Genomic DNA, 56020 nt, shown 5'->3' with positions numbered 1-56020 from the left:
GATCAGGAACGCCAGCGCGCCCGCCGCGGCCACCGGGGTGAACAGGCCCAGGATCAGCAGCAGCCCCGCCGCGATCTCACCGCCCGCGCTGACGTAGGCCAGGATGTCGGCGTGGTGGTAGCCGACGTCGGACAACGAATTCCGCAGACCGGCCAGTCCCCCGCCGCCCCACCAGCCGAACAGCTTCTGCAGCCCGTGGGCCACCAGCACCACGCCCAGCCCGACCCGCAACACCAGCAAACCCAGGTGCTGGGTTCCGCGCCGTCCTACCTCGCGGTGCCTGGTGTCGGGTGCCGCATCGATCTGCGCCGGCTCGGTGGCCGAGATCGGCGCCGCCTGGATCGACTGCGGCTGGACGTAGGGCAGGGGTTCCTGCTGGTCGAGCAGGTGATATCCGCTCACGCCCGGCCCGGCGTGCTGGCTGGGGTCCTGGTAGGGGATGACCGTGGTGGTTCCGAAATCGCCCGGGTACCCGACTGGCGTCAGGTCATCCTCGGGGTCGACCAGGCGCGCGGAGGCGGGGCGCCCGGGGATTGGCTCCGGGGTTTCGCCCGGCCGCTGCCAAGGTGCGTCATTCGATTGACTGGTCACGCGTGTCAGGGTAAGGGCAAATTGGCCCGAATCGGGGATTTGAGCGGCGCTTTCGCCGGTTAGTCCGCCAAATCGGCCCCAATTGGCCCCAAATCGCCATTCCGGCGGTCCGCCGAGCTCGTCCCAGCGGCCGAAACGGGGAAAATCGGCGCTCCACCGGCACAGCTTGCGGAACCGGACGGGGCCCGCGTGTGGCGGCACCGCCCGCACAGTCCGTAGCCTGTCGGTCATGCGGATACGGGGCTCGGTTCGCGGCGCGCTCGCCGCGTTCTCCGCTGTGGTGCTGGTCGCGAGCGGGTGCGCGCGGTTCAACGACGCCCAGTCCCAACCGTTCACCACCAACCCCGAACTCAAGCCGCAGCCGAGCTCGACGCCTCCCCCGCCGCCCCCGCTCCCGCCGACGCCGTTCCCCAAGGCGTGCCCTGCCCCGGGGGTCATGCAGGGCTGCCTGGAGAGCACCAGCGGCCTGATCATGGGGCCGGACAGCAAAACCGCGCTGGTCGCCGAGCGCACCACCGGCGCCGTCAAGGACATCTCGGTCAGCGCCGAGCCGAAGGTGAAGACCGTCATCCCCGTCGACCCGTCCGGTGACGGCGGCCTGATGGACATCGTGCTCTCGCCGACCTACCAGCAGGACCGGCTGATGTACGCCTACATCAGCACGCCCACCGACAACCGGGTGATCCGGGTGGCCGACGGGGACATCCCGAAGGACATCCTGACCGGGATCCCCAAGGGCGCCACCGGCAACACCGGGGCGTTGATCTTCACCAGCCCCACGACGCTCGTCGTGATGACCGGCGACGCCGGCAATCCGGCGATGGCCGCCGACCCCAAGTCCCTGGCCGGGAAGGTGCTGCGCATCGAACAGCCGACCACAATCGGTCAGGCGCCGCCGACGACCGCGCTGTCCGGCGTCGGCTCCGGCGGCGGGATGTGCATCGACCCCGTCGACGGTTCGCTGTACGTCGCCGACCGCACCCCCACCGCGGATCGCTTGCAGCGCATCACCAAGACCTCGGAGGTCTCCACGGTGTGGACATGGCCCGACAAGCCGGGCGTGGCCGGGTGCGCGGCGATGGACGGGACCGTGCTGGTGAACCTGATCAACACCAAGCTGACGGTCGCTGTGCGGCTCGCGCCGTCGACCGGCGCCGTCACCGGCGAACCCGACGTCGTCCGCAAGGACACCCACGCCCACGCGTGGGCGCTGCGGATGTCGCCGGACGGAAACGTCTGGGGCGCAACGGTCAACAAGACCGCCGGGGACGCCGAGAAACTCGACGACGTGGTGTTCCCGCTGTTCCCGCAGGGCGGCGGCTTCCCGCGGAACAACGACGACAAGACCTAAACGGGCCCGTCGAGGGTGAACCTGATGCCGTATTTGCGCGGCTCGGCCGACGGCTTGTGCAGGACGAACCGTTCCGGCGCCTCGTGGCCGGGTTCGAGGTCGTCGAGATCGGACAGGTACAGCACGTCCTCGTAGGATTCGGGCGCCCACCCGCCGACGGGTTCCACGATGTAGCCCACGTGATCGCCGATGTCGATCCAATACGCGGTGCGCCCGACGAACCATGCGATCGCCTCGTCGAGTATCGGCATCCCGCGGGGGCCGGCGCGCCACGAGCAGCGAGCGAATTTGTCGGCCTGGTCGTCCGCGTCGTTCTCGAACAGCTCGGCCAGGACAACCTGGTGTTGCGCCAGCACGTGCACCGCCAGGTGCTCGGATGAGCGCGCCGCCTCGCAGGCGCCGCTGCTGCGCGGGATCGCGACCATGAAGCTCGGGGGCTGGACGCTGGTCTGGGTGGCGAAACTGATCAGGCAACCGGACGGCTGACCGTCGGCCTGGGTGGTCACGATGAACACCGGACCGTCCAGCATCGCCATCACGTCGTCGAACACATCACCATCATCGGTCCGCGCGACGCATTTTTAAAACACTATTTCCGCGGGGTCGGCCGGCGCCCGCGGTCAGCCCTGACCGCAGGCCGCCAGGACGAGTTCGCGCACCCGCGCCGCGTCGGCCTGCCCGCGCGTCGCCTTCATCACCGCACCGACGATCGCGCCGGCCGCCGCCACCTTGCCGCCGCGGATCTTTTCGGCGACATCGGGATTGGCGGCCAGGGCCTCGTCGACGGCGGCCTGGGTCACCGAGTCGTCGCGCACCAGCGCCAGGCCGCGCGCCGTCATCACCTGCTCCGGTTCGCCCTCCCCGGCGAGCACGCCCTCGACCACCTGGCGGGCCAACTTGTTCGACAGCTTGCCCTCGTCGACCAGTGCGATCACCGCGGCGACCTGGGCCGGGGTGATGGCCAGCTCGTCCAGATCGATGCCCTCCTGATTGGCCTTCTGCACCAAGAAGTTTCCCCACCAGGCGCGCGCCTGTTCGCTCGGCGCGCCGTGCTTGACGGTCTCGATGACCAGATCGACGGCGCCGGCGTTGACGAGGTCCCGCATCACCTCGTCGGAGACGCCCCACTCCTGCTGAATTCGCTTGCGGCTCAACCAGGGAAGCTCGGGGATGGTCTGCCGCAATTGCTCGACGAGCTCGCGGCTGGGCGCGACGGGCTCCAGGTCGGGCTCGGGGAAGTAGCGATAGTCCTCGGCCGTCTCCTTGGTGCGGCCCGGGCTGGTGTAGCCGGATTCGTGAAAGTGCCTGGTTTCCTGGATGATCCGGCCGCCGGATGCCAGGACCGCGCCCTGGCGCTGCATTTCGTAGCGCACGGCGACCTCGACGCTTTTCAGCGAGTTGACGTTCTTGGTCTCGGTCCGGGTGCCGAACTCGGCCGTTCCCGTCGGCATCAGCGACACGTTGGCGTCACACCGCATCGAGCCCTGGTCCATCCGGACATCGGAAACGTCCAACGCGCGCAATAGATCTCGCAGCGCGGTCACGTAAGCCCGGGCGATCTGCGGGGCTCGGGCCCCGGCGCCGACGATCGGCTTGGTGACGATTTCGATCAGCGGCACGCCTGCGCGGTTGTAGTCGATCAGCGACGTCGTCGCCCCGTGGATGCGTCCGGTCTCGCTGCCCAGGTGGGTGAGCTTGCCGGTGTCCTCTTCCATGTGCGCCCGCTCGATCTCCACCCGCCAGGTGCTGCCATCCTCCAGGGGCGCGTCCAGGTAGCCGTTGACCGCGATCGGCTCGTCGTACTGCGAAATCTGGTAGTTCTTCGGCATGTCGGGGTAGAAGTAGTTCTTCCGCGCGAAGCGACACCAGGGCACGATCTCGCAATTCAGCGCCAGCCCGATCCGAATCGCCGCCCGGACCGCGGCCTCGTTGAGCACCGGCAGCGAACCGGGCAGCCCGAGGCACACCGGGCAGACCTGGGTGTTGGGCTCGGCGCCGAACGCGGTGGCGCAGCCGCAGAACATCTTGGTCGCGGTGGACAGCTCGACGTGCACCTCGAGGCCGAGCACCGGGTCAAAGCGCGCGATGACCTCGTCGTACTCCATCAGGTCGGCGCCGGCGGCAACACTCATGACGTCGATCGTAGCGAGGGCGAGGCCGGCCGCCGCGGGTCACCACCCGACAGGAGCGACGGAAGATAGGGCGGCGCTCAGCACCGGCGCGGCGTCCGGCTTGCCCCCAATCGGAGGTTTCGCGGCGCACCCTGCTCGCCGAACATGTCGGCGATCGTGGCCGCCATCTCCAGGTAGCTGCGCCTGCTTTCCTTGCTCAGACGATCCAGACCGATCTCCTTGCCGTCATGCACGTGCCGATCGAACGGCAGCACGACGGTCGCCGCGACGCGGGCGGACAACTGCTCGAGCTCCTTGGCGGCCACCACGCCGACCTTGCCGGCCTCGACGTGGTTGATGGCGAGCACGGTCGACTTCATCAATCGCTGATAGCCGTTGTTGCGCAACAAGTCCAGCGTGGTTCTGGTCTTCCGGATGGCATCGATGGACGTGCTGGTGACCACCACGAGGGCCCGCGACTCCGGCAGCACGGTGTCCATCACCGCCGAGTTCACCGCCTTGACGCAGTCCACCAACACCACCGAATAGTGCTTGCGCAGAATCGAAAACGCGGTGACGACGTCGTGGGGGTCGAGCCGCCAGTCGGTGTGCGTATAGTCCGGCAGCCCGAGCACCTCGAGCCCGAAGCTGTTTTTGTAGGTGTGCGCGCGCACCTCGGAATATTGCGCGGCGCCGCCGTTCAGCAGGAGGTCGGCCAGGCTCAGCGGGTTGCGGCGGCCGTGGCGCTCCGCCAGGTCGCCGGCGTCGATGTCCACCGCGATGACCCGGTCGTCGCGCACCGCGGCGAAGGTCGAGCCCAGCGCCTCGACCACCACGGTCTTGCCCACGCCACCCTTGAGGTTGAGGACGGCGACGGGAAATGCAGCGGCGACGGGCGTGCGGATTCGATCCCGCAACTGTTGTTCGTATGTCGACTCCTTGCCCGGCCCCAGGTTGATTCCGGTGAGCCGGCGGATCAATTCTCGCCAGCTGAACGGTGCGGAGTCTTCGATCGGCTGCTCATCGAGGCTGTCGAGCGCGGTCCCGCCCACCGTGAGCTCGGGACGACGCCTCGGTGGGACACGCCGCGCCGGTGCGGGCTTGGTGGGCGGGGGCTGCGGCACCGTGGGCGACGCCGGGTCGTCCTCGACCCGCCAGCCCGCCGGCCGCGGACGGTCGGGCGGAACCGGGCGTCCCGCCGGCGCAGCAGGCTGCCGAATGAATCCGCGATTCGAACCGCGGTTGCTCATAACCAACGGTATAACCGCTTTGACCGGGCAGAAAACCACGAAAACGGCCGTGACCAGCCGTGAGCTGCTCCCTTCCGCGGCAAATTCAGGCGGTCGTCAATTCCGGGCCACCAGATGTTCGCAAGCGGGTGGCCGGTTAGCCGAAAAAGGCCGCGGCGTCGTCGTAGCGGCTTTCGGGCACCAGCTTGAGCTGGCGGGTGGCGTCCGCCAGCGGCACCCGGCCGATGTCCTGCCCGCGCAGCGAGACCATCTGGCCGTACTCCCCCGCGTGGGCGGCGTCGGCCGCGTTGACGCCGAACCGGGTCGCGAGCACCCGGTCGTAGGCCGTCGGAGTGCCGCCCCGCTGGACATGGCCAAGCACGGTCACCCGGACCTCCTTGTTGATCCGTTTCTCGACCTCGGCGCCCAGCTGCGCGGCAACACCGGTGAAGCGCTCGTGGCCGAACTCGTCGATTCCGCCCTCGCGCAAGCCCATTGAGCCGGCAAGCGGTTTGGCGCCCTCGGCGACCACGCAGATGAAGTGCGAATCCCCGCGCTGGAAGCGGCGTTTGACCAGCCGGCACACCTCCTCGACGTCGAAGGGCTGCTCCGGGATCAACGTCATGTGCGCGCCGGACGCCAGCCCGGCGTTCAGCGCGATCCAGCCGGCATGGCGGCCCATCACCTCGACCAGCATCACCCGCTGATGCGATTCGGCCGTGCTGTGCAACCGATCGATGGCGTCGGTGGCCACGGTCAACGCGGTGTCGTGGCCGAAAGTCACATCCGTGCAATCGATGTCGTTGTCGATGGTCTTCGGCACACCGATGACGGGAACGTTTTCTTCCGACAGCCAATGCGCGGCCGTCAGCGTGCCCTCGCCACCGATCGGGATCAGCACGTCGATGCCGTTGTCGTCGAGGGTCTGCTTGATCTGGCTCAGCCCGGCGCGCAGCTTGTCGGGGTGCACGCGCGCGGTGCCCAGCATCGTGCCGCCCTTGGCCAGCAGGCGGTCGTTGCGGTCGTCGTTCTGCAGCTGGATGCGCCGGTTCTCCAGCAGCCCGCGCCACCCGTCCTGGAATCCGACCACCGACGAGCCGTACCGCGAGTCGCAGGTGCGCACCACCGCACGGATGACGGCGTTGAGCCCGGGGCAGTCGCCGCCCCCGGTGAGAATTCCGATCCGCATCCTGTTATCTTGCCTGGCCGGCCCGGCGATGGGGCGCCTAACTCTCGACTAGACGGTCGGCGGAGCGGGCAACGCCCCGCGGGCCGCCTCGTAGGCGGCGCCCACCCGGTACAGGCGGTCGTCAGCCAGCGCGGGCGCCATGATCTGCAGCCCGACCGGCAGGTCGTCGTCCGGGGACAGCCCCGCGGGCACCGACATGCCGCAGTGGCCGGCCAGGTTCAGCGGCAGCGTGCACAGGTCGAACAGGTACATGGCCAGCGGGTCGTCGACCTTCTCGCCGAGCGGGAACGCGGTGGTCGGGGTCGCGGGCGACACCAGCACGTCGACGGATTCGTAGGCCCGGTCGAGGTCGCGGGCGATCAGCGTGCGGACCTTCTGCGCCTGGTTGTAGTAGGCGTCGTAGTAGCCGGCCGACAGCGCGTAGGTGCCGATCATGATGCGCCGCTTGACCTCCGGCCCGAAGCCGGCGGCGCGGGTCAGCGCCATGACCTCCTCGGCGCTGTGGCTGCCGTCGTCGCCGACCCGCAACCCGTAGCGCATCGCGTCGAAGCGGGCCAGGTTGCTCGACACCTCGGACGGCAGGATCAGGTAGTAGGCGGCCAGCGCGTGATCGAAATGCGGGCAGTCGACTTCTCCGACCTCCGCACCCAGCGCGGTCAACCGCTCGACGGCGGCCTCGAACGACGCGAGCACCCCCGGCTGGTAGCCCTCGCCGCGCAGCTGCTTGACGACGCCGATGCGCACCCCCTTGAGGTCACCGGTCGCGCCGGCCCTGGCGGCGCCGACGACGTCGGGCACCGCGGCCTCGACGGAGGTCGAGTCGCGGGCGTCGTGCCCGGCGATCACCTGGTGCAGCAGGGCCGTGTCCAGCACGGTGCGCGCGCACGGCCCGCCCTGATCCAGCGACGACGCGCACGCGACCAGCCCGTAGCGGGACACCGTGCCGTAGGTGGGCTTGACGCCGACGGTCGCGGTCAGCGCGGCCGGCTGGCGGATGGAGCCCCCGGTGTCGGTGCCGATGGCCAGCGGTGCCTGGAACGCGGCCAGCGCCGCCGCACTGCCGCCGCCGGAGCCGCCGGGCACCCGGTCGAGGTTCCACGGGTTGCGGGTGGGCCCGTAGGCGGAGTTCTCGGTCGAGCTGCCCATCGCGAACTCGTCCATGTTGGTCTTGCCCAGGATCGGGATGCCGGCGGCGCGCAGCCGCGCGGTGACCGTCGCGTCGTAGGGGGAACGCCAGCCCTCGAGGATCTTGGAGCCGCAGGTGGTGGGCATGTCGACGGTGGTGAACACGTCCTTGAGCGCCAGTGGGACCCCGGCCAGCGCCGACGGCAGCCGCTCGCCGGCGGCCACCGCCTTGTCGACGGCGGCCGCGGCGGCCAGCGCCTCGTCTGGCGCCACGTGCAGAAACGCGTGGTACCGGTCGTCGGTCGCCTCGATCCGGTCCAGACAGGCCCGGGTGATCTCGGTGGAAGAAAGCTCGCCGGCGGCGATCCGGGCGGCCAGCGCCGCGGCGTCGGAGTGGACGATCTCGGTCACTCGGCGTCCCCCAGGATCTGCGGCACGGCGAAGCGGCCGTCGACGGCTTCGGGGGCTTGCGCCAGCGCCTCGGCCTGCGTCAGGCAGGGTGTCGTCACGTCGGGACGCGTGACGTTGACGTCCTTCAGGGGATTGTCGGTCGGCTCGACGCCGGTGACGTCGACGGCCTGAATCTGGCTGACGTGGGTCAGGATTGCGTCGAGTTGGCCGGCGAAGCTGTCCAGCTCGCCATCGGTCAGCGCCAGCCTGGCAAGCCGGGCCAGGTGCGCCACGTCGTCGCGGGAGATCTGAGACACGACTGGAAAGCCTATCCAGATGGTCGCGACCCGCTGCGCCCGGCTTCGCCGCGCTTGCGATCGCTGCTACCGGGCGCCCGGGACCGCCGCGCAGTCAGGTTCGCCGAAATGTCGTGGATACATGGCTGTGCGACAGTGTTGGCCGTGCCGTCGTATCTGTTGCGCATCGAGCTGGCCGACCGCCCGGGCAGCCTGGGCTCGCTCGCGGTGGCGCTCGGCTCGGTCGGCGCCGACATCCTGTCGCTGGACGTGGTGGAGCGCAGCTCGGGTTATGCGATCGACGACCTGGTCATCGAGCTGCCGCCGGGGGCGATGCCGGACCGGCTGATCACCGCCGCCGAGTCGCTGCCCAACGTCCGGGTGGACAGCGTCCGGCCGCACACCGGGCTGCTGGAGGCCCACCGCGAGCTGGAGCTCCTCGACCATGTCGCCGCCGCCGGCGACAACGCCGCGCGGCTGCAGGTCCTCGCCGACGAGGCGCCCAGGGTGCTGCGGGTCAGCTGGTGCACGGTGTTGCGGGATTCCGCCGGCGACCTCGAGCGCCTCGCCGGCAGCCCGGGCGCTCCCGAAACCAAGGCCGATTCCGCCCCCTGGCTGCCGATCGAGCGCGCCGGAACGCTCGACAGCACGGGCGAGTGGGTGCCGCCGGCATGGCGCGACATGGACATCGCGATGGTCGCCGCTCCGCTGGGCGACCCGCACACGGCGGTGGTGCTGGGCCGACCGCGCCCGGAATTCCGGCCGTCCGAGGTCGCCCGGCTGGGCTACCTGGCCGGGATCGTCGCAACGATGCTGCGGTGAGCCCCGGCTGTCACTCCGCGCCCTTCGGCGGGCCCTCGGCCAACAAGTTTCGGAAGCCGTCCTCGTCGAGGATCGGCACGCCGAGTTCCACCGCCTTGTCGTATTTGGATCCGGGCGCGTCCCCGGCGACGACGTAGTCTGTCTTCTTCGACACCGAACCCGCGGCCTTGCCGCCGCGCGACACGATCGCCTCCTTGGCGTCGTCACGGGAGAAGCCGGTCAGCGAACCGGTGACCACGATGGTCAGGCCCTCCAGCGTGCGCGGCACGCTCGCGTCGCGTTCGTCGGCCATCCGCACCCCGGCCGCCCGCCACTTGTCGACGATCGCGCGGTGCCAGTCGACGGTGAACCATTCGGTGACCGCGGCGGCGATCGTGGGGCCGACACCCTCGACGGCGGCCAGCTGCTCGGTGGACGCCGCCTCGATGGCCTCGAGGTTCCCGAACTCGGTGGCCAGCGCGCGGGCGGCCGTCGGGCCGACGTGCCGGATCGACAGCGCCACCAGCACCCGCCACAGCGGCTGCGCCTTGGCTTTATCCAAGTTGGCCAGCAGTCGCTTGCCGTTGGCGGACAACTCACCGGCCTTCGTCCGGAACAATTCGGTGCGCAGCAGGTCGTCCTCGGTGAGGGTGAACAGGTCCCCCTCGTCGGCGATCACGCCAGCCTTGAGCAAGGCAATGGCGGCCTCGTAACCGAGTCCCTCGATGTCCAGCGCGCCGCGGCCGGCGACGTGAAACACCCGCTCCCGCAACTGCGCCGGGCAGGACCGGGCGTTGGGGCAGCGGATGTCGGCGTCACCCTCTTTCGCGGGTGCGAGGGGGGTGCCGCATTCGGGACACGTTGCAGGCATGACGAATTCACGCTCAGAGCCGTCGCGCAGGTCGACGACGGGACCCAGGACCTCCGGGATCACGTCGCCGGCCTTGCGGATCATCACCGTGTCGCCGATCAAGACGCCCTTGCGCTTGACCTCCGCGGCGTTGTGCAGGGTGGCCAGCCCCACCGTCGACCCGGCCACCTTGACCGGTGTCATGAACGCGAACGGGGTGACGCGTCCGGTGCGACCAACGTTGACCCGGATGTCGAGCAGCTTCGTCTGCGCTTCCTGGGGCGGGTATTTGTAGGCGACGGCCCACCGCGGCGCACGGGATGTCGAGCCAAGCCGGCGCTGCAACCCGAACTCGTCGACTTTGACGACGACGCCGTCGATTTCGTGGTCGATGTCGTAGCGGTGCTCGCCCCAAAACCTGATCCGATCCTCCACGGCGCCCACCCCGCGCACCCGTGTCGTCTGCTCTGCCACCGGGAGCCCCCAGGCGTGCAGCGCCGTGTAGGCCTGGTGCAGGGTCTTCGGGGCGAATCCTTCGGTGCGGCCGATGCCGTGGCAGATCATCCGGAGCTTGCGCCGCGCGGTGACGGCCGGATTCTTCTGGCGCAGCGAGCCGGCCGCGCTGTTGCGCGGGTTGGCGAACGGTGCCTTGCCCTCGTCGACCAGGCTGGCATTGAGCGCCTCGAAATCGGCCAGCAGGAAAAAGACCTCGCCGCGCACCTCGAGCAGGGTCGGAATCGCGAAGTGGTCATTGACCGTCAGCCGCTCGGGTACGTCTTCGATGGTGCGCGCGTTCAGCGTCACATCCTCGCCGACTCGACCGTCGCCGCGTGTCGCGGCGCGCTCCAACCGGCCCTCGCGGTACACCAGCGACAGCGCCACCCCGTCAACCTTGAGCTCGCACAGGTAGTAGGGGTCGCGGCCGATCTCGTTTTCGACTCGATTGCTCCAGGCGAGCAACTCGTCGCGGTCGAACACGTCGTCCAGGCTCAGCATCCGCTCGAGGTGCTCGGCCTCGGTGAAATCGGTGGCGAAGCCAGCCCCGCCGACCAGCTGCGTCGGCGAGTCGGCCACCCGAAGCTCCGGATACCGATCCTCCAGCGCGGCGAGCTCCTTGAACATCCTGTCGAACTCGGCGTCGGAGATGATCGGCGCGTCTTTGATGTAGTAGCGGAACTGATGCTCCCGGACCTCGTCGGCCAGTTCCTGCCACTGCCTCCGGACGTCCGGCGACACCGAATCAGCTTCTGCTGAGCTCACCCTGGCAGGTTATCCGAGGACGCCGACACGGCCCCGGCGCGTCACTGCCCCTCCACGTAAGCCCGCAACCGGTCCACCGCGGCGTCCCAGCGGCGCGACAACTGCGTGAGGTAGTCGCTGGCCTGGGCCAGCGGCTCGGTCCGCACGGTCCAGACGCGCTCGCGACCCCGTCGGCTGCTGGCGACCAGCCCGGCCCTCTCCAGCAGCTGCAGGTGCTTGCTGGCCGCCTGCCGGGTGACCGGAATGACCTCGGTGACTTGCGAAGTCGAGCTCGGACCGAGGTCGCAGAGCCGGACGATGATCCGCAGCCGATTGGGGTCCCCGAGCGCACTGAAGAGGGGGTACAGCGGCGCCCCGACCGCGTTCATACGCGGGCGTCCGCCAGATACCTGCGCACCAGGTCGGTTTGGATGGCCCAGCCCTCGGAGTTGGACTCGAACGCCGTCGAGCGACGCGCCGCGGGGATGGCGTCGAAGCCGGATTCGGTGATGGTGAGCAGCACGCCGTCGGGCGTCTCGGCGAGGACGAACTCGACCAGCGTGGTGGGCTCCTGGTCTTGGCCGTCTTGGGGGTCCGGGTCGCCGGGGCACGGACGCCAGCGGTAGGCGAACCGCCGCCGCGGTTCGACGGCGACGATCTGCCACGTTGTCGTCACCCCGGCGTGCGGCTCCTGGCGCTTGGCGACCTGCTCGTCGACGGTGGTCGGGGTGATGGTCGCGGTGACGGACTCGCCGGCCACGAATGGCCCGTCGAAGCGGACCCCGAACCAGCGACCGAACTCCTCGGCGTCGGTGATGGCCCGCCACACCCGGTCCAGCGGCGCGCGCAACACGACTTGCTTCTCGATGCGATCAGTGCTCATATGCAACCTCCTGGTTGCGTATGAGTCCATCACGGCAGCGCGCAAAATGCAACCTTCTGGTTGCATGACTAGATGGCGTCGGGGTCCTCCGCGAACGCCTCGGCGGCCTTGCGGGCGAGCCCGATCGCCGCGCGGGCCCATTCGGGCGTCGCCGAGGCCAGCCCGCACGTCGGTGTGACGCCGATGCGATCGCGCAGCGCCGAACGCCCGAAGCCCAGCCGATCGGTCACCGAAACCACGGCCGCGGCCACCTCTTCGACCGAGGGCCGACGCTGCGGCGCGCCGGCCTCGACGACGCCGAGCATGACGGCACGACCCGATTCGACGAACGCGGCGACTCCGTCCAGATCCGCCGCCCGCAGCGTGCTCGCGTCCACCGAGACGGCGCCGATCGCGCTGCGCCGCAACAGATCCCACGGCAGCCCGGGGCCGCAGCTGTGCAACAGCGCCTCGGCGCCCGCGCCCGCGGCGCAGGTGTCCAGCAGCGCGCCGGCGACGGCCTCGTCGAGCGCGGCGACCGGGCTCAGCGCCGTCACCCCGGTCAGTCGCCCGCCCAGCGCCGACGGCAGCGACGGCTCGTCGAACTGCACGACCACCGGTGTGTCGAGCCGCCGGGCCAGCGCCGCGCGGTGCGCGCCGACGCCCTCGGCCAGCGACGCCGCCAGGTCGCGCACGGCGCCGGGGTCGGTGATGGCCCGGTGCCCGTTGGCCAGCTCGAGCCCGGCGGCGAGCGTGATCGGCCCCGGAGCCTGCACCTTGACCACGCGTCCGGTGCCGCGCAAGCCCGCCGCCTCCCAGGCCTCCTCCAGCGCGTCCATGTCCTCGTCGAGGAGGCTGACCGCGCGGCGCGTCACCGCGCCGGGCCGGGTGGCGATGCGGTAGCCGCGCGGCACCGTGTCGATGGCGACGTCGATCAGCAGCGCGCCGGCCCGGCCCAGTAGGTCGGCGCCCACTCCCCTGGCGGGCAACTCGACGACGTGGGCCAGCGCGTCCGCCAACTCGCCGACCACGACCTCGGCGGCCGGGCGGGCCGCGGTGCCCGGCCAGGACCCGATGCCACTGGCGGTCGCGAAAACACTCACCGGCCAACCGTATTCGACGTCGTATCGCGCGCCGGTCGCCAGGGGTGTTCGGGACAGGTAGGTTCAACCCGAGAAGGGTGCGGCTCATGGGGAAATCGGCGCGGCCACTGTACTGGGTGTGCGTAGCGGTGCTGCTGACGGCCGCGTGCACCCGCGTGGTGGACGGCACGGCGATCGCGGGATTCGGCCCGGCCGCCAAGGGGGTGCACGGCGTGAACGTCGACACCATCCTGCTCGACCAGCCCCGGATGCGCGCGATCACCGGCGCCGGCGAGCACCTGACGATCATTCCCTCGATGGATGGCAGCCGCCCGGTGGACATCGACGCCCTCGCCGACACCACGCCGCCCGAATGCCGGTTCCTCTACGCCGAGACGGCGACGTTCGGCCCCGACCTCGAGGAGTTCCACAAGACCACCTTCCAGGACCCGCCGGATGGCGCCCTGATCTCCGAGGGCGCAGCGGCCTATCCGGATGTCGATGCCGCGCGGCGTGCCTTCGGCGCCCTGGTGGCCGCCGTCGGCAACTGCGCGGGTGGCTCTTCGGGCCAGGTGCTGGTCGGCGACTGGAACGCCAACGCCAACTCGCTGCACCTGGGGCCCGGTGGATGCGGGCGCGATTACCGGGTGCTGTCGGTGGCCATGGTCGAGGTCACGTTCTGCGGCTTTCCCCAATCGGTGTCCGACATCGTGATGACGAACATCGCCGCCAACGTGCCGGGTTAGCGCGGCGCGGCCGGGCGAAGCGGGTCGCCACCATCGGGTCAGCTCACCAGTGCGTCGGCGTGAACAACTCGAAACTCGCCTGACCGGAGTGGATCCACATCGCGACGTGCAAGGCCGTGAAGGCCACGGAGACCGCCGCCGCGGCGAGGGCGAGCGCGAAACCGTTCTGGTCGCGGTGCCTGGCCTGGCGCAACGCGAACACGGCAAGAATGCCGCTGACGGCCGGGCTGCCGTACATGCCCGTCAGGCTGAGCACGAACGCCGCGACGGCCAGGGCGTTGGTCCGAACGCCCGGCATCTCGCGCGCGGTGACCTGGGGTGTGCACATGTCTGCTGGTTCCTTTCCTCGCTGTCCAGGAAAGGTTCGGCCGCGGCCCTTGGCGGATCCTCAAGAAATCCTTGAAACCGACGTGCCGGCGATGGTGGCGCTGCCGAGCACCTCGTCGCCGTCGCGGTCCCGCCGGTACAGCACCAGCGTCTGGCCGGGCGAGACACCGCGCAGCGGCGCCCGCAACCGGACGACGAGCTCGTCGTCGACCAGCTCGGCCACCGCGTCGGCCGTTTCACCGTGTGCCCGCACCTGCACCGCGCACTCGACGGGGCCGCGCGGCGCGGCGCCGGCCGTGAACACCGGCGACCGCCCGACCAGCGCGTGGACGTCGAGGTCGGCCGCCTCGCCGACCCGAACCGTCCCGGTCTCGGCGTCGATCGAGGTCACGTAGCGCGGGCGGCCGTCGGGTCCCGGCCCGGCGATGCCCAGGCCCTTGCGCTGCCCGATGGTGAAACCGTGCACCCCGTCGTGGGTGGCCAGCACCGCGCCGTCGGCGGCGACGACGGCGCCGGGGCGCACCCCGATCCGCTCGCCCAGAAAGGCGCGGGTGTTCCCGGACGGGATGAAGCAGATGTCGTGGCTGTCGGGTTTCTGGGCGACGGCCAGGCCACGACGGGCGGCCTCGGCGCGGATCTGCGGTTTGGGGGTGTCCCCGATCGGAAACGCCGCGTGGCGCAACTGCTCGGCGGTCAACACGGCCAGCACGTAGGACTGATCCTTGTCCCGGTCGACGGCTCGGCGCAGCCGCCCACCCGAGAGCCGGGCATAGTGGCCCGTGGCCACCGTATCGAAGCCCAGCGCAAGGGCTTTCGCCGACAGCGCCGAAAACTTGATCCGCTGGTTGCACCGCACGCACGGGTTCGGCGTCTCCCCGCGGGCGTAGGACTCGACGAAATCGTCGATCACGTCCGCCTTGAACCGCTCCGCGAAATCCCAGACGTAGAAGGGGATTCCGAGTACGTCGGCGACCCGGCGCGCGTCGGAGGCGTCTTCTTTCGAGCAGCAACCCCGCGAGCCGGTGCGCAACGTGCCCGGCGCCGACGAGAGCGCCAGGTGCACGCCGACCACGTCGTGCCCGGCGTCGACCATGCGGGCGGCGGCGACCGACGAGTCGACGCCGCCACTCATCGCGGCGAGGACTTTCACTTACGGCGCCCCCGCGGCGGCCAGCGCGGCGCGTCGGGCGCGGTCCACTGCGCCGGGCAGCACCCGCAGCACCGCGTCGATGTCGGCGTCAACGCTGTTGTGCCCCAAGGAAAGTCGCAGCGACCCGCGTGCGCTCGCCGGGTCGGCGCCCATCGCGGTCAGCACGTGCGAGGGCTGCGCCACACCGGCGGTGCACGCCGAACCGGTCGAACACTCGATGCCGTTGGCGTCCAGCAGCATCAGCAGCGCGTCACCCTCGCAGCCGCGGAAGGTGAAGTGCGCGTTGCCGGGCAGCCGCTGGGGGTACCTCCCGCTTGCGGGGGACGGGTCGCGGGCGCCGTTGAGGCTGACGTCGTCGACGCCGGCCAGCACCCCCTCGACCAGGCGATCGCGCAGCGCCCGCAGCCGCGCGGCGTTGGGTTCCAGCCCGTCCACCGCGATCCGGGCGGCCGCAGCCATGCCGACGGCACCGGCGACATCGGGTGTGCCGGAACGGATGTCGCGTTCCTGGCCGCCGCCGTGCGACAGCGGCACGCAGGCGACGTCGCGGCGCAGCAGCAACGCCCCCACGGCGGGCGGACCGCCGAACTTGTGCGCGGCGACGCTCATCGCCGACAACCCACTGGCCGCGAAGTCGACGGGCAGCTGCCCCACCGCCTGCACGGCGTCGCTGTGCATGGGAACACCGAATTCGGCCGCCACCGCGGCGAGTTCGCCCACCGGCAGCACGGTACCGACCTCGTTGTTGGCCCACATCACCGATACCAGCGCGACGTCGTCGTGGCCCTGCAGCGCCTCGCGCAGCGCGGCCGCCGACACCGAGCCGTCGGCGGCGGTGGGCAGCCAGGTCACCTCCGCGCCCTCGTGCTCGACGAGCCAGTTCACCGAGTCCAGGACGGCGTGGTGCTCGACCGCACTGGTGATGATGCGCCGGCGCCGCGGATCGGCGCCGCGCCGGGCCCAGTAGATGCCCTTGACGGCCAGGTTGTCGCTCTCGGTGCCGCCCGCGGTGAAGATCACCTCGGACGGGCGCGCACCCAGCTTGTCGGCGATGAGCTCGCGGGACTCCTCGATTCGCCGCCGCGCCGCCCGGCCGCTGGTGTGCAGTGACGACGCGTTGCCGACCGTGCCGAGCACGGCCGTCATCGCCTCGATGGCGGCGGGGTGCATCGGGGTGGTGGCGGCGTGATCCAGGTAGACCATGACGCGCCCCACGATACCTGCAGGTCCGCAAGGGCCCTAAAGCTAGGAAGCCACCAGCACGTGGCGCCGGCCCGGGCGCTGGGGCACTCCTACGCCCACCGCCGACTGGCAACGGCGGGCCAGCGCGCGGCGGTCGGTGCCCGGCAGCTGCAGGGATTCCACGTGGACGTGCGCCCAGGTGCGGCGCACGGCCAGCAACCGGCACATCGACCGCCACAGGGTGTCGTCGCCGACGAAGGCCGGAGCGGTCGAGACGCAGCCGTCGACGTGGTGGTAGGCCAACCGGAGCGGCTGGACCGGGCGACCGGCGTCGATCGCGGCCTGGAACATCGCCGGATAGAACGACCCGCAGGCCAGCCCGCACCACGTGGTGCCCTCCGGAAACGCCACGACGGTCTGGCCCGCACGCAGCCGGTGGGCGACGGTCTGCACCACCCCGGGCAGCCGCCGCAGATCGGCGCGTTCGATGGGAATGATCTTGAGCAGGCGCACCGAGAGGTCGCCGAACAAATCGGCCCGGGCCACGAACGACCCGGGCAGCACCGAACCGATGGCGAACACGTCCAACCAGGACATGTGGGGGCTGACCACCAGCACCCCGCGCAGGTTCCGGATCGGACTGCCCGAAACGCTGATCCGCACACCGAAGCACCGCAGCAGCACCCGGCAGCAAAACCGTTGCACCCGCACCTGTCCCGGCAGCGGCAGCAGCGCCAGCGGCACCAGCGACACCAGCAGCACCGCCAGCATGACGCGCAGCGTCACCCGCAGCACCACCCGCCACCCCGCCGAGGCTGGCCCGACCCGCACACAGCTGCTGTCGCAGGTCGCGCGGGGCAGCCAGGCGTGGTCGGTGACTGCGGGGGCGCTCATCAGGCGCCGCCAACCATGTCGGCCGCCGCCGAGACGGACCGCAGCCGCTTCAGATATCGGGTGTCGGCGCGCCGCTTGTCCAGCAGCACGCAGAAGTCACCCACCCCGAAGTCCGGGTCGTGCGCGGGCTCGCCGCAGACCTGGGCGCCCAGCCGCAGGTAGCCGCGCATCAGCGGCGGCACCGCCGGGCGCGGCGGCGCGGGGATGTCATCGAGGTCCCGCCCGCCGACGCGGACCGGCCGGTAGGGGCGCACCCGGTAGCGCGGCGGCGCGGCGTGCCGGTTGAGGATGAAGTCGCGGACGCCGCGCAGCTGGCTGCCCGGCACGTCACCGTCGGATGCGTCGCCGATGGGCACCGACACGCAGCCGGTCACGTAGTCGTAGCCGTAGCGGTCCAGGTAGGCCAGGATGCCCGCCCACATCAGCAGCACCACGCCGCCGTTGCGGTGGCCGTCCCGGACGACGGCGCGTCCCATCTCCACCAGCGACGGCCGCAGCGCGTCGAAGGCGCGCACGTCGAATTCCGTTGCGGTGTAAAGCCCCCCGGCCGCGATCGCGCCCGCGGGCGCCAGCATCCGGTAACAACCCACCAACTCGCCGGTGTCGTCGTCGCGGACCAGCAGGTGGTCGCAGTGCTCGTCGAACCGGTCGACGTCGAGGTGCTCGGCGCCGCCGGCCGGCAGGGTGAATCCGGGTGTGCTGCTGAACACGTCGTAGCGCAGCCGCTGCGCCGCCTCGATCGAGCTGGGGTCGGTGGACAGCAACAGCGAATAGCGCGGGCCGGCCGAGCCGGTCGCCGTGCCGTCCGGCTTGTCGCTGGCTATCAGGACAGAAGCAATGCTCATGGGAAACAACGTCGCGTAGTCGTTGTGCTATTCGGCGTCGACGCTGTGACATGTCGGTGCACGTCAGATGACGAAATGTCGCGAAAAGCACCTCAAACTTCATCCGGCATTGCCGAATTTTGAAAACTGATACAGGATTTTGGGATGGCAGCGGTGAGTGAGACGGAAACTGGACTGCCGCAGGGCGGATACGCGAAGCGCCACCGGACGCGCGCGTTGATTCTCGATGCCGCACTCGCGGAGGCCAGCGAGCGCGGGCTGCATCGGGCGTCGGTGACCGGCATCGCCGCACGGGCGAAGACGGCGGTGGGGAACCTGAACTACCACTTCGGCTCCCGGGCCGAACTGTTGCGCGCGACGATGCGCAAGCTGATGGCGGATTTTTCGGCGAGGCTGGCGACCCTGGAAAGCCAACGCGGCGAGCGCACCGGCGATTTCTTCGAACGTCACCGCGCCGAGGTGCTCGCCTACGTCGATTACGTGCGTCACAACCCGGCCCACGTCCGATTGGTCGACGAGATCAGGTTTCTCGAGCCCGAGTTGTACCGCGAAGGCGTCACCGCCTGGGTTCAGCTGCTGTCCGCGCGGCTGCGCGACGGCATCGCGCACGGGTCGGTCCGTCCGATGGATGACGCCGAAATCGCCGCGCAGGCCCACTTCCTCGTCGGTGCCCGGCGGTTCCTGGAGGACCTTGTGTCCGATATACGGCACGAGCAAGAGATCGTGGACGCCTATCTTCGCTTGATACGGCAGGGATTGGGCGCGGTGCCGCCCGATGGCTAGGAGGTCGCAGCATGATTGACGGCACTTTTGACCCGTCGCGCTACCGGTGGAAGGAAGTGACCGGACGTCCCGGATCGACGTACAAGATCCACCACGACTACACCATCCTGGGCTACGACCGGGATGCCTGCACGCTGGACATGGTCGTGCGCTGGCAGGGCGACGGCGGCCACTGCCCGATTCACCGCCACGCCGCGACCACCAGCGTCATCGTGCTCGCCGGCGAGCAGCACCTGTGGGATGTCGACCGAGACGGCTCCATCGGCAACCACCGCTTTCGCCGCGCCGGCGACTACGCGCTGACCGGCAACGACCAGAAGCCCCATCTGGAGCGTGGCGGAAACGACGGCGGCTTGGTCTATTTCGGGGCCCGCCCCGACTCCCCCGACGGGCTTCTCTACGAGATCTACGACGCCGCCATGAATGTCGTCGCGGAGATCACTATCGACTCCTTGGTCACCGACTTCCACGCCGACCATGTCACAGCCTGACCGCCGGTGAACTTGCACATCGATCCCGAGGTGCTCGCGGAGCTTGCCCCGCTGCTGGCCGCCGCCGCCGACCGTGAGCCCCCGCCGGTCGGCGACGTCGCGACGCGGCGAGCGAACAGCCGTCAGATGTTCGCGCAACTGCTGAGCTCCCGACGCGCCGCCGACGGGGTGGCGGTGCAGAAGTTCACCGTCGACACCGACGACGGTGCAGCGCTGCCAGTGAGCTGGTATCGGCCCGACGGAGCCGATTCGTCCGGCGGCGCGGTGCTCTACTTGCACGGTGGCGGAATGATTTTCGGCCTGCGCGAACTGGGCGAGCTCTACGATTGGTCAGCACGCCGCTACGTCGCCGATGCGGGCGTGCCCATGCTGCTCGTCGACTACCGGACCGCTCCCGAGTTCGGCCACCCGGTTCCGGTGCAGGATTGCTTCGCGGCGCTCGTATGGCTGGTGGAGCACGCCGACGAATTGGGTTTCGATCCGGCCCGCGTGGCGGTGATGGGAGACAGCGCAGGCGGCGGGCTGGCCGCGGCCGTGTGCCTGATGGCCCGGGATCGCGGCGGCCCCGCGGTCGCGCTTCAGGTGTTGATCTATCCCATGCTCGACGATCGGACGACCCTGCCCGACCCCGAGTTGGCGCCGTTCGTGACGTGGACCTACGACGACAACATCACCGGCTGGCAAGCGTTGCTGGGAAGCAGCATCGGAGGGCACGGTGTGAGCGAATACGCCGCGCCGGCGCGGGCGGCCGACCTGTCGCTGCTGCCCCCGACCTACATCGACGTCGGGGACCTCGACATCTTCCGTGACGAGAACATCACCTACGCGGGGCGGCTGGCGGCGGCGGGCATTTCGACCGAACTGCACGTGCACCCCGGTTGTCCGCACGCATTCGAAGGATTGGCCCCGGGCGCCGCGGTCTCTCAGCGGGCCATGGCCGACCGCGTCCGGCGCTTGCGGGCTCTGTAGGGAACCGCTTCGCCTACGGCGCCGCGTCGAGCAGGCGCCTGACGACTTTGCCCGTCGCATTGCGGGGCAGCGCATCGACGAAGCGAACGTCACGCGGGACTTTGAACCGCGCAAGCCGTCGGCGCACATAGTCTTTGGCGTCGCCCTCGGAAAGCGACGCGCCTGGCCGCAAGGCGATGAAACTCCGTAGCCGTTGCCCGTACTCACCGTCCGGAACCCCGATGACCGCGGCTTCCAGAATGTCGGGATGGTTGGCCAAGGCCTCCTCGACCTCGGCGGGGAAAACATTCTCTCCGCCCGAGACGATCATGTCGTCGGAGCGGCCGTCGATGAACAGCCGGCCCGCGACGTCGAAGTGACCGATGTCCCCGGTTGCGATCAGCCCGTCGATCGACTCCTTGGTGCCGCCGCCGGTGTAGCCGTCGAACTGGATCCCGTTGGCCACGAAGATCCGTCCCGAGGTGCCCGCCGGCACCTCGCGACCCTGCTGGTCGAACAATTTCACTACGGTGCCCGGCAACACCCGGCCAACGCAATTCGGTTCGGCGGCAAGGTCTTCGGGCGTGGCGATCGTGGCGTAGGCGACCTCGGTCGAACCGTACATGTTGTAGATGACCGGCCCGAAGACCCGCGCCGCCTCCGTGCACAAATTCGCGCCGAGCTGTGATCCGGCGACGAAGATGATGCGCAGCGCGCCGAAGCCGTGCCCGGTCGACGCCTGAGGGCCGAGCTCGATGATGCGCCGCAACATGATCGGCACCGCGATCATCGCGGTGGCCCGATGCCTGGACAGGCTGTCCAGGGTGTCCCGGGGATCGAACCTGCGGCGCACCAGCAGCGTCGAGCCGAAGAGCAGAGCGAGCATCAGATGGCCGAAGCCCAACGCATGAAACAGCGGCACACAGCATTCGGTGACGCCGCGAGCGCGGAACGGCGCCTTGCTCAGCAGGGCGCCCACGGGCACGAGCGAGCGGGGTTCCGATCGGGGCGCGCCCTTGGGCGTGCCGGTGGTACCGCTGGTCAAAATCACCAGCTTGGGTTCGGCGCCGGGTCTCGGTGGTGGCGAGAAATCACCGCCGGCGATCATCGTTTCGAGCGCGGACCCCTCCGGCGAGTCGCTCCACGCCGTCATACAACCCAGCCGAACATCGAGCCCGGCAACCGCGTCGGTGTATTCCTCGTCGTGAACGAGTAAATCCACACCCTCGCGGCGCACGACGTCGGCCAGCTGCGCCGCGCCGAAATCGGTGTTGAGCAGGACGATCCGTGCGCCGCTCTTGGCGGCGGCGAACAGGGCGTCGAGGAATCCTCGATGGTTGCGGGCGAGGATCCCGACACCGGCTCCGCCGCGCAGCCCCCGGCTTCGCCATGCGTTCGCCACCGCGTTCGACCGCGCGTCGATGTCAGCGAAGGTCAACGAGCCGCGGTCATCGATCAGCGCGACTCGGTCACGGTGGCGGATCGCGGCCATGCTCACCGCCGCCCCGATCGGGCCGTAGTCGCGCGTCGCGCGCGATATCCGGCCGAGGCCGCGCAACGGCATTGGGCTCAAACCGCCGGCTCGCGCCAACTGCCATGCCGCCCAACACTCCTCACGGGCCCGGGCGGCAAGCCTGCCGGCGGATCGGGCGACATGGGCCATCAGGGCCTCAGCGGTCAGCTGGGCAGGCCGCGGCGCCGCCGCCGTAGTCGACCTGCCAATGTTTGATGCCGTTGAGCCAACCCGAGCGAAGCCGCTCGGGCGCCGAGATCGGCTTGAGGTCGGGCATGTGGTCGGCGACCGCGTTGAAGATGAGGTTGATCGTCATCCGGGCCAGGTTGGCCCCGATGCAATAGTGGGCGCCGGTGCCGCCGAACCCAACGTGCGGGTTGGGGTCGCGGAGGATGTTGAAGGTGTGGGGGTCGTCGAAGACCTCGTCGTCGAAATTGGCTGAGCGGTAGAACATCACGACGCGCTGGCCCTCGGCGATCTGCACGCCGGCCAGCTCGGTGTCTTTAAGCGCCGTGCGCTGAAACGCGGTGACCGGAGTGGCCCAGCGTATGACCTCGTCGGCCACGGTCTCGGGGCGTTCGCGTTTGAACAGCTCCCACTGGTCGGGGTATTCGGTGAACGCCATCATGCCCTGCGTGATGGAGTGACGCGTGGTGTCGTTGCCGGCGACGGCAAGGGTGAGGACGAAGAAGCCGAATTCGTCGTCGGACAGCTTTTCGCCGTCGATGTCGGCTTTCAGCAGCGTCGTGACGATATCGCTGCCGGGATTCTTCGCCCTCATGTCGGCCATCTGCATGGCGTAGGTCAACACCTGAACCGACGAAGCCTGCCCGTCGATGTCGGCGTATTCGGGGTCTTCGCTGCCGGTCATTTCGTTGCACCAGCGAAACAGCTTGTCGCGGTCCGTCAGTGGTACGTCGAGCAACTCGGCGATGGCTTGCAGCGGCAACTGACACGACACTTGCTCGACGAAATCCCCGGATCCCTTTCCCGCCGCGGTTTTGGCGATGTTCTGTGCCCGTTCGTTCAGCTCGTCGCGCAGGCGCCCCACCGCGCGTGGGGTGAACCCGCGAGAGATGATTTTGCGGAGCCGCGTGTGGTGCGGAGCGTCCATGTTGAGTAGCGATGCGCGCGCCGCATCAATGTTCTCCCGCTTCACGTCGTCGGGGTACCGAGGTAGCGCGGTGTTCTGATAGGTGGAGAAGACGTCGCTGCGCAGCGAAACCTCTTTGACATCTTTGTGTTTGGTGACCACCCAGAAGCCGCGGTCGTTGAATCCACCCTTGCCGATCGGCTGATCGTTCCACCAGATCGGCGCCGTCCGGCGCAGCTCGGCCAGCTCCTCGACCGGCAGGCGCTCGCAGTAGATGTCGGGGTCGGTGAAATCGAAGCCGGCAGGCAGGTTCGGGCAGGCCATCGGTTGAACTCCTCAGTCTCCGGGTTGTTCGCGAAACAATGTGCCGCGGATCAGGCGTTTGGCCGACCGCAACGTGGCGTGGTAGGCCTCGGGCCGAAGATTCGCCGCCTGCTCGGTGAGACCGCGGGTGAGCGCGTAGATCGCTTCGACTGTGCCGGCGGGATCGCTGTCCTCGGTCAGGGCGCCGCGTCGCAGCGCATCGTCGATGATGTCGGAGATGATGTCGCGCAACACTTTAAAGCCCACCCGGTCGGGATCGCCGCACCGCAGGTAGGCCGCACTTTCGGCGCGGATGGCCCGCTCGAAGGCGGCCAGGTGCGGATACTCGTGCATCAGCCGATCCGACTCGTCCAGCACCGCCTCCAACCGGTCCACGACGCTGCCGCCGCGCTGACCGGCCACGCGCAGCCGGGGCAGGGCGATCTCCTCGATCTCTTTCACAGTGGCTTTGAGTAGCTCCGACTTGTTCGGGAAATAGTGGTAAAGACTGCCGCTCGTGATCTGAGCCTCGCGCGCGATCTCCCGGATCGACGCCTGCGAATAGCCCTTCTCCGCCACACAACACATGGCGGCGGCGATGATCCGTTTCCGCGTCTGTTCGCCGCTTGCGCCAACCGGGCGGCCCAGCTGTGCCGTAACCGTCATACCGGCGCCGTCGTGCCGCTGACGCAACCCTGCATCTGCGCGTCCCAGAAACCAATCGGTCGGTTGATTAAATCAATCATCGGCGGTTGCCGGGGCACAGTCAAGGCTTGTTCCCCTTTCGGGGTTCCGATGAGTTCGGGCAGCACCCGCTCGCCGAGCAACCGCAGGACGCCCCAGCCGTCCTCCAGCGGCAGGCCCCCCATGAGCGGGTTGATGACAACCTCTCTGCGCCCCTCCCGGATCTCGCCGATCAGCTGCCGCGGAGTCAGGATTTCGACGTTGCCCAGGCCGCGTAGCCGATCGACCGAATCGGCCGGGACCTCGTTGGGCCGCCGCACGCCGGGGCGCCGCCACGAGCAGTACTCGGCCGTCTCGTTGAGGAGGAACGGCCCGAAGCTTTGCCATGCGGCGTCGGGATTCTCGCTGAGAAGGGTTATCGTGCTGCCGTTTTCGGGCCGATAGATGAAGCCGGTCTTGCCGCGGCGCTCGAGCTCGTCGGCGTAGACGGCCTCGACCTCGGGCATCGCCATCGGCGGAGAGAACGGCAGGCCGAAGCGCGCCGCGCGCCGGGCGGCGGCCGCGCTCATTCCGCCGATGAAGAAGAACGGGTGTGGCCGTGTCCACGGTTTCGGTGTGACGTTGACCGACCGGCCGTTATACGCGAACGGCTCGTCACCCCACGCCTTGAGCATGACCTCTAGGTTGTGGTCCATCAATTGGCCGCGGACCGACCAGTCTTTGCCGGCCGCGGCGTACTCCTCCGGCCGGTACCCGATGCCCGCCACGAAGGAGAATCGCCCGCACGCAACGTTGTCGAGCACCGCGATGTCCTCGGCCAGTCGCAACGGATCATAAAGCGGGACAAGCAACGCGTTGACACTGATGCGTGCCTTCTGCGTCCGCGCGGCGACGGCGGCCGCCAGGATCAGCGGCGAGGGCAGCCAACCCGTTGCCGCCAAATGATGTTCTTCACAGCTGATGCCGGTGAAGCCGAGTTCATCGGCGTACGCCGCCATGTCCAGGGCCGCGCGGTAGCGCTCGGCGTGGCAGGCCCGGGGATCCGCGACGTTGGTCATGTTGAGCCGCAACGCCAGCATCACACCCATCGCGACGCGCCTTCCTTCACCCATCCGCAGGATGCGCACAACGCCGGCCGGGAGTCAGGCAACCTTCATCCCGCCCCGGTGCACTCGCGGCCAACCGCGGAGGTGATACTCAAAACGGTCAATCAAGCAATTGATTGATTAGTTTAGCGCGCGGCGGCTGGACCGCGACGTCGCCGAGCTCCCCCGCGGTTGAGAGGTGACGCGTCCGGGTAGGAAAAGTATCTGTCGGCGGCCAATAGGACCAGTAGGAATCGCGCGTGAACAACCTTCCCAGCGGAACGAACGGGAGTCGACGGCGTTGGTGTTTCGCCGACCAGCTCGGCCCCCACTTCCTGGACCATCCGGACCAGCCGGTGTTGTTGATCGAGTCCCGGGCGGTGTTCGAACGCCGCCGATTCCACCGGCGTAAGGCCCACCTGGTGCTGTCGGCGCTACGCCACCGCGCGGCCGAACTCGGTGAGCAGGCCACCTTCTTCCAGACCCGCACTTATCGGGAGGCGCTACAGCGGGTCACCGAGCGGATCAGCGTATGTCAGCCCACCTCCTGGGCGGCCGATCGGTTCGTGCGATCGCTGCCGGACATCGACGTGCTGCCTGCACGCGGATTCTGTACGGGCCGAGACGAATTCGGCGAGTGGGCGCGGCGACAGCGCACGCTGCGGCTGGAGAACTTCTATCGTGCCGCCCGCCGGCGGTTCGACCTGTTGATGGACGGTGACCAACCCGCCGGGGGCCGCTGGAATTTCGACGCCGACAACCGCGAACCGCCACCGCGAAACGCCCGTGCGCTGGCCGTGCCCGCACCCTGGCAACCGGAAGAGGACGAAATCGACGAGCGGGTGCGCGCCGACCTGGACCGTTGGGAACGTGACGGCGCAGTAGCCTTCGTCGGCCGCGACGGACCGCGCGAATTTCCGGTCACCGCAACCGAAGCGCAGGCGGCGCTGCAGGTGTTCCTGCGAGATCGCCTGCCGCACTTCGGGCCTCACGAAGACGCCATGCTCAGCGCTGATCGTTTCATGGCGCACAGCCTGTTATCGGCGCCCATGAACCTTGGCTTGCTCGATCCCCTGGAATGCGCCTACGCCGCCGAGGACGCCTACCGTGGGGGACACGCCCCGCTCGCCGGCGTCGAAGGCTACATCCGCCAGCTGATCGGGTGGCGCGACTACATCTGGGGAGTCTATTGGTACTTCGGTGACGATTATCGCCATCGCAACGCGCTGCGGGCACGCACTCACCTGCCGGACTGGTTCGCGAATCTCGACGCCGACGCGGTGGACGCGCGTTGCCTCAAAGACGTGCTGGCGCAGGTGCGCGATCACGGCTGGGTTCACCACATACCCCGGCTCATGGTGTTGTCCAACTACGCGCTGCAGCGCGGCTGGCGTCCCGGCGCGGTCACCGACTGGTTCCACCGATGCTTTGTCGACGGCTACGACTGGGTGATGGTGGCCAACGTGGTCGGCATGTCGCAGCATGCCGATGGCGGGCTGATGGCCACCAAGCCGTATGCCGCGGGCGGTGCCTACATCAAGCGCATGAGCGACTACTGCGGGCCTTGCCCGTATCGGCCGACCGAGCGAGTCGGCGCGCGCGCCTGCCCCTACACCGGCGGGTACTGGTGGTTTCTGGATCGCAACAAGCAGTACCTCGCGGGCAACCGGCGGATGAACCAACCGCTGGCCGCACTGCGACGACTCACCGATTTGGACGAAGTCGTACGACAGCAGCGCCGGCTGGGCGGGGCGGCTCCATGAAAGGCGTCATGCTCACCGTCGGCAGAACTATCGCGGCGCCGTTCTCTCGGGACCGGCGCGAAACTCAGCCCTTGCGGGCCTTGATCGCGTCGGTCAGCTGCGGGGCCACCTTGAACAGGTCGCCGACCACGCCGTAGTCGGCGATCTCGAAGATCGGCGCCTCTTCGTCCTTGTTCACCGCGACGATCGTCTTCGAGGTCTGCATGCCGGCGCGGTGCTGGATCGCCCCGGAGATGCCCAGCGCGATGTAGAGCTGCGGGGACACCGTCTTTCCGGTCTGGCCGACCTGGAACTGGCCCGGGTAGTAGCCCGAGTCCACCGCGGCGCGCGACGCACCGACGGCCGCACCCAGCGAGTCGGCCAGCGCCTCGACGACGTTGAAGTTCTCCGCGCTGCCGACGCCGCGGCCGCCGGACACCACGATGCTGGCCTCCGTCAGCTCGGGCCGGTCACCGGCGACCGCCGGCTCGCGCGCCGTGATCTTGGTGGCGTTCTCGGCGGGCGCCGGAACCTCGACCGTGACCTGCTCGCCGGCGCCGGCCTGCGGCTCGGCGTCGATGGCCCCGCCGCGCACGGTGATCACCGGGGTGTCGCCGTTCGCCTGCGACTCGACGGTGAAGGCGCCACCGAAGATGGAGTGCACCGCCTTGTTGCCCTCCTGGACCCCCACCACGTCGACCAGCAGGCCGGACCCGATCCGGGCGGCGAGCCGGCCCGCGACCTCCTTGCCGTCGGCGTTGGCCGACAGCAGGATCGCGGCGGGCGAGTTCGACTCGGCCAGCGCGGCCAGCACGTCGACCACCGGCGTGATCAGGTACTTCTCGACGTCGTCGGACTCGGCGACGTAGATCTTGGCGGCGCCGGCCTCCTTCAGGCCGTCGGCCAGCGGCGCGGCCGTCCCCGGCGCGCCGACGACGACGGCGGCCGGCTCGCCCAGCGCGCGGGCGGCGGTGATCAGCTCGGAGGTGACTTTCTTCAGGGCGCCTTCGGCGTGCTCGACGAGCACCAAAACTTCAGCCATGGGTTATGTCGCTCTTCTCGTGTTTTGGGGGACGTGTGAAATAGGTGGGCCGCTAGATGATCTTCTGGCCGACCAGGTACTGGGCGACCTGATTGCCGCCCTCGCCTTCGTCGGTGACCTTCTCACCCGCGGTCTTGGGCGGCTTGGGCGTCGAGGACAGCACGGTGGACCCGGCGTTCGCGAGCCCGACCTCGTCGGCCTCGACCCCGATCTCCGCCAGGGTCAGCACCGTGACCTCTTTCTTCTTGGCGGCCATGATGCCCTTGAAGGAGGGGAACCGCGGCTCGTTGATCTTCTCGGTCACGCTCACCACCGCGGGCAGGGTGGCCTCGAGGCTGAACACGCCGTCGTCGGTCTCGCGCTCGCCGGTGATCTTGCCGCCCTCGACCGACAGCTTGCGCAGGTGGGTCAGCTGCGGCAGGCCGAGGTACTCGGCGATGATGGCCGGCACCGCGCCGCCGGAGCCGTCGGTGGATTCGTTGCCCGCGATCACCAGCTCGGTGCCCTCGATGGTGCCAAGCGCCCGCGCCAGCGCCCACGCGGTCTGGACCACGCAGGAGCCGTGCATGCCGTCGTCCTTGAGGTGGACGGCCTTGTCGGCGCCCATGGACAGGGCCTTGCGGATCGCCTCGGTCGCACGCTCGGGGCCGGCGGTCAGCACGGTCACCGAGCCCTCGGTGCCGTCGGCGGCCTCTTTTTCGCGAATCTGCAGCGCCTCTTCGACGGCGCGCTCGTTGATCTCGTCCAGCACCGCGTCGGCGGCCTCGCGGTCCAGCGTGTAGTCGCCGTCGGTGAGCTTGCGCTCCGACCAGGTGTCTGGGACCTGCTTGATCAGGACCACGATGTTCGTCATGAGTCTGGTTCGTCCTCCTCGAAGGGGTCCGCAGCGGTCGACTGCGGGACCTCGGTCACGCATTTTTTAACCGCACTTCCGTGTTACTGGCGGGTAACTTTGTGCGGTCTGCCTTCACACCATAGCCGGTCACGCAGGCACAACTGCCCGGCTCCTCCCCCGTCCGCCATCGCGGACGGCATCGGCGCCCGGCGGCAGCTTCTTTCGCCCTGTCCGCCGCCGCCAACAGGGGTGCCCACTTCGCGGTTCGCGAATCCGACACTTCGCGTTAGCCTGCCTATGCAATGAGCGCACACCTGTCCGACGTTCCCCCCGACGCCCCCGGCGACCCCGCGCCGGGGCCCGACGCGGTGCTGACGCTGACCGGCGAGCGCACCATCCCGGACCTGGACATCGAGAACTACTGGTTTCGTCGCCATCAGGTCGTCTACCAGCGGCTTGCGCCCCGCTGCGCGGGCGCCGACGTGCTCGAGGCCGGCTGCGGCGAGGGGTACGGCGCCGACCTGCTCGCGGAGGTCGCGCGCCGGGTGGTCGCGGTCGATTACGACGCGGCCGCCGTGACCCATGTCCGCGCCCGCTATCCCCGGGTGGAGGTCATGCAGGCCAACCTCGCCGAGCTGCCACTGCCCGACGGGTCGGTGGATGTTGTGGTGAACTTCCAGGTCATCGAGCACCTGTGGGACCAGCCACAGTTTGTCGCCGAGTGCGCCCGGGTGCTGCGCCCGTCGGGCCTGGTGATGGTGTCCACCCCCAACCGGATCACCTTCTCGCCGGGCCGCGACACCCCCATCAACCCGTTTCACACCCGCGAGCTGAACGCCGCCGAGCTGACCGAGTTGCTGGTCGGCGCGGGGTTCACCGGGGTGAAGGTCAGCGGGCTGTTCCACGGCCCGCGCCTGCGCGAGATGGACGCGCGCCACGGCGGGTCCATCATCGACGCGCAGATCGCGCGGGCGGTGGCCGATCAGCCGTGGCCGCCCGAGCTGGCGGCCGACGTCGCCGCCGTCACCTGCGACGACTTCGACGTCCTCGACGCCACCGTCGCTGATATCGACGCCAGCCTCGACCTGATCGCGATCGCGGTCCGCCCGTGACCACCTCCGAGGCGCGGGTGCCGGGCTTGTTCACCCTGGTGCTGCACACCCACCTGCCGTGGCTGGCCCACCACGGCCGCTGGCCGGTCGGCGAGGAATGGCTGTATCAGTCCTGGGCGGCGTCCTACCTGCCGCTGCTGCGGGTGCTGCACACGCTGGCCGGCGAGGATCGGCACCGGCTGATCACGCTCGGCGTCACCCCGGTGGTCAACGCCCAGCTCGACGACCCGTACTGCCTCGACGGCATGCATCACTGGCTGGCCAACTGGCGGCTGCGCGCCACCGAGGCGGCCGCGGCGACGAGCATGCGCCCGGCCCCCACCTCGAAGTCGGCCGGCTACCAGTCGTGCACACCGGAAGCGTTGCGCGCCTTCGGGATTCGCGAATGCGCGGAGGCGGACCGGGCCCTGGACGACTTCGCCACCCTGTGGCGGCACGGCGGCAGCCCACTGCTGCGCGGCCTGGTCGACGCCGGCACGGTCGAGTTGCTCGGCGGCCCGCTGGCCCACCCCTTCCAGCCGCTGCTGAATCCGCGGCTGCGCGAGTTCGCGCTGCGCGAGGGCCTGGCAGACGCGCAGCAGCGGTTGGCGCATCTCCCGACCGGGATCTGGGCGCCCGAATGCGCGTACGCGCCGGGCATGGAACACGACTACGCCGCCGCGGGCGTCACGCATTTCATGGTCGACGGCCCGTCGCTGCACGGCGACACCGCGCTGGGCCGGCCCGTCGGCGACACCGACGTGGTGGCGTTCGGTCGGGACCTGCAGGTCAGCTACCGGGTGTGGTCGCCGAAATCCGGCTACCCCGGCCACTCGGCCTACCGCGACTTCCACACCTACGACCACCTGACCGGCCTCAAGCCGGCCCGCGTGACCGGCCGCAACGTGGCGTCGGAGGGCAAGGCGCCCTACGATCCCGAGCGCGCCGACCACGCCGTCGACGCGCACGTCGCCGACTTCGTCGACGTGGTCCGCGGACGGCTGACGAGCGAGTCGGAGCGCATCGGGCGGCCCGCTCACGTCATCGCCGCCTTCGACACCGAGCTGTTCGGCCACTGGTGGTACGAGGGCCCGACGTGGCTGGAGCGGGTGCTGCGGGCCCTGCCCGCCGCGGGCGTGCGGGTGGGCACCCTGAGCGACGCGATCGACGACGGGTTCGTCGGCGACCCGGTCGCCCTGCCGCCGAGCTCGTGGGGCTCGGGCAAGGACTGGCAGGTGTGGGCGGGCGAGCAGGTGGCCGACCTGGTCCAGCTCAACACCGAGGTGGTCGACACCGCGCTGGGCACCGTCGACAAGGCGCTGTCCCAGCTGGCGTCGCTGGACGGGCCGACCCCCCGCGACCACGTCGCCGACCAGATCCTGCGCGAGACCCTGCTCACCGTTTCCAGCGACTGGCCGTTCATGGTGAGCAAGGACACGGCCGCCGACTACGCCCGTTACCGCGCTCATCTGCACGCGCACGCCACCCGCGAGATCGCCGGTGCGCTGGCGTCGGGCCGCCGCGACGCCGCACAGCGGCTTGCCGAGGGCTGGAATCGCGCCGACGGCCTGTTCGGGGCCCTCGATGCGCGTAGGCTGCCCCGGTGAGGCGGACCGGCTTTCGCGAGCGTGCGTGTCTGTACGTCGACACGCCGCCACGGCCGGCATTCTGTGCACGCTCGCGCTCGTGCAGGAGGCCGCACTCGTGAAGATCCTGATGGTGTCGTGGGAGTACCCACCGGTGGTGATCGGCGGGCTGGGCCGCCACGTGCATCACCTCTCGACCGCGCTGGCCGGCGCCGGCCACGACGTCGTCGTCCTGTCGCGGCGCGCCACGGGCACCGATCCGAGCACGCACCCGTCCTCCGATGAGGCCAGCGAGGGCGTCCGGGTGATCGCGGCCGCGCAGGATCCGCACGAATTCACCTTCGGCGACGACATGATGGCCTGGACCCTGGCGATGGGTCATTCGATGATCCGCGCCGGCCTCGGTTTGAAGAAACCGGGCACCGAGCGGCCGTGGCGTCCCGACGTCGTGCACGCACACGACTGGCTGGTGGCCCACCCGGCCATCGCGCTTGCCGAATTCTACGATGTGCCAATGGTTTCCACGATTCACGCCACGGAGGCCGGTCGGCATTCCGGCTGGGTCTCCGGGCCGATCAGCCGTCAGGTGCACGCGGTGGAGTCGTGGCTGGTGCGCGAATCCGATTCGCTCATCACCTGTTCGGCCTCGATGGCCGACGAGATCACCGAACTGTTCGGGCCCGGCCTGGCCGAGATCACGGTGATCCGCAACGGCATTGACGCGGGGCGGTGGCCGTTCGCGGCGCGCCGGCCTCGCCCGGGCCCGCCCGAGCTGCTCTACCTGGGGCGGCTCGAGTACGAGAAGGGTGTGCACGACGTCATCGCCGCGCTGCCGCGCGTGCGGCGCGCCCACCCGGGCACCACGCTGACCATCGCCGGGGAGGGTACGCAGCAGGACTGGCTTGTCGAGCAGGCGCGTAAACACAGGGTGCTCAAGGCGATTCGGTTCGCCGGGCATCTCGAACGCGCCGAGTTGCTGGCGGTGCTGCACCGGGCCGACGCCGCGGTGCTGCCCAGCCACTACGAGCCGTTCGGCATCGTCGCGCTGGAGGCCGCGGCGGCCGGCACGCCGCTGGTCACGACCAACATCGGCGGGCTGGGCGAGGCGGTGATCGACGGGCAGACCGGGGTGTCGTGCCCGCCCCGCGACGTGCGGGCGCTGGCGGCGGCGATCCGCGCGGTGCTCGACGACCCCGACGCCGCGCAGCGGCGCGCCCACGCCGCCCGCGAACGACTCACCGCCGCCTTCGACTGGCACACGGTGGCCGAGGAGACCGCGCAGGTCTACCTGGCGGCCAAGCGGGGCGAACGCCAGCCCCGGCCGCGGCTGCCCATCGTCGAGCACGCGCTGCCCGACCGCTAACGTTCGAAAGATGGGGCTGGAATATTCGAGCGTGGTCGATGCACCGCGCGCCGAGGTCTTCGCGTGGCACGCCAGGCCGGGTGCCTTCGACCGGCTGTCGCCGCCGTGGCAACCCATGCGGGTGGTCACCGAGGCGGCCTCGCTCGAGGACGGCCGCGCCGTGCTGGCGCTGCCCGGCGGCCTGCGGTGGGTCGCCCGACACGAGGCGGATTCCTACGACCCGCCCCGGCGATTCGTCGACGCCATCGACAGCGCGGGACCTGCGTCGCTGCCGGCGCGAATCGTGGTGCGCTGGCGGCACAGCCATGAGTTCGAGGATGCCGGCGGCAACCGGACCCGGGTGATCGACCGGGTCGACACGCCGGTGCCCGGCTCGTTGTTGCGCCCCATGTTCGCCTACCGGCATCGTCAGTTGGCCGATGATTTGGCCGCGCACCGGCTGGCGGCCGAGCACGGTCTGACGCCGAAGACCGTCGCGGTCACCGGATCGTCCGGACTGGTCGGCTCGGCGCTGACCGCGTTCCTGCGCACCGGCGGCCACCGCGTCATCGCGCTGGTCCGCCGCGCCCCCACCGGCGACGACGAGCGGCGGTGGAACCCCGACGACCCCGACCCCGAGCTGCTCGCCGGGGTCGACGCGGTGATCCATCTCGCGGGCGCCTCCATCGCCGGCCGGTTCACCGAGGGGCACCGAAAGGCCATCCGCGACAGCCGGATCGGTCCGACCCGCCGGCTCGCCGAGCTGCTGGGCCGCACCGATCCCCGGCCGTCGGTATTCATCTCGGCTTCGGCGATCGGCTACTACGGATACGACCGCGGCGACGAGGTCCTGACCGAGGACGGTGACCGCGGCGACGGGTTCCTGGCCGACGTCGTCGCCGAGTGGGAGGAGGCGACCGCGCCCGCGGAGGCGGCTCCGGTGCGGACGGTGCGGGTGCGCACCGGCATCGTGCAATCGCCCCGCGGCGGCACGTTGAAGCTGCTGCGCCCCCTGTTCGCCGCGGGGCTCGGCGGCCGGCTCGGCGACGGGCGGCAATGGCTGTCGTGGATCGGGATCGACGACCTGATCGACGTCTATCACCGCGCGCTGTGGGACACGGAACTGTCCGGGCCGGTGAATGCCGTTGCGCCGCAACCGGTCCGCAACTCCGAGTACACCCGCACCCTGGCCCGGGTGCTGCGCCGGCCCGCGGCCTTGCCGGTGCCGGCGCTCGGGCCCCGGCTGCTACTGGGCGAGCAGGGTGCCCGCGAACTGGCGTGCGCCAGCCAGCGCGTGATTCCTGAGAAACTCACCGCGGCCGGGCACCGGTTTCGCCAGCCCGACCTCGAAAGCGCCCTGCGACACCTCCTGGGGCGCAACGGGTAAGGCCTTAGCCCGCGTCCCTGCCGTCGCGGCTGTGCCGGTAGGCGCTCGCCCGGAGATCGGCGAGCCATTCCGGATACAGGCTCAGTCCCGGGGCGGTGTTGGCGACCGGATCGAACGACACGTCCGGCTCGCGGTCGAAGACCCGGTTCAGCGTCAGCCGGGCCAGGGGCGCGAAATCGCCCCTGCCGCAGGCCTGGTCGATGGCGAAGTCGATGCCGCCCCCGTCGATGGCGTCGCGGACGCTGTCCAGCGAGAGACCGAAACCGTTCACAGCACTGATGGTCTGCGCCCGCAACCACCAGATGTTTCCCCGATAGCGCAGCGGCATCAGGCTGGTCAGACTCTGCCCGGTCCACGACACCGTCGGCCGCAGCGCCACCGCCCGGGCCAGCACGCCGGAGCCCGCGGACACCAGCAGGATGTCCCACGGCTTGCCGCCCTCTTGCTGCGGCGCGACGCGGAACGCCAGACCGACGAAGTCGGGCAGTGCGCCCGGCGTCCCGGCGGCCTTGGAGACGCGGGCGACGACCTCAGACGACGGCAGCGGCAGCCCGTCCGCCGCGGGCGCGGTCCGCTCGATGAAACCCTGCGCCAACACGCCGGCGGGGTGGAAAAATCGGCGGCCGCGCAGCGCGGCCCCCCACTGGAAGGGCTTGGTGACGAGATCGGAAACGTTCACCGGCGCCGGGTTCCCGTTCTCGGTCGGCAGAAACCACGGGACGGATCGGCCGGCTGCACGTCCGCCGCCGGTGGAAAACACCACTGGCGAATCGGACGATCATTCAGTAAGTTAATGTTTCAATAACTTAAGCTAAGCGGCGGGCGGCCCGATCGAGCACGTCCGCGATCGGCCAGTTTTGTTTTCTCGTCAAAGGGGTACCAACGCGTGAATCCGAGCCGTTCGAGACTGACCGACCCGGTGAGGGGGGCTTCGGTGGGAGATGTGCGGGCTCTCCAGCGTGTGCGTCTTGCCGAGGCAGTTCCCTCCAGCCCGGCCGCCCCGCCCGATCCCGACCAAGTGGACGCCTGGCGAGCGGGTGTGCGGCAGGCCGTGCTCTTTCGCGTCGCCGAGTTCGTCGCCGACCGGCGCGCCGACGCGCTGGGCGAATGCGGCGTCGACGTGGCCGGCGACGTCTTGGCGGAGTTCGTCGGCGGGGGCAAGTGCCTCCGGTCGACGTTCATGTACCTGGGCTGGCTGTGTGGCGAACCGCCCAGCGACGCGGCGCTGACGGCGAGCGCCAGCCTGGAGCTCCTGCACGCGTTCGCGCTGCTGCAAGACGACGTGATGGACGAGTCGGCATCGCGGCGGGGTCATCCCGCCGCACACATCCAATTCGCCGCGTGGCACCGCCGGCGCGGGCTGTCCGGCTCCTCGCGCCGGTTCGGCGAGTCGGCCGCCGTCCTGCTCGGCGACCTGTGCTTGATCTGGGCCGAACAGCTGCTGCGCGACAGCGGTCTGCGGCCGCACCAGTTGCAGCGGGCGTGGCCGCGCTACGACGCCATGCGTACCGAGCTCGCGGTGGGGCAATTCGCCGATCTGGCGACCGACGTTCGAGACATGCCTACGCTGGAGGGCGTGCTCGCGGTGGCCCGGCGGAAGTCGGGAAACTACACGGTGCGCCGGCCCCTGGAGATCGGCGCCGCCGCGGCCGGCTGCGACGACCGGGTGCTGGCGGCGCTGGGCGCCTACGGCTCCGCTATCGGGGAGGCATTCCAGCTGCGCGACGACATCCTCGGCATCTTCGGATCCCCCGCCGCCACGGGCAAGCCCACCAACGACCTGGTCGAGCGCAAGGCCACCAGTGTGGTGGTGGCCGCCCACCAGCTGGCCGACCCGTCGACGCGGCTGCAGTTCCGGGAACTGATGACCAGCGAACGGCTCGACGATTCCGCTCTCGACCGCTGGCGAACCCTGATCCTGGCCACGGGAGCGGTGCAGTGGATCGAGCTACTCATCGCCCAACGTGTCGACACGGCACTGACGGCATTGGACGGCAATGTGTTCGACGGTCACCTGCTCGCCGCGCTGGTCGACATGGCGGGCCTGTGCACACGGCGCGCCGCATGAACGCCGGGGCGTCGCGCTGATGCGCGCGGTGCGGGGCCGAACCGACCGCGTCGTCGTGGTCGGCGCGGGGTTTTCGGGGCTCTCCGCCGCGCTGCAGTTGGCCGGCCGCGGCCGCGAGGTGACGGTGGTCGAGCGGGAACCCTGGCCGGGAGGACGGGCGGGCCGGCGCGACATCGACGGCTATCGCATCGACACCGGTCCCACGGTGCTCACGATGCCGGACATCATCGACGAGGCGTTCGCCGCCGTGGGCGAAACCTTCACCGACAGGCTCGAATTGCTGCCGCTGGATCCCGCCTACCGGGCCATGTTCGCCGACGGCAGCTCCATCGACGTGCACACCGATGCCGACCGGATGGCGGCCGCGGTGCGCGACCTCGCGGGCCCGCACGAGGCCGACGGCTACCGGCGGTTGCGCGAGTGGCTCGACCGGTTGTACCGGACCGAATTCGACGGCTTCATCGCCTCGAACTTCGACTCGCCGCTCGGCCTGCTGAACGGTCAGCTGGCCAGGCTCACCGCCCTCGGCGGATTCCGCCGCTGGGACACGATGGTCAAGCGCCACATCCGCGACCCGCGGCTGCGCCGGGTGTTCACGTTCCAGTCGCTGTACGCCGGCGTCGCGCCGCAACACGCCCTGGCGGTCTACGCGGTGATCGCCTACATGGACACCGTCGCCGGCGTGTTCTTTCCTCGCGGCGGCGTGCGCGCCCTGCCCGATGCGCTGGCGGCGGCCGCCGCCGACGCCGGGGTGCAATTCTGCTACGGCTCCACGGTCACCGGGCTGGAGCGCTCCGGCGAGCGGATCACGGCGGTCCACACCGACGGGGACCGGCGGCTGCCCTGCGACGCGGTGGTGCTGACGACCGAGCTGGCGCAGACCTACCGCCTGCTGGGGCGGAGCCCGCGACGGATCCTCCCGCTGCGCGCGGCGCCGTCGGCGGTGGTGCTGCACGTGGGCTGCCGCGCCGCGCCGCCGGAAAGCGCCCACCACACCATCCTTTTCGGCTCGGCGTGGGAGCGGACGTTCACCGACATCATCCGCGACGGCCGGCTGATGACGGACCCGTCGTTGCTGGTCACCCGGCCCACGGCCGGCGACCCGAGCCTGGCCCCGGCCGGTCGCGACCTGCTCTACGTGCTGGCGCCCGCGCCCAACCTGTCGCGCGGCCACGTCGACTGGTCGCGCACCGGCGGCGCGTACGCCGACGACCTCCTCGGGGTGGTGCAGGACAGGCTGCTGCCCGGCATGCGCGAGGACGCCCGGCTGTTGCATGTCGACACCCCTGCCGACTGGGCCCGCCAGGACATGACGGCCGGCACGCCGTTCGCGCTGGCCCACACGTTCGCTCAGACCGGCCCGTTCCGGCCGGCCAACACCGTGCGCGGCATCGACAACGCGGTGCTGGCCGGGTCGTCGACGCTGCCGGGTGTCGGGGTGCCGACCACGCTGATCTCCGGGCGACTGGCCGCCGACCGCATCACCGGGGCCGCCGGCAAGACGACCAGAACCGTGGACCTGAAGGCCGGATCGCGGTGATTCGCACCGAGCTGGACGCCGCCGGGATCGCGGATGCGAGCCTGCGCGCGGCGTATCGGAGCTGCCGGCGGATCGCCGCGCAGCATGGCCGAACCTATTTCCTCGCCACCCGCCTGCTCGCCCCGGACCAGCGCCCGGCGGTGCACGCGTTGTACGGCTTCGCCCGCCACGCCGACGACATCCTCGACGACCTCGACCCGGCGCTGGACGTCGGCGCGCGCGCCGAGGCGCTGCAGCGGCTGTCGGACCGCTTCTTCGCCGGCGGCGAGCACCACGACGAGCCCGTCCTGGCCGCGGTCGGCGACACCGTGCGCCGCTACGGCATCCCCGTGGATCTGTTCGGGGACTTTCTGGATTCGATGCGCATGGACCTCACCGTCACCGATTACCCGGACCGGGCGGCGCTGGGCCGCTACATGCGCGGCTCCGCGGAAGTCATTGGCCTGCAGATGCTTCCGATCCTGGGCACCGTGTGCCCCAGCGAGGAGGCCGAACCCTACGCGGCGGCGCTGGGCCGCGCCTTCCAGCTGACCAACTTCCTGCGGGACGTCGACGAGGATCTGACCCGCAACAGGATCTACCTGCCGGCCGACGAACTCGCGGCCTTCGGCGTGGACCGCGAGCTGCTGCTGTGGTGTCACGCCCACCGGCGCACCGATGCCCGCGTGCGGGCCGCCCTGTCGGCCCAGCACGACATCACCAGGGAGATTTACCGATTCGCCGCCGGCGGGATCGCGATGCTTGCCCCGCGTTCCCGGCCGTGCGTGGCAACCGCGTTGACGCTGTACTCCGAAATCCTGGATTGCATTGAGGCCGGCGACTTCTCGGTGTTCACCCACCGCGCCACCGTGGGCAATGCGCGGCGGCTGCGCGTCGCCGGCGGCGCGCTGCTGCAGTCGTGGCGGGCCCGGATGAGGGGCGCGGCGTGAGCGACCGGTGGCAGTACCTCGTCGTGCTGGGCCTGTGCCTGGCGATCACGGCGCCGCTGGAGCTGTTCGGCGCCGGCGTCTACCGGCAGCCGCGCCGGCTCGCGCGCTCCGTGGTCGGCGTCGCGGCGGTGTTTCTCGTCTGGGACGCGGTGGCGATCGGCGCCGGGGTGTGGACGTACAACGCCAAGTACATCAGCGGCGTCCACATCCCCTTCGGGATACCCATCGAGGAAGTGCTGTTCTTCCTGGTGATCCCGGTGTGCGGCCTGCTGACCTACAACGCCGTGAGCACCATCCTCGATCGGGCCAGGCGCCGATGACCGGGCTCGGCTACACGGTGCCGGCCGTCGCGGCCGTCCTGGTCGTCCTCGGGCTGGAGTTCGCGCTGCTGCGCACCGGGCTGTTCCGGCGGCTCGCCTATTGGGTGTCGATGGTGATCGTGCTCGGCTTCCAGGTGCCGGTCGATGGCTGGCTGACGAAACGCAGCGCCCCGATCGTGATCTACGACGACCGGCAGACCAGCGGCGTGCGGTTCCCGTTCGACATCCCCGTCGAGGACTTTCTGTTCGGCTTCGCGCTGGTCACCGCCGTGCTGCTGCTGTGGGAGCGACAACGTGCGCGTCGCTAAGACGGGTCTGCCCCGCGCGGACGTGCCCGCCGCGTTCGACGTCGGCGCCGCGGCGTACGACCGGCTGGTGGGCGCCAACCCGTACTACCACGCGAACCTGGCGCGCTCGGCGCAGCGGATGCGGCTGCCCGGACGCGGCCGCGGCCTGCGCCTGCTCGACGCGGGCTGCGGCACCGGCGCGTCGACGGCCGCGCTGCTGGCGGCGGCTCCCGAGGCGCAGATCGTCGCCGTCGACGCCGCCGACGGAATGCTCGACGCGGCAAGGGCGAAGGCGTGGCCACCGTCGGTCCGGTTCGTGCACGCCCGCGTCGAGGAGCTCGACGAGTGCGGCGTCACCGGGCCGTTCGACGGCATCCTGGCCGCCTACCTGGTGCGCAACCTCGCGGACCCGGACCGCCAGCTCCGCGCGTTTCGCGCGCTGCTGCGCCCCGGCGGCACGCTGGCGCTGCACGAATACTCGGTGCGCGACTCTCGCGCCGCGACGATCACCTGGCATGCAGTGTGCTGGGGCATCATCATCCCAACCGGCTGGTGGCGCACGCGTGATGCCACGCTGTATCGGCACCTATGGCGCAGCGTGCTGGCGTTCGACGGGGCGGCGCGGTTGCGGCGGCGGCTGAGCGACGCCGGATTCATCGACGTGCGAAGCGCTACCATGCCTGGTTGGGAACACAACGTCGTGCACACCTTCCTCGGGGAGGCGCCCCAATGACCGACCGCCGCCGCCACATTCACCCGGCCGCGCCGGGGCTGCCCCACGCGGGCGCGCTGTCGTCGCGTCCGCGCGTCGCGGTGGTCGGGGCCGGGATCGCCGGCCTGACGGCCGCCACCGCGCTCGCCGAACGCGGCGTCGCCGTGGACCTGGTGGAACGCGAGGGGTACCTCGGCGGCCGGGTGGGCGGCTGGACCGAACGCGTCGACGGCGCCGAATTGCCCATGAACCGGGGCTTCCACGCCTTCTTCCGCCAGTACTACAACCTGCGGGCCCTGCTGCGCCGGGTCGATCCGCAGCTCGGGATGCTCGCCCCCGTCGAGGATTACCCCCTGATCGACGGTGCCGGTCGCCGCGACACCTTCCGCGGATTGCCCCGCACGCCACCGTGGAACGCGTTGGCGTTCGCGCTGCGCAGCCCCACGTTCTCACTGCGCGACCTGGCGCGCATCAACGCCCGGGCCGCGGCGCCGCTGGCGGCGGTGTCGGTGCCCGACATCTACCGGCGGCTCGACCACATCGACGCCGAAACCTTCTTGAAGAGCATCAACTTCCCGGAGTCCGCGCGCCACCTCGCGTTCGAGGTGTTCTCCCGCAGCTTCTTCGCCGAGCCGGCGCAATTGTCCGCTGCCGAACTGGCGACCATGTTCCACATCTACTTCCTGGGCTCCAGCGAGGGCCTGATCTTCGACGTCGCCACCTCGAATTTCGATGTGGGGCTGTGGAATCCGCTCGGCGACTACCTGCGGGACCGGGGTGTTCGGGTGCACCTCGGCGCAAGCGCGGCCCGGATCTCCCCCGGCGGCGCGAAAACCCTTCGCGTCCAAACGGATTCGGGGGGGCACTTCGACGCCGACGCCGTCGTCCTGGCGCTCGACGTGGGCGGCCTGCAGCGGGTGGTGGGCGCGTCGCCCGGGCTGGGCGACGATCCGTGGCGCGACCGGATCCGGCGGCTCCGCACCGCGCCTCCGTTCGTGGTGCAGCGGCTCTGGCTCGACCGACCGGTCGACCGCGACCGCCCGGCGTTCCTCGGCACCGCCGGCCATGAGCCCGTCGACAACATCAGCGTGCTGGAGCGCTACGAACGCGAGGCCGCCGCGTGGGCGCGTCAGCACCGCGGATCGGTCGTCGAATTGCACTCGTACGCGGCCGGCGCCGAACCGACCGGCGCGGCGGCGATCGGGCGGCTGCACGAGCTGTACCCCGAAACCGCCACGGCGCGTGTGCGTTACGAACGCGAGCTGCGCCGCAGCGACTGCCCGCTGTTCGCGCCCGGAACGTACGGGCAGCGCCCGACCGTGGCCACGCCGCAGCCCGGGCTGGTGCTGGCCGGTGACGGGATCCGCATCGACCTGCCGGTGGCCCTGATGGAACGGGCGGCCAGCACGGGGTGGTCGGCCGCCAACCGGCTGCTGGCGTCGTGGGGCCTCGCCGGTCACCAACTGTGCACGGTGCCCGTCCGCGGGCGGTCGGCCCTGCTGCGGTCGCTGGCCGAGCGCCAGGGGCGGCGGCGATGAGCGTCGGCGACCGCCTGCGCCGGCGGTACAAGGACTGGCCCGTCGGCGTGATACCGCGTGTGGCATGGGCACAGCAGCGCCCGACCTACCGCGACGCGCAGCCGGCGATCATCAACGCCGCGTTGGAGCGCTCCCAGCGCCGGCCCACCGGGAACTGGTTCGTGTTCACGGCCAGCCGCGACGTGGGCATCGGCCGCCCCTTCGGCGCGCGCGTCGCCGGCGTCGAGCTGGTGGCCTGGCGGGACAAGCACGGCCGGCTGCGGGTTGGCCCCGCGAGCTGCCCGCACCTGGGCGCCGACCTCGCGACGGGCCTGGTGCGCGGGGGCGTCCTGTACTGCCGCTGGCACGGGCTGGCCCTCGACGGCGAAACGTGCGACTTGCGTTGGAAGCCGTTTCCCAGCCACGACGACGGCGTGCTGGCATGGGTTCGGCTGGACTCTGTGGGCGGCGAGGCCCCGATGGATCAGCCGGTGGTGACGCCGCGGCCCACGCATGACACGTTGACGGCGGTCACCCGCGTGGTCGGGCACTGCGAGCCGTCCGACGTCGTCGCCAACCGGCTCGACCCCTGGCACGGCGCGTGGTTTCACCCCTACTCGTTCACCCGGCTGGAGGTGCTCACCACCCCCACGGAGGAAGACGACCGCTTCCTGGTCTCGGTCACGTTCCGGATGGGCCGCTTCGGTGTGCCGGTCATCGCCGAGTTCACCACGCCAGAGGCGCGCACGGTCGTCATGCGCATCATCGAGGGCGAGGGCACCGGTAGCGTTGTCGAAACCCACGCAACGCCACTGGGTTCGGGGCCCGACGGCCGCCCCCGCGTCGCCGTGATCGAAGCCACCGTCGCAACCTCGCAACGCCCCGGCTTCCGAACCGCGCGCCGCGCGGGCCCGCTGATCACACCGCTGATGCGCTACGCCGCCACGCGGCTGTGGCGTGACGATCTGGCCTATGCCGAACGCCGCTACCAACGACGCACGGGTGGCTAGCTCCGGCCCGGCGCGAAACCGGGCGCGTCGCGCCTGCTTTCGGTACCTCGTCATCGTCACGGCGGTCGCGCACTTCGGCTACCTCGTCTACGTGCCCAGCGGCGGGTTCCTCGCGCTGCGCAGGCCGGGCACCCGCTGGGCGCACCTGGCGAGCGTCGGCTGGGGCGTGGCGATCGTCGCGCTGCGGTGGCCGTGCCCGCTGACGTCGCTGGAGAATTGGGCGCGCACCCGCGCCGGGATGAACCCGCTGCCGGCGAGCGGGTTCATCGACCACTACGTCGCCGGCGTCTGCTATCCGCCGGACCGCACCGGTACCGCGCGGGCCGTGGCTTTCGGGGCGGCCGCCGCGTCGTGGATCGCGCTGGGCGCGAAACATCGCGGCGCCCGGCGTGTTCAGCGACCCGGACGCGGGTACCCGACACTGGCCGATTTGAGGCCCACTTGAGGAAAGCGAAGACACTTGACCGACAAGAGGTTCCGCAAGGGCGACAAGGTCGAATGGCAAAGCCACGGCAGCACCGTCGTCGGAACCGTCCAACGCGAGATCACCTCGGACACCGAGGCCGCCGGGCGCACGGTGCGGGCGTCGAAGGATGAGCCGCAGTATCAGGTGCGCAGCGACAAGACCGGCGCGGACGCCGTCCACAAGCCGAGCGCGCTGCGGCACCACCAAGACTGATGGCCGAAGACGAGGGCGATGCCAAGCGACACCTCGCCCAGCGGCCGCACGGCGATGTCGGCGACGCCTCGTGGCGATACTCGCTGATGAACTGGGGGCACGATCCGGCGCGGACCTGACGCCGATCGCCGGACGGTTGCGGTAGGTTCGGCGCTGACGCGCGGCGGGTAGCCGTAGATCCGGGATTGCCGCGCGGTTACGCTGGTGTCTCTGATGAAGGATGCGGGTAGGTGACCAAGCGCCGGGCACAAGACGCGCCGCCGGACCGGACTGAGCTGGAAAAGCAGCTGTCGGCCGACATGCGCGCGATCACCGCGCAGTCCGACCGCATCGGCCGCCACTTCGCGCGGGAGAACGACGTGGGCAGCAGCGATTTCCACGCGCTGCTGCACATCATGGTCAGCGAGACCGCGGGAAAGCCGTTGACCCTGGCCCAGCTCAAGCAGCGCATGGACGTCTCGCCCGCGGCGATCACCTATCTCGTGGACCGCATGATCGAAGCGGGCCATATCCGTCGCGAGCCCGACCCCGAGGACCGGCGAAAATGGCTGCTGCGCTACGAGGAAAGCGGCATGACGTTGGCGCACGCCTTCTTCAGGCCCCTCGGGATCCACCTCAGCAAGGCCCTGGCGGAGTTCAGCGACAAGGACCTCCTCGCCGCACACCGCGTCTTCACCGCGATGATCACGGCGATGTCGACGTTCGAGGATGAGCTCGCCGACCAGCCCCCGAAACCGTCAAACCACCTCGGGCGAGGCGCCGCGGGCGCCCGGCGCCGGGAAGCCGCGCGGTAACACCCGTCCCGGCAGCAGCTGCTCGACCAGGTCCGCACCGCGCGCCACGCCGCCGGTCGCGGCGAACCCGGCGGCCACCCGCCGCGCGCCTTCGGTCATCGTCATCGCCTCGCGCACGGCCGCGCGCAGCCGCGCCGCGGTCAGCCTTCGCGCCGGCAACCGGGTGCCGCAGCGCGCCACCTGCACCCGGCGCGCGACTTCGGCCTGATCGCGGGCGAAGGGCACCGCGCACACCGGGACACCGCGGTCCAGCGCCTTCACGGTGGTGCCCATCCCGCCGTGGGTGACGGCACAGACCGCGCGGTCCAGCACGGCGCCGTGCTGCACGAAACGGCACACCGTGGCGTTCGGCATGCGGGGCAGCCCCGCGGGGACACCCGCCGGGAACGTCACCACGACGTGGACCGGTTCGTCGGCCAACGCCTGCAGGGCGATACGGCCCAGCGCCGCATCGGCCTGCGCGATGGAGGAGGTGCTGACCAGGACGACCGGCCGGTCGACGGAGGCCAGCCAGTGCGGGGCCTGCGCGGGTGACGGCTCGAACACGCACGCGCCGACGAAATGCACGCGGTCCCAATCCGGGTGCGGGTACTCGAACGGCTCGCCGCCGACCGCCAACAGCAGCGGGGCGCGGCGCATCAGCCCGTCCACCGACTTGACCGCCGGCACACCGAGTGTCGCGCGGACGGCGTTGACCCGCGGCACTATCCGCCGATCGAACAGGCCGCTCACGAACGGTCGCATCGACGCGTCGCGGATGGTCCCGGCGAGGCCGGGCAGCGGGCGCAGCCCGGGACCGAACGGCGGCGCGACGCTCGACCGCAGGTAGGGCGTGAACGGCGAAAACACCAGCCAGGGAACGCCACTGGCCTCGGCCATCGACATGGCTCCCCAGCAGTTGGCGTCGACGATGACGGCGTCGGGCCTGACCACTCTCAGCGCGCGCCGGAGGTCCTCGACCTCGATGACGGCGCGCCGGCACAGGACGTCGAGCGTCGTCTTGAGGACCCCTAAGGCGTTGCGCGCGAGCCAATCCCGGCCGGTGATGGCTTCGATCCGCGGATCGACGGCCTCGGCGTTCATGCCGATGGCGCGCATGGCCGGAACCTCGCTCGCCATGGTGCGCAGGTGAATCCGGTGGCCGCGCCGGCCCAATTCACCCAGCAGCGCGCCCAGTGGGTACAGGTGCCCCAGCGCGGGCGACCCATAAGCCAGGATCACGGCCACGTGCCCACACCTAGATCGGCGTCACGCCAACGTCGCGCAGGCCGCCCAAATCGCCGGCGCCGCAACCATGCAGGCAGATGCGCAGTTCATCGATGAAGCGCTGCAGCCAGGCCGTCGCCGCGTCCGCGGACTCGATCGCGGGGTGCAGCAGCGGCCGGGCGACGGCCACCATGTCGGCGCCCAGGGCCAGCGCCTTGGCCGCGTCCATGCCGGTCCGGATTCCGCCGGACGCCACCAGTGGGATGTCCGGCAGCGCGCCCCGCACCTCCCGTATCGCCTGTGCGGTCGGGATGCCCCAGTCGGCCAGGTCGGGGTAGCGCAGTTCGCCGTAGCGGACCAGTTGCTCGACGCGTGACCACGACGTGCCGCCGGCGCCGGCCACATCGATCGCCGCCACCGGCGGCTCGGCTGAAAACCGCATCAGATCCGCGACCGCGGCGGCGCCGATGCCATGGCCGACCTCCTTCAGCAGCACCGGGTACCCGAGCAGGCCGGTCAGGTCGTGCAGCCGGTCCAGCGAGCCCGTGAAATCGGTATCACCATGGTGCTGCATCGCCTCCTGCAGCGGATTGGTATGCACCGCAAGCGCATTCGCTTCGACCCGGTCGAGCGCCCGCACGATGTCGGGAACGGCGTCCTTGGTCAGCTGGGCCAGCCCGATGTTGCCGATCAACAGCACGTCGGGTGCCACGTCGCGCACGGCGAAGCTGGCGGCGGCCCGCTCGCCGGACACGCTGTCGAGCATGACGCGCTGTGACCCCAGCATCATTCCGATGCCGAGCCGTTGCGCGGCCGAGGCCAGGTTCCGGTTGATGGTGCCCGACAGCCGCGCACCGCCGGTCATGGCGCCCACCAGGATCGGCGCCCGCAGCCGAGCACCGAGAAAGGCCGTGGCCAGGTCGATGTCGTCCAGGCTGGTCTGCGTCAAGGCGTTGTAGGGCAGGCGATAGCGTTCCAGGCCCGTCGTCACGCCCCGATAACCCACATCGCCGTCGAGGCACACGTCGATGTGGCGGCGCTTGCGGGCGGTCAGCTCGCCCCGGTCGGCCGTCATGGCAGGTCGATTCTACGGCGCCGGTTCAACAGCCAGATGTGGGCGGACAGCACGAAGGCGAACGCGCACCAAACGGGGTAGAGCACCAGCGGCGCTGCGCGCCGTCCCCGCACGGCGATGGCGCGCCGGGCCAGGTCGGCGCTGCTGGCCGCCAGCACCGCGTTGACGACGGCCGCGGCCGCCAACCGGCGGCGATCGAAAAACACCCACGACCACGCCGCGTTCAGCACCAGATTGGCGGCGAGCCAGGTCGAGTAGGCGCGGGCGGCCGGCCGGTTCCCCGAGTCGCGCAGCGCGTCGACGGTCGCGGCGGACACGAGGGCGATGTCGGCGTACAGGACGGGCCACACGGTGGGGAACACCGCCCGCGGCGGCTGGTAGGGCGGCTTGCGCAACTGCCGGTACCACACGGACTGCACCGCCGGCCGGGTGGCCAGCCCACCCGCCGTGGCCGTCGCCACCACCGCCGCCGCGCCGGCGATCAACGTGGATCCCCGCATGGTCAGGCCGGCTCGACCGGCACGGCAATCTCGTTGCGGCGCAGCGCCGGGATCGTCCAGGGCGGATCGTAGAACCAGGCCGCGGGTGCGTCGACGGCCTTGAAACCGTTGGCGCGCAGGGTGTTCATCAATTCGGCGGTCTGCGCCGCGACGGCGCGCCGACCCCAGCCGCCGGTGAACCGGCGCACGGCAATCGTTTCCGCCGGCACGGTGACCAGCCGCACCTCGGCGTCGTCGGGCTCGGGCAGCGACTCGAGCGTCTTGTCGGCGGGCATGAAGAACCGGATGACCCATTCGCCTTCGCCGGCGGCCTCCTGGGCCACCGGAGCGGTCATCGCGATCTTCTCGCCCCGCTTGCCTGCGGGGCGTTGCGCCACCGGCGCCGTCATCGCGATCTTCTGATCCGCGTGGTTGGCGCCGAAGATGTAGCGCGCGAGCCGGCGGAAGCCCGCGTTGCGGGCCGCCTCTTCGCCGGCGGTGACCGTGGTTTCCGCGGCGATCCGGGCACCGTAGCGGCGAATCTCGACGTCCTCGGCCAGCTTCTCGGCGCTGTACTCCGGCTCCGCCGTCCCGTGCCGGTAGCCGACCACGGAGCCCGCGGCATCGATGACCGGGTCCATCACAGCCTTGATCACCCCGAGCACAGCCACCTCGTTCCTGGTCGTTCCGTCGTCAGGTGATACCCAGCTGCCCACCCGGCAAATCCACGGTCCACCGCGAGCGAGCCTAACGCAAGTTCCGGATTTAGTTAAGTACTTGAATGGTTAAAAACCTTAACGTACTGTCGGAGCTGCACGTCGGCGACGGCCGACGGCGCTGGAGCTTTCGGCGCGACGATTGTGAGTCCGGCGGGCGACCGGCCGACGACACGGGGGTCACTCCAGAGGGCGGCACATGATAAAGCGATCGGCCCGGCTCGCGGTTGCGACACCGCGACGGGTCCTGGGCGTGGCCCTGCTGTTCGCGATCGCCGCCGCCGTCTTCGGCATACCGGCCGCGAAAAGCCTGTCCGCCGGCGGATTCGTGGATCCGGCATCGGAATCGGCCCGCGCCAACGCGATCCTCTCCGAGAAGTTCGATCAGGGCGGCATGGGACTGGTGCTGCTGTTGAGTTCGGCGAGCGGCGCCAAAGACGGGACCGCGCGGGCCGCCGGCACCGACATCGCCCGACGGCTTGCCGAATCCCCGTTCGTGTCGCAGGTGACATCGCCCTGGGACCCGCATCCGGCCCCGGGCCTGTTCAGCGACGACGGCAAGATCGCGATGATCCTGGCCGCGCTGAAGGGCGACGAGAACAGCGCACCCGGGCATGCCCAGCTGCTGGCGGATCGGTTCGCGCGGGACCACGACGGGATCACGGTGCAGGCGGGCGGCTCCGCGCTGGCCTACGAACAGGTCAACCGGCAGACCGAGAAGGACCTGCTGCGCATGGAGGTCATCGCGATCCCGCTGAGTTTCGTCGCGCTGGTGTGGGTGTTCGGCGGGTTGTTCGCGGCAGCGTTGCCGATGGCCGTGGGCGGACTGGCGATCCTGGGTTCACTCGCGGTGCTGCGGGCGATTGCGTTGGTCACCGACGTCTCGATCTTCGCTCTCAACGTGACGGTGGCGTTGGGGTTTGCCCTGGCCGTCGACTACACCCTGCTGATCGTCAGCCGCTACCGTGACGAGCTGGCCGCCGGGACGAGCCGCGACGCCGCCCTGGCGAAAACCGTGACCACGGCCGGGCGCACCGTGTTGTTCTCCGCGACCACCGTTGCGCTGGGACTGGCGGCGACTGCTCTGTTTCCGATGTACTTCCTCAGGTCGTTCGCCTACGCCGGGACGGCCGTGGTGGCCTTCGCCGCGGTCTCGGCGATCGTCGTGGCGCCCGCGGCCATCGCTGTGGTCGGCGACCGGCTCGACGCGCTCGACATGTGGCAGCTGGGCCGCCGGCTGCTCCGCCGACCGGCGCCGGTGCCGGGGAGCGCGGAACGCAGCTTCTGGTACCGGACCGCGAAAGCCGTTATGCGCCGGGCGATCCCGGTTGGCCTGACGCTCACGGCGCTCCTGCTGGCGCTGGGCGCGCCGTTCCTCGGCGTCAGGTGGGGCTATCCGGACGACCGGGTGCTGCCGACATCCTCGTCGGCGCGCGCCGTCAGCGACCGGATCCGCAGCGAATTCCGCACGAACTCCGAGACCCGGGTGCGGATCGTCCTTCCCCAGACGGGCGGCCTCACCGACGCGGACCTGGGCAGCTACGCCGGCCGGCTCTCCCTCGTGCCCGACGTCGCGGCCGTGTCCGCGCCCACCGGCACGTTCGTCGCCGGTGAGTACCGGGGGCCGCCGTCGGCTCCGGCCGGATTGGCCCGTGGCAGCGCCTATCTGACGGTCGACAGCACCGCCCCGCTCTACACCGACGCCTCCGCGGCCCAATTGGACCGATTGCACGCGATCGCGCCGCCGCGACAACCCGTCCTGCTCACCGGAACGGCGCAAACGAATCGCGATTGCGTCGACGGCATCACGTCGCGGCTGCCGCTCGTGTTCGGTTTCATCGCGGTGGTCACGCTGGTGCTGCTGTTCCTGCTGACAGGCAGCGTGATACTGCCGGTCAAAGCGGTGGTCCTCAACATGCTGTCGCTCACCGCCGCATTCGGCGCTCTGGTCTGGATCTTCCAGGAGGGTCACCTGGGCGCCGCGGGCACCACGTCCACCGGCACGCTGGCGGTGAACGTCCCGGTGCTGATGTTCTGCATCGCCTTCGGGCTGTCGATGGACTACGAGGTCTTCCTGCTGTCGCGGATCCGCGAACACTGGCTGGCCTCGCCCCGGACTCGCGCGGACAACGACGAAAGCATCGCACTCGGCCTCGCCCACACCGGCAGGGTCATCACCGCGGCCGCACTGATCATGTCGATCTCGTTCGCCGCGCTGATCTCGGCCGGCGTGTCCTTCATGCGCATGTTCGGCCTCGGGCTCACCATAGCCGTCCTGATCGACGCCACACTGGTGCGCACGCTGCTGGTCCCGGCCTTCATGCACGTGCTGGGAGGCCTGAACTGGTGGGCGCCCGAACCGCTGGCGCGATGGCATCTTCGAACCTTTCACGGTGAATCGCAGGGGAAGGCAAGGCATGCGGCGCGACCCCGGCACCGGCGCGCTAAGGGCTTCGAGCGCGCAGTTCGTCTTGAAAGTGACCCATCGCGGCGATGAGCGCGCCGAACACCCGATGCGCCGCGGCAAGGTCGTTCTCGGGTAAATCGTCCAGCGCCGCGCGGGTGTGCGCCCCCAGCGGGGTGAAAAACGAGCGGGCGGTGGCCATCCCGGGATCCGAGTAACGCAGGACGACCTTCCGCCGGTCCGCGGCGTCCGAGTCGCGCCGGATGTGCCCGGAGTTGATCATGCGCTCGACGAGGTAGGTGATCGCCGCCGCGGACAGGCCCATCTTCAGGCGCAGCTCCCCCGATGTCAGTGGGGCACCCGATGTTTCGGCCACCATGATATGCAGCAGAGCGCGAAAATCGCTGGGACGCAACTGATGCACCGCGGCGAAGACGCGACCCAACTGGTCGGACTCGGCGGTGAGGGCACGCGCGTCGGCCGCGATCAGCGCTTCGAGCCGCGCGCGTTCGGTGGCGTCTTCCATCAGAATCGCAAGCATACCGCGCAAACGCGCGATTGTTAACTTGATTAATGTTTAAGCGACTGAAATGCTTGCGGGTGTGATGTGGGACGGGCTGGCCGCCGCGGTGACCAACCGGCGTTCGTGGCTGCCCGGACTGGCGGCGGTCCTACTGGGTATCGGCCTCGTGGTGCTCATCGGGGGAAACGCGGCGGCGGGGCAGGCGCCCCTGTCGGTGCCGTCCGACTCCGACTCGGCCAGGGTCGACACCCTGGCGCGCCAGTTCCCCGGCGGCGACCGGGTGCCGCTGATCGCCGTCGTCAGCCGCGCCGACGGCGGGGTGCTGGCGCCGGCGGACGTCGCCGCGGCGCGCGCGGCCCGCGACCGGATGCTGGCGCTCACCCGCGACACCGCGGCGGCACCGGTCACGGTCTCCGCCGACGGCAAAGCGGCCATCGGCGTGGTCACCGTGGACGCCGGGCTGTCGGGGCTGCCCCTGAACCACGCCGTCGCCGCCCTGCGCACAGCCGCCGGCGCCGACCTGCCCACGGCGCTGCGCTCCCACGTCACCGGGGGCCCGGCGTTCGGCGCCGACATCGCCAACGCGTTCACCGACGCCAACGTCACCCTGCTGGCGGTGACGGCGTCGGTGGTGGCGCTGCTGCTGATCGCGACCTACCGCTCGCCGGTGCTGTGGCTGGTGCCGCTGCTCGTGCTGGGGTTCGCCGACCGGGTGGCCGCCGCGGTGGGCACCGGCGTGGCGGCGCTGACCGGCCTGAGCTTCGACGGCGCCACCTCCGGTATCACCAGCGTGCTGGTGTTCGGGGCGGGGACCAATTACGCGCTTCTCCTGATTTCGCGTTACCGGCAAGAACTTTCGCGGCTCCCCGCGCACCGTGACGCGCTGCGCCGGGCGGTGCGCGCGGCCGGGCCGGCCATCGTCGCCAGCAACGCCACCGTGGTGCTGGCGTTGCTCACCCTGCTTTTGGCCGTCACCCCGAGCACCCGCAGCCTGGGCGCCCTGGCGGCGTGCGGACTGGTGGTCGCCGCGGTTTCGGTGCTGGTGGTGCTGCCGCCGGTGCTCGCGTTGTGCGGGCGGCGCCTGTTCTGGCCCTTCATCCCCCGCGCGGGCGACGGCGCCGCAACGGATTCCGGGCCCTGGCACCGAATCGCCACCTGGGTGGACCGGCGACCTGCCGTGGTGGCAGCGGTCGCGATCGCGCTGCTGGCGGCCCTCGCCACCGGCCTGCTGGGAACGCGAATCGGCCTGTCGCAGACCGAGCAGTTCCGGGTCCGGGCGGACTCGGTGGCGGGTTATGAGGTTGTGGCCGCGCACTTTCCGGGCGGCATGGCCGGCCCCACGCTGGTCGTCGGGCCGTCTGCGCGGGCGGCGGAACTGCAGCGGGCCATCGTCGCCACCCCGGGTGTGATCTCGGCGTCCGAAACGGGCCGGTCGAGCACGGGCCTGACGAAGTGGTCTGTCGTGATCGACGCCCCGCCGTCATCGGGTCGGGCGTTGGGAACGATTGCGGCACTGCGGGATTCGACCAAGTCCGTCGATTCCGGTGCGCTGGTGGGCGGCGCCGACGCACAGGCGCTCGACGTCCGCGACGCGGCCGCGCACGATCGGTCGGTGGTGATCCCGGCGATCCTGGCGGTGATCATGGCGGTCCTGTATCTGCTGCTGCGCTCGGCCCTGGCGCCGCCAACCCTGCTCGCCGCAACGATTCTCGGGGCGCTTGCCGCGCTGGGCCTCGGCGGCTGGGCCAGCATCCACGCCTTCGGATTCCCCGCGCTGGACAGCACCACACCGCTGTTCGCGTTCCTGTTCCTGGCGGCCCTCGGCGTGGACTACACCATCTTCCTGGTCACCCGCGCGCGCGAGGAGGCCGCGCGACACGGCGCGCGGGACGGCATGGTGCGCGCGGTGTCGGCGACCGGCGGCGTGATCACCAGCGCGGGCATCGTTTTGGCGGCCGTGTTCTGCGTGCTGGGCGTCCTGCCCTTGATCGTGCTGACGCAACTCGGCATCATCGTGGGACTGGGCATCCTGCTCGACACCTTCATCGTGCGCACCCTCGTCATCCCCGCGCTCTTCGCCCTGATCGGCGACCGCATCTGGTGGCCCGCCGATCCCACCCAACCGAAAGGAGGCACAGCGTGAACAAGTCGACGCTTGCCGCAACCACAGCCGCCGTCGCCATCGCCGCCGGCACCGGCAGCATCGCCAGCCCCATGCGGGTGCCCGGCTGGTACGCCCGGCTCCGCAAGCCGGCGTACCAGCCGCCCGGCGCCGCGTTCCCCCTGGTGTGGACCACGCTCTACGCCGACATCGCGGCCACCTCCGCGGCGGCCATCGACCGGTTCCGCGCCCGGGGACAGCACGACGAGGCACGCCGCTACGCCGCGGCGCTCGGCGTCAACCTGGCGCTGAACGCCGGGTGGAGCTGGCTCTTCTTCCGGTACCACAAGCTGGGCGCCTCCGCGCTGGGCGCCGCGGCGCTGACGGCGAGCAGCGCCGACCTCGCGCGCCGGGCCGCGCGGGCCGACCGGCGGGCCGGAGCGGCCCTGGCGCCCTACCCGTTGTGGTGCGCCTTCGCCACCGTGCTCGCCACCGGGGTCTGGCGGCTCAACCGCTGAGGAGGGGCACCGAATCATGCCGACGCTGTTGTGGTTTCGCCGCGACCTGCGGCTGAATGACCACCCCGCCCTGGCCGCGGCCGCCCGAGACGACGGCGACGTGCTCGCCTGCTTCGTCGTCGATCCGCGGCTGGAGGCGTCGTCGGGGTCGCGGCGGCTGCAATTCCTCGGCGACTCGCTGCGGCAACTCCGCGACGACCTGGACGGCCGGCTGCTGGTGATCCGCGGTCGGCCCGAGGAGCAGATCCCGCGCGTCGCCAGGGAAATCGGCGCGTCGGCGGTGCACATCTCGGACGATTTCGCGCCGTACGGCGCGCGCCGCGACGAAAGAGTGCGCGCGGCACTCGATTCCGTGCCGTTGGTGGCGACGGGCTCGCCGTACCTGGTGGCCCCGGGCCGGGTGACGAAGAAGGACGGCTCCCCCTACCGGGTGTTCACCCCGTTTCTGCGCGAGTGGCGCGAGGCGGGGTGGCGGGCGCCGGCCGCATCGGGCGCCGGCGCGGCGCGCTGGCTCGACCCGGCGCGGCTGCCGATCAAGCGGTGCGAGATACCCGACCCCGGCGCGGCGCTCGACGTGGTCGGCGGGGAGGCCGCCGCCCTGCGGCAGTGGAAGTCGTTCGTGGCCAACGGCTTGCATCGCTACGGCCAGGACCGCGACCGGCCCGACCTGGCGGGCACCAGCCGGATGTCGGCGTACCTGAAGTTCGGGTGCGTCCATCCACGCACCATGGTCGCCGACCTCGACCTGCGCGTCGCGGGGGCGCAAGCGTTCCTGCGGGAGTTGGCGTTTCGCGATTTCTATGCCGACGTGCTGCACCACTGGCCGTCCAGCGCGTGGCACAACTGGAACAGCCAGTTCGACGGCATCCGGACCGACGCGGGGCCCGACGCCAAGCGCCGCTTCGAGGCCTGGAAGGCCGGCCAGACCGGGTTTCCCTTCGTGGACGCCGGGATGCGGCAGCTCCGCGAGACCGGCTTCATGCACAACCGGGTGCGGATGATCGTCGCGTCGTTTCTGGTCAAAGACCTTCACCTGCCGTGGCAGTGGGGCGCCGAGTGGTTCCTGGACCAGCTGGTCGACGGGGACATTGCCAACAATCAGCACGGGTGGCAGTGGTGCGCCGGGTCGGGCACCGACGCCGCCCCGTATTTCCGGGTCTTCAACCCGGTCACGCAGGGCGAGAAGTTCGATCCGTCGGGCGACTACATCCGGCGCTGGGTTCCCGAGTTGCGCGCCGCCGACGACGCGCACCTGCGCACAGGGGAACGACCCCGGGGATACCCGGTGCCGATCGTCGACCATGGCGCCGAGCGCGCCGAGGCCCTGCGCCGCTATCAGAGCATCTGAGCAATTTCACGCACCTGAAGCGTTTTGGCATGCAATTATCAGCCGACTCACAGTTGCCGATTCGCCCTCGGGAGGCGCCATGGCTCGGTCGATCGTCCGGACATTGTTGGTTGCGGGGAGCGCCGCGGGGCTGATGGCCGGCGTCGGCGCCTGTTCGTGTTCGGTCACGTCGAAGCATGCGGTGAGCAAGGGTGACGTCGCCGGCCAGATCACCTCGAAGATGACCGACGCGGCCGGCAACAAACCCGAGTCGGTGACCTGCCCGGACGACCTGCCCGCCAAGGTCGGGGCGCAGCTGAACTGCACGATGAAGGTCAAGAACCAGACGTTCGACGTCAACGTCACCGTCACCAGCGTCAACGGCAACGACGTCAAGTTCGACATGGTCGAGACCGTCGACAAGAACCAGGTGGCCGGCATTCTCAGCAACAAGCTGACCCAGCAGGTGGGCCGCAAGCCCGACTCGGTGTCGTGCCCGGACAACCTCAAGGGCGTCGAGGGCGCCACGCTGCGGTGCGAGCTCACCGATTCCGGCCAGAAGTACGGCATCTCGGTGACCGTCACCAGCGTCGACGCCGGCGATGTCAGCTTCGACTACAAGGTCGACGACCACGCCGAATAGGGCTACCGGGCCGCCTTTTTCCGCTCGATGTCGGCCAGCGCCGCCGCGAGTTCGGCGCGCTGCGCGGCCGAGCTCTCCCACGACAGCTGCCGGTTCTTGACCACCTTGGCCGGCGCGCCGACCGCGATCGAGTAGTCGGGGATCACGCCGCGGACCACCGCGTGCGAACCCAGCACGCAGCCGCGCCCGATCGACGTGCCGCGCAGCACCGTCACCTTGACGCCCACCCAGGTGTCCGGGCCGATACGGACCGGGGACTTGATGATGCCCTGGTCCTTGATCGGCAGGTTGATGTCGTCCATGCGGTGGTCGAAGTCGCAGACGTAGCACCAGTCGGCCATCAGCACCGAGTCGCCCAACTCGATGTCGAGGTAGGTGTTGATCACGTTGTCGCGACCCAGCACGACCTTGTCGCCGAACCGCAACGAACCCTCGTGCGCGCGGATGGTGTTCTTGTCCCCGATGTGCACCCAGCGCCCGATCTCCATCTCGGACAGTTCGGGGGTCGCGTGGATCTCCACGCCCTTGCCGAGGAACACCATCCCGCGGGTGATGATGTGCGGGTTGGCCAGCTTGAACTTCAGCAGCCGCCAGTAGCGCACGAGGTACCACGGGGTGTAGGCGCGGTTGGCCAACACCCACCTCAGGGAGGCCAGCGTCAGGAACTTGGCCTGGCGAGGGTCCCGCAGGTTCGATCCGCGCCAGCGGCGGTGCAGCGGAGCATTCCACATGCTCGTCATGGCCGGAAAGCCTATCCCGCCGACGATGCACGCCCGAACGGCGGGCCGTGGAGGCGATCGGGTACGGCACAGCCCGCACGGGTTACCCTCACGTGTACGCGATCGCCACCCGCACAGAGGAGTTGGAAACCCGAGGTGCTTGCCCGACATCTCCTGCGTGGGCTTCGGCGTTCGGCCCGTGCGGCCCTGGCCGCCGCGCTCACGACCGGGCTCGCGGGCTGCGGCAACACCGACTCGTGGGTCGACG

Annotated in this window: 58 protein-coding genes (2 of these 58 only partly in view); 29 read left to right on the top strand and 29 right to left on the bottom strand. The window is 70.3% G+C overall.

Annotated features, from left to right (window positions below):
* Positions 1–591, bottom strand: the 5' portion of a protein-coding gene (locus A5705_RS06470; protein WP_067880169.1) for a DoxX family membrane protein. Its footprint begins 261 nt before the window's first position; only the first 591 of its 852 coding nucleotides appear in the window; it begins with the start codon at positions 589–591; its stop codon lies beyond the left edge, outside the window.
* A 229-nt stretch (positions 592–820) separates the two neighbouring features.
* Between A5705_RS06470 and A5705_RS06465 the strand changes: the two genes are divergently transcribed.
* Positions 821–1942: a sorbosone dehydrogenase family protein gene (locus A5705_RS06465; RefSeq protein ID WP_067880166.1), complete on the top strand. Its 1122-nt coding sequence runs from the start codon at positions 821–823 to the stop codon at positions 1940–1942.
* Here the strand turns inward: A5705_RS06465 and A5705_RS06460 are convergent.
* The 6 genes from A5705_RS06460 to gatC form a co-directional block, all read right to left on the bottom strand.
* On the bottom strand, positions 1939–2478 hold the full coding sequence (locus A5705_RS06460) for a flavin reductase family protein (protein ID WP_067880573.1): 540 nt from the start codon (positions 2476–2478) through the stop codon (positions 1939–1941). The two genes, A5705_RS06465 and A5705_RS06460, sit on opposite strands and share 4 nt — an antisense overlap.
* An 84-nt stretch (positions 2479–2562) precedes the next feature.
* Positions 2563–4074 (bottom strand): Asp-tRNA(Asn)/Glu-tRNA(Gln) amidotransferase subunit GatB, encoded by a 1512-nt coding sequence (gatB, locus tag A5705_RS06455; RefSeq protein WP_067880163.1) that lies wholly within the window; start codon positions 4072–4074, stop codon positions 2563–2565.
* A 77-nt stretch (positions 4075–4151) separates the two neighbouring features.
* Entirely contained in the window at positions 4152–5303 is a 1152-nt protein-coding gene (locus A5705_RS06450; RefSeq protein ID WP_082956328.1) for a MinD/ParA family protein, read from the bottom strand.
* Between the two features lie 136 nt (positions 5304–5439).
* The gene (locus A5705_RS06445) at positions 5440–6471 is read right to left on the bottom strand and encodes an ATP-dependent 6-phosphofructokinase (RefSeq protein ID WP_067880158.1); all 1032 of its coding nucleotides are present in this window, start codon (positions 6469–6471) and stop codon (positions 5440–5442) included.
* 48 nt (positions 6472–6519) lie between these two features.
* Positions 6520–8007, bottom strand: a complete 1488-nt coding sequence (gene gatA, locus A5705_RS06440) for an Asp-tRNA(Asn)/Glu-tRNA(Gln) amidotransferase subunit GatA (protein WP_067880155.1) — start codon at positions 8005–8007, stop codon at positions 6520–6522.
* The gene (gatC, locus tag A5705_RS06435; RefSeq protein ID WP_067880152.1) at positions 8004–8303 is read right to left on the bottom strand and encodes an Asp-tRNA(Asn)/Glu-tRNA(Gln) amidotransferase subunit GatC; all 300 of its coding nucleotides are present in this window, start codon (positions 8301–8303) and stop codon (positions 8004–8006) included. Before gatC ends, gatA begins: the two co-directional genes overlap by 4 nt.
* Before the next feature lie 144 nt (positions 8304–8447).
* On the opposite strand from gatC, the gene A5705_RS06430 reads away from it, so the two are divergent.
* Complete coding sequence (locus tag A5705_RS06430) at positions 8448–9104, top strand: amino acid-binding protein (protein WP_156738406.1); 657 nt, start codon at positions 8448–8450, stop codon at positions 9102–9104.
* Positions 9105–9114: 10 nt separating this feature from the next.
* Here the strand turns inward: A5705_RS06430 and ligA are convergent, their stop codons facing one another.
* From ligA to A5705_RS06410, 4 genes are all read right to left on the bottom strand, one after another.
* Positions 9115–11193, bottom strand: a complete 2079-nt coding sequence (gene ligA / locus A5705_RS06425) for an NAD-dependent DNA ligase LigA (RefSeq protein ID WP_067880146.1) — start codon at positions 11191–11193, stop codon at positions 9115–9117.
* A 41-nt stretch (positions 11194–11234) separates the two neighbouring features.
* Positions 11235–11561: a helix-turn-helix transcriptional regulator gene (locus tag A5705_RS06420; protein ID WP_067880144.1), complete on the bottom strand. Its 327-nt coding sequence runs from the start codon at positions 11559–11561 to the stop codon at positions 11235–11237.
* Positions 11558–12055: an SRPBCC family protein gene (locus A5705_RS06415; protein ID WP_067880140.1), complete on the bottom strand. Its 498-nt coding sequence runs from the start codon at positions 12053–12055 to the stop codon at positions 11558–11560. The genes A5705_RS06420 and A5705_RS06415 overlap by 4 nt, the downstream gene beginning before the upstream one ends.
* A gap of 68 nt (positions 12056–12123) precedes the next feature.
* Positions 12124–13137 (bottom strand): methionine synthase, encoded by a 1014-nt coding sequence (locus A5705_RS06410; RefSeq protein ID WP_067880137.1) that lies wholly within the window; start codon positions 13135–13137, stop codon positions 12124–12126.
* 86 nt (positions 13138–13223) lie between these two features.
* Here A5705_RS06410 and A5705_RS06405 point away from each other — a divergent pair, with 86 nt between their 5' ends.
* Positions 13224–13862 (top strand): sensor domain-containing protein, encoded by a 639-nt coding sequence (locus A5705_RS06405; protein ID WP_067880134.1) that lies wholly within the window; start codon positions 13224–13226, stop codon positions 13860–13862.
* Positions 13863–13905: 43 nt separating this feature from the next.
* On the opposite strand, the gene A5705_RS06400 is transcribed toward A5705_RS06405, so the two are convergent.
* From A5705_RS06400 to A5705_RS06380, 5 genes are read right to left on the bottom strand one after another with little or no spacing between them, the layout of a single operon-like run.
* Positions 13906–14190 carry a hypothetical protein gene (locus A5705_RS06400; RefSeq protein WP_067880131.1) on the bottom strand — a complete coding sequence of 95 codons (285 nt, stop codon included), beginning with the start codon at positions 14188–14190 and terminating at the stop codon, positions 13906–13908.
* Positions 14191–14250: 60 nt separating this feature from the next.
* Positions 14251–15339, bottom strand: coding sequence for a tRNA 2-thiouridine(34) synthase MnmA (gene mnmA, locus A5705_RS06395; RefSeq protein WP_067880128.1), 1089 nt, complete (start codon positions 15337–15339; stop codon positions 14251–14253).
* Positions 15340–16542 carry a cysteine desulfurase family protein gene (locus tag A5705_RS06390; RefSeq protein WP_067880125.1) on the bottom strand — a complete coding sequence of 401 codons (1203 nt, stop codon included), beginning with the start codon at positions 16540–16542 and terminating at the stop codon, positions 15340–15342.
* A gap of 42 nt (positions 16543–16584) precedes the next feature.
* Positions 16585–17415, bottom strand: coding sequence for a 1-acyl-sn-glycerol-3-phosphate acyltransferase (locus A5705_RS06385; protein WP_068276284.1), 831 nt, complete (start codon positions 17413–17415; stop codon positions 16585–16587).
* Positions 17415–18260: a GNAT family N-acetyltransferase gene (locus A5705_RS06380; RefSeq protein WP_068276281.1), complete on the bottom strand. Its 846-nt coding sequence runs from the start codon at positions 18258–18260 to the stop codon at positions 17415–17417. The genes A5705_RS06385 and A5705_RS06380 overlap by 1 nt, the downstream gene beginning before the upstream one ends.
* 144 nt (positions 18261–18404) lie before the next feature.
* On the opposite strand from A5705_RS06380, the gene A5705_RS06375 reads away from it, so the two are divergent.
* The 3 genes from A5705_RS06375 to A5705_RS06365 are packed head-to-tail and all read left to right on the top strand — an operon-like array spanning position 18405 to position 20503.
* Entirely contained in the window at positions 18405–19043 is a 639-nt protein-coding gene (locus A5705_RS06375) for a TetR/AcrR family transcriptional regulator (RefSeq protein WP_067880116.1), read from the top strand.
* 11 nt (positions 19044–19054) lie between these two features.
* Complete coding sequence (locus A5705_RS06370; RefSeq protein WP_067880113.1) at positions 19055–19534, top strand: hypothetical protein; 480 nt, start codon at positions 19055–19057, stop codon at positions 19532–19534.
* Positions 19535–19540: 6 nt separating this feature from the next.
* Positions 19541–20503, top strand: a complete 963-nt coding sequence (locus A5705_RS06365) for an alpha/beta hydrolase (RefSeq protein WP_067880110.1) — start codon at positions 19541–19543, stop codon at positions 20501–20503.
* A gap of 13 nt (positions 20504–20516) precedes the next feature.
* On the opposite strand, the gene A5705_RS06360 is transcribed toward A5705_RS06365, so the two are convergent.
* The 4 genes from A5705_RS06360 to A5705_RS06345 form a co-directional block, all read right to left on the bottom strand.
* On the bottom strand, positions 20517–22046 hold the full coding sequence (locus A5705_RS06360) for an AMP-binding protein (protein WP_231982373.1): 1530 nt from the start codon (positions 22044–22046) through the stop codon (positions 20517–20519).
* A gap of 106 nt (positions 22047–22152) precedes the next feature.
* Positions 22153–23412 carry a cytochrome P450 gene (locus A5705_RS06355; RefSeq protein ID WP_068276275.1) on the bottom strand — a complete coding sequence of 420 codons (1260 nt, stop codon included), beginning with the start codon at positions 23410–23412 and terminating at the stop codon, positions 22153–22155.
* 12 nt (positions 23413–23424) lie between these two features.
* Positions 23425–24057, bottom strand: coding sequence for a TetR/AcrR family transcriptional regulator (locus tag A5705_RS06350; RefSeq protein ID WP_067880100.1), 633 nt, complete (start codon positions 24055–24057; stop codon positions 23425–23427).
* Positions 24054–25163: an LLM class flavin-dependent oxidoreductase gene (locus A5705_RS06345; RefSeq protein ID WP_082956341.1), complete on the bottom strand. Its 1110-nt coding sequence runs from the start codon at positions 25161–25163 to the stop codon at positions 24054–24056. Before A5705_RS06345 ends, A5705_RS06350 begins: the two co-directional genes overlap by 4 nt.
* A 257-nt stretch (positions 25164–25420) precedes the next feature.
* Between A5705_RS06345 and A5705_RS06340 the strand changes: the two genes are divergently transcribed.
* On the top strand, positions 25421–26923 hold the full coding sequence (locus A5705_RS06340; protein ID WP_068276272.1) for a cryptochrome/photolyase family protein: 1503 nt from the start codon (positions 25421–25423) through the stop codon (positions 26921–26923).
* A gap of 64 nt (positions 26924–26987) precedes the next feature.
* Here A5705_RS06340 and A5705_RS06335 read toward each other — a convergent pair whose 3' ends face one another.
* Positions 26988–27944: an electron transfer flavoprotein subunit alpha/FixB family protein gene (locus A5705_RS06335; RefSeq protein WP_067880094.1), complete on the bottom strand. Its 957-nt coding sequence runs from the start codon at positions 27942–27944 to the stop codon at positions 26988–26990.
* 52 nt (positions 27945–27996) lie between these two features.
* Positions 27997–28797, bottom strand: a complete 801-nt coding sequence (locus A5705_RS06330) for an electron transfer flavoprotein subunit beta/FixA family protein (protein WP_067880091.1) — start codon at positions 28795–28797, stop codon at positions 27997–27999.
* 284 nt (positions 28798–29081) lie between these two features.
* Between A5705_RS06330 and A5705_RS06325 the strand changes: the two genes are divergently transcribed.
* From A5705_RS06325 to A5705_RS06310, 4 genes are all read left to right on the top strand, one after another.
* Positions 29082–29891: a bifunctional 2-polyprenyl-6-hydroxyphenol methylase/3-demethylubiquinol 3-O-methyltransferase UbiG gene (locus tag A5705_RS06325; protein ID WP_067880088.1), complete on the top strand. Its 810-nt coding sequence runs from the start codon at positions 29082–29084 to the stop codon at positions 29889–29891.
* Positions 29888–31477, top strand: a complete 1590-nt coding sequence (locus tag A5705_RS06320) for a glycoside hydrolase family 57 protein (RefSeq protein ID WP_068276268.1) — start codon at positions 29888–29890, stop codon at positions 31475–31477. The genes A5705_RS06325 and A5705_RS06320 overlap by 4 nt, the downstream gene beginning before the upstream one ends.
* 97 nt (positions 31478–31574) lie before the next feature.
* A complete protein-coding gene (locus A5705_RS06315) occupies positions 31575–32819 on the top strand; it encodes a glycosyltransferase family 4 protein (RefSeq protein WP_068276481.1) in 1245 nt (414 codons plus the stop codon).
* Positions 32820–32829: 10 nt separating this feature from the next.
* Complete coding sequence (locus A5705_RS06310) at positions 32830–34185, top strand: TIGR01777 family oxidoreductase (protein ID WP_068276265.1); 1356 nt, start codon at positions 32830–32832, stop codon at positions 34183–34185.
* Between the two features lie 4 nt (positions 34186–34189).
* On the opposite strand, the gene A5705_RS06305 is transcribed toward A5705_RS06310, so the two are convergent.
* A complete protein-coding gene (locus tag A5705_RS06305) occupies positions 34190–34864 on the bottom strand; it encodes a phosphodiesterase (RefSeq protein ID WP_067880564.1) in 675 nt (224 codons plus the stop codon).
* 282 nt (positions 34865–35146) lie between these two features.
* Here A5705_RS06305 and A5705_RS06300 point away from each other — a divergent pair, with 282 nt between their 5' ends.
* The 12 genes from A5705_RS06300 (at position 35147) to A5705_RS06250 (ending at position 44041) form a co-directional block, all read left to right on the top strand.
* On the top strand, positions 35147–36253 hold the full coding sequence (locus A5705_RS06300) for a polyprenyl synthetase family protein (RefSeq protein ID WP_156763048.1): 1107 nt from the start codon (positions 35147–35149) through the stop codon (positions 36251–36253).
* A gap of 19 nt (positions 36254–36272) precedes the next feature.
* Entirely contained in the window at positions 36273–37793 is a 1521-nt protein-coding gene (gene crtI, locus A5705_RS06295; RefSeq protein ID WP_068276479.1) for a phytoene desaturase family protein, read from the top strand.
* Positions 37790–38722 carry a phytoene/squalene synthase family protein gene (locus tag A5705_RS06290; protein ID WP_067880073.1) on the top strand — a complete coding sequence of 311 codons (933 nt, stop codon included), beginning with the start codon at positions 37790–37792 and terminating at the stop codon, positions 38720–38722. Before crtI ends, A5705_RS06290 begins: the two co-directional genes overlap by 4 nt.
* Entirely contained in the window at positions 38719–39042 is a 324-nt protein-coding gene (locus A5705_RS06285) for a lycopene cyclase domain-containing protein (RefSeq protein WP_067880560.1), read from the top strand. The genes A5705_RS06290 and A5705_RS06285 overlap by 4 nt, the downstream gene beginning before the upstream one ends.
* A complete protein-coding gene (locus A5705_RS06280; RefSeq protein WP_067880070.1) occupies positions 39039–39350 on the top strand; it encodes a lycopene cyclase domain-containing protein in 312 nt (103 codons plus the stop codon). Before A5705_RS06285 ends, A5705_RS06280 begins: the two co-directional genes overlap by 4 nt.
* The gene (locus A5705_RS06275) at positions 39337–40062 is read left to right on the top strand and encodes a trans-aconitate 2-methyltransferase (RefSeq protein ID WP_067880067.1); all 726 of its coding nucleotides are present in this window, start codon (positions 39337–39339) and stop codon (positions 40060–40062) included. The genes A5705_RS06280 and A5705_RS06275 overlap by 14 nt, the downstream gene beginning before the upstream one ends.
* On the top strand, positions 40059–41579 hold the full coding sequence (locus A5705_RS06270; protein ID WP_068276259.1) for an FAD-dependent oxidoreductase: 1521 nt from the start codon (positions 40059–40061) through the stop codon (positions 41577–41579). The genes A5705_RS06275 and A5705_RS06270 overlap by 4 nt, the downstream gene beginning before the upstream one ends.
* The gene (locus A5705_RS06265; protein ID WP_067880060.1) at positions 41576–42568 is read left to right on the top strand and encodes a DUF5914 domain-containing protein; all 993 of its coding nucleotides are present in this window, start codon (positions 41576–41578) and stop codon (positions 42566–42568) included. The genes A5705_RS06270 and A5705_RS06265 overlap by 4 nt, the downstream gene beginning before the upstream one ends.
* Positions 42561–43013: a DUF2784 domain-containing protein gene (locus A5705_RS06260; protein WP_067880057.1), complete on the top strand. Its 453-nt coding sequence runs from the start codon at positions 42561–42563 to the stop codon at positions 43011–43013. The genes A5705_RS06265 and A5705_RS06260 overlap by 8 nt, the downstream gene beginning before the upstream one ends.
* Positions 43014–43028: 15 nt before the next feature.
* The gene (locus A5705_RS06255; protein ID WP_067880053.1) at positions 43029–43247 is read left to right on the top strand and encodes a DUF2945 domain-containing protein; all 219 of its coding nucleotides are present in this window, start codon (positions 43029–43031) and stop codon (positions 43245–43247) included.
* Positions 43247–43366, top strand: a complete 120-nt coding sequence (locus tag A5705_RS28415) for a DUF3140 domain-containing protein (RefSeq protein ID WP_231964335.1) — start codon at positions 43247–43249, stop codon at positions 43364–43366. The genes A5705_RS06255 and A5705_RS28415 overlap by 1 nt, the downstream gene beginning before the upstream one ends.
* A 111-nt stretch (positions 43367–43477) precedes the next feature.
* Positions 43478–44041 (top strand): MarR family winged helix-turn-helix transcriptional regulator, encoded by a 564-nt coding sequence (locus tag A5705_RS06250; RefSeq protein ID WP_067880050.1) that lies wholly within the window; start codon positions 43478–43480, stop codon positions 44039–44041.
* Here the strand turns inward: A5705_RS06250 and A5705_RS06245 are convergent.
* The 4 genes from A5705_RS06245 to A5705_RS06230 are packed head-to-tail and all read right to left on the bottom strand — an operon-like array spanning position 43985 to position 47466.
* Positions 43985–45268, bottom strand: a complete 1284-nt coding sequence (locus tag A5705_RS06245; RefSeq protein ID WP_068276256.1) for a glycosyltransferase — start codon at positions 45266–45268, stop codon at positions 43985–43987. The genes A5705_RS06250 and A5705_RS06245 overlap by 57 nt on opposite strands.
* Positions 45269–45278: 10 nt before the next feature.
* Positions 45279–46322, bottom strand: coding sequence for a type 2 isopentenyl-diphosphate Delta-isomerase (gene fni / locus A5705_RS06240; protein WP_068276253.1), 1044 nt, complete (start codon positions 46320–46322; stop codon positions 45279–45281).
* Positions 46319–46822 (bottom strand): TspO/MBR family protein, encoded by a 504-nt coding sequence (locus A5705_RS06235; protein WP_067880040.1) that lies wholly within the window; start codon positions 46820–46822, stop codon positions 46319–46321. The genes fni and A5705_RS06235 overlap by 4 nt, the downstream gene beginning before the upstream one ends.
* A 2-nt stretch (positions 46823–46824) precedes the next feature.
* Positions 46825–47466: a heme-binding protein gene (locus tag A5705_RS06230; protein WP_068276250.1), complete on the bottom strand. Its 642-nt coding sequence runs from the start codon at positions 47464–47466 to the stop codon at positions 46825–46827.
* Positions 47467–47716: 250 nt separating this feature from the next.
* Between A5705_RS06230 and A5705_RS06225 the strand changes: the two genes are divergently transcribed.
* Positions 47717–50014 carry an MMPL family transporter gene (locus A5705_RS06225; RefSeq protein ID WP_082956326.1) on the top strand — a complete coding sequence of 766 codons (2298 nt, stop codon included), beginning with the start codon at positions 47717–47719 and terminating at the stop codon, positions 50012–50014.
* Here A5705_RS06225 and A5705_RS06220 read toward each other — a convergent pair.
* On the bottom strand, positions 49962–50447 hold the full coding sequence (locus tag A5705_RS06220; RefSeq protein WP_068276476.1) for a MarR family winged helix-turn-helix transcriptional regulator: 486 nt from the start codon (positions 50445–50447) through the stop codon (positions 49962–49964). The two genes, A5705_RS06225 and A5705_RS06220, sit on opposite strands and share 53 nt — an antisense overlap.
* A gap of 64 nt (positions 50448–50511) precedes the next feature.
* Here A5705_RS06220 and A5705_RS06215 point away from each other — a divergent pair, with 64 nt between their 5' ends.
* The 4 genes from A5705_RS06215 to A5705_RS06200 all read left to right on the top strand — a co-directional run bounded on the left by A5705_RS06215 (position 50512) and on the right by A5705_RS06200 (position 55033).
* Positions 50512–52587 (top strand): MMPL family transporter, encoded by a 2076-nt coding sequence (locus A5705_RS06215; protein ID WP_068276247.1) that lies wholly within the window; start codon positions 50512–50514, stop codon positions 52585–52587.
* Positions 52584–53063: a TspO/MBR family protein gene (locus A5705_RS06210; RefSeq protein WP_068276244.1), complete on the top strand. Its 480-nt coding sequence runs from the start codon at positions 52584–52586 to the stop codon at positions 53061–53063. The genes A5705_RS06215 and A5705_RS06210 overlap by 4 nt, the downstream gene beginning before the upstream one ends.
* A gap of 16 nt (positions 53064–53079) precedes the next feature.
* On the top strand, positions 53080–54411 hold the full coding sequence (locus A5705_RS06205; protein WP_068276241.1) for a deoxyribodipyrimidine photo-lyase: 1332 nt from the start codon (positions 53080–53082) through the stop codon (positions 54409–54411).
* Between the two features lie 79 nt (positions 54412–54490).
* Complete coding sequence (locus A5705_RS06200) at positions 54491–55033, top strand: DUF4333 domain-containing protein (protein ID WP_068276238.1); 543 nt, start codon at positions 54491–54493, stop codon at positions 55031–55033.
* Between the two features lie 2 nt (positions 55034–55035).
* Here the strand turns inward: A5705_RS06200 and A5705_RS06195 are convergent, their stop codons facing one another.
* Positions 55036–55773 carry an acyltransferase gene (locus A5705_RS06195; protein ID WP_067880020.1) on the bottom strand — a complete coding sequence of 246 codons (738 nt, stop codon included), beginning with the start codon at positions 55771–55773 and terminating at the stop codon, positions 55036–55038.
* Positions 55774–55908: 135 nt separating this feature from the next.
* Between A5705_RS06195 and A5705_RS06190 the strand changes: the two genes are divergently transcribed.
* A protein-coding gene (locus A5705_RS06190; protein ID WP_068276235.1) for a PQQ-binding-like beta-propeller repeat protein crosses the window boundary here: on the top strand, positions 55909–56020 show its 5' portion. 1211 nt of this gene lie beyond the right edge of the window; the window shows 112 of its 1323 coding nt (coding positions 1–112); it begins with the start codon at positions 55909–55911; the stop codon falls past the right edge of the window.

The organism is Mycobacterium sp. E787 (assembly GCF_001668725.1).
Taxonomy (GTDB): domain Bacteria; phylum Actinomycetota; class Actinomycetes; order Mycobacteriales; family Mycobacteriaceae; genus Mycobacterium.
Note: the sequence above shows the minus strand (reverse complement) of the source record. Positions and strands in the feature narration are given on the sequence as shown.

What these genes read in the sequence shown, in the direction of transcription:
- A5705_RS06465 (WP_067880166.1), top strand. Translation starts at nt 821, where the DNA reads ATGCGGATACGGGGCTCGGTTCGCGGCGCGCTCGCCGCGTTCTCCGCT.
- A5705_RS06460 (WP_067880573.1), bottom strand. Translation starts at nt 2,478, where the DNA reads ATGGCGATGCTGGACGGTCCGGTGTTCATCGTGACCACCCAGGCCGAC.
- gatB (WP_067880163.1), bottom strand. Translation starts at nt 4,074, where the DNA reads ATGAGTGTTGCCGCCGGCGCCGACCTGATGGAGTACGACGAGGTCATC.
- A5705_RS06450 (WP_082956328.1), bottom strand. Translation starts at nt 5,303, where the DNA reads ATGAGCAACCGCGGTTCGAATCGCGGATTCATTCGGCAGCCTGCTGCG.
- A5705_RS06445 (WP_067880158.1), bottom strand. Translation starts at nt 6,471, where the DNA reads ATGCGGATCGGAATTCTCACCGGGGGCGGCGACTGCCCCGGGCTCAAC.
- A5705_RS06420 (WP_067880144.1), bottom strand. Translation starts at nt 11,561, where the DNA reads ATGAACGCGGTCGGGGCGCCGCTGTACCCCCTCTTCAGTGCGCTCGGG.
- A5705_RS06415 (WP_067880140.1), bottom strand. Translation starts at nt 12,055, where the DNA reads ATGAGCACTGATCGCATCGAGAAGCAAGTCGTGTTGCGCGCGCCGCTG.
- A5705_RS06405 (WP_067880134.1), top strand. Translation starts at nt 13,224, where the DNA reads ATGGGGAAATCGGCGCGGCCACTGTACTGGGTGTGCGTAGCGGTGCTG.
- A5705_RS06400 (WP_067880131.1), bottom strand. Translation starts at nt 14,190, where the DNA reads ATGTGCACACCCCAGGTCACCGCGCGCGAGATGCCGGGCGTTCGGACC.
- A5705_RS06390 (WP_067880125.1), bottom strand. Translation starts at nt 16,542, where the DNA reads ATGGTCTACCTGGATCACGCCGCCACCACCCCGATGCACCCCGCCGCC.
- A5705_RS06385 (WP_068276284.1), bottom strand. Translation starts at nt 17,415, where the DNA reads ATGAGCGCCCCCGCAGTCACCGACCACGCCTGGCTGCCCCGCGCGACC.
- A5705_RS06380 (WP_068276281.1), bottom strand. Translation starts at nt 18,260, where the DNA reads ATGAGCATTGCTTCTGTCCTGATAGCCAGCGACAAGCCGGACGGCACG.
- A5705_RS06375 (WP_067880116.1), top strand. Translation starts at nt 18,405, where the DNA reads ATGGCAGCGGTGAGTGAGACGGAAACTGGACTGCCGCAGGGCGGATAC.
- A5705_RS06370 (WP_067880113.1), top strand. Translation starts at nt 19,055, where the DNA reads ATGATTGACGGCACTTTTGACCCGTCGCGCTACCGGTGGAAGGAAGTG.
- A5705_RS06360 (WP_231982373.1), bottom strand. Translation starts at nt 22,046, where the DNA reads ATGCCGTTGCGCGGCCTCGGCCGGATATCGCGCGCGACGCGCGACTAC.
- A5705_RS06355 (WP_068276275.1), bottom strand. Translation starts at nt 23,412, where the DNA reads ATGGCCTGCCCGAACCTGCCTGCCGGCTTCGATTTCACCGACCCCGAC.
- A5705_RS06350 (WP_067880100.1), bottom strand. Translation starts at nt 24,057, where the DNA reads ATGACGGTTACGGCACAGCTGGGCCGCCCGGTTGGCGCAAGCGGCGAA.
- A5705_RS06345 (WP_082956341.1), bottom strand. Translation starts at nt 25,163, where the DNA reads ATGGGTGTGATGCTGGCGTTGCGGCTCAACATGACCAACGTCGCGGAT.
- A5705_RS06335 (WP_067880094.1), bottom strand. Translation starts at nt 27,944, where the DNA reads ATGGCTGAAGTTTTGGTGCTCGTCGAGCACGCCGAAGGCGCCCTGAAG.
- A5705_RS06330 (WP_067880091.1), bottom strand. Translation starts at nt 28,797, where the DNA reads ATGACGAACATCGTGGTCCTGATCAAGCAGGTCCCAGACACCTGGTCG.
- A5705_RS06325 (WP_067880088.1), top strand. Translation starts at nt 29,082, where the DNA reads ATGAGCGCACACCTGTCCGACGTTCCCCCCGACGCCCCCGGCGACCCC.
- A5705_RS06310 (WP_068276265.1), top strand. Translation starts at nt 32,830, where the DNA reads ATGGGGCTGGAATATTCGAGCGTGGTCGATGCACCGCGCGCCGAGGTC.
- crtI (WP_068276479.1), top strand. Translation starts at nt 36,273, where the DNA reads ATGCGCGCGGTGCGGGGCCGAACCGACCGCGTCGTCGTGGTCGGCGCG.
- A5705_RS06280 (WP_067880070.1), top strand. Translation starts at nt 39,039, where the DNA reads ATGACCGGGCTCGGCTACACGGTGCCGGCCGTCGCGGCCGTCCTGGTC.
- A5705_RS06270 (WP_068276259.1), top strand. Translation starts at nt 40,059, where the DNA reads ATGACCGACCGCCGCCGCCACATTCACCCGGCCGCGCCGGGGCTGCCC.
- A5705_RS06265 (WP_067880060.1), top strand. Translation starts at nt 41,576, where the DNA reads ATGAGCGTCGGCGACCGCCTGCGCCGGCGGTACAAGGACTGGCCCGTC.
- A5705_RS28415 (WP_231964335.1), top strand. Translation starts at nt 43,247, where the DNA reads ATGGCCGAAGACGAGGGCGATGCCAAGCGACACCTCGCCCAGCGGCCG.
- fni (WP_068276253.1), bottom strand. Translation starts at nt 46,322, where the DNA reads ATGACGGCCGACCGGGGCGAGCTGACCGCCCGCAAGCGCCGCCACATC.
- A5705_RS06235 (WP_067880040.1), bottom strand. Translation starts at nt 46,822, where the DNA reads ATGCGGGGATCCACGTTGATCGCCGGCGCGGCGGCGGTGGTGGCGACG.
- A5705_RS06225 (WP_082956326.1), top strand. Translation starts at nt 47,717, where the DNA reads ATGATAAAGCGATCGGCCCGGCTCGCGGTTGCGACACCGCGACGGGTC.
- A5705_RS06220 (WP_068276476.1), bottom strand. Translation starts at nt 50,447, where the DNA reads ATGGAAGACGCCACCGAACGCGCGCGGCTCGAAGCGCTGATCGCGGCC.
- A5705_RS06215 (WP_068276247.1), top strand. Translation starts at nt 50,512, where the DNA reads ATGCTTGCGGGTGTGATGTGGGACGGGCTGGCCGCCGCGGTGACCAAC.
- A5705_RS06205 (WP_068276241.1), top strand. Translation starts at nt 53,080, where the DNA reads ATGCCGACGCTGTTGTGGTTTCGCCGCGACCTGCGGCTGAATGACCAC.
- A5705_RS06200 (WP_068276238.1), top strand. Translation starts at nt 54,491, where the DNA reads ATGGCTCGGTCGATCGTCCGGACATTGTTGGTTGCGGGGAGCGCCGCG.
- A5705_RS06195 (WP_067880020.1), bottom strand. Translation starts at nt 55,773, where the DNA reads ATGACGAGCATGTGGAATGCTCCGCTGCACCGCCGCTGGCGCGGATCG.